Source organism: Mycobacteroides sp. CBMA 271 (genome assembly GCF_009729205.1).
Lineage (GTDB): Bacteria > Actinomycetota > Actinomycetes > Mycobacteriales > Mycobacteriaceae > Mycobacterium.
The window spans coordinates 456,322-501,196 of sequence record NZ_VTHB01000004.1 but is presented as its reverse complement, the minus strand read 5'-3'; the positions used below and the strand labels follow the sequence as shown (position 1 = coordinate 501,196).

Sequence of the window (44,875 nt, the reverse complement as noted above, 5' to 3'; positions counted from 1 at the left end):
GGCAGGCGCAGTGGAACACCGCGATGGAAGAACTCGTCCGCGCCTACCGCGCCATGGGTGCCACTCACGAGACCAACACACTCTCGATGAATGCCCGCGACATGGCCGAAGGAGCCAAGTGGGGCGCATAAGCACCCACGGAACCTTGGTTCCTGATCGTGCGAAGGACCAGGCCAACCGGTCGCCGGATGCCGTCGAGCTGACGGTCGACCAGGCCTGGTTCCTCGCAGACACGTTGGGCGCCGGCACCTTTCCCTGGGTGCTGGCGATCACCGTCCCCTTCCGCGATGTTGCACAACGCGCGGGATTCAATGCCCAGCGCATCCAGGAACTCACCAGGGCCGGTGTCCTGGGAGCCGACGGCGCGGTGGACCCCGCCGTGGCCGGGTGGATCCGAACTGTCTGTCGCCCCGACCGTTGGTTGGAGCTGCGTTATGTGGCAGCGGGTTCGGAGAATCCAGACCTAATGCGCGGCGTCATCGCGCGCACGCAGTCGCCCGCCCGTCCACAAACCGTGGTGTCGCTCCGCAACGCCCACCTGATCACCTTCACTGCGGTCGACGCCGACGATCCCTCTGCGCTGGTGCCCAGCGTGGTTGCCGGCTTGCGGTGGCGCGCACCCGCACGGTTCCCTGAGTTCACCCTGCCCACCCAGGTGGGCGCCAAGGCTGACGAGCAGCTTCGCTCCGGCGCCTCGCTGGCCGATGTCATGGGATACCTGGGCGTCCCGCCCGCCGCCCAAACGGTGGTGGAATCGGCGTTTACCGGAAATCGAAACTATGTCGAAGTAGTTGCCGGACAACGCGATAACGCAACCCAGCAGACCTCCGAGGTGGGCATCAGCGTGGTAGATACCAGTGCCGGACGCATCCTGGTCAGTCCGCGACGCGCCGATGATGGCACCTGGCTGTCCACCTTCGCGCCAGGAAACCCGTTCGCGATCGCAGTGGCCGTCGAGCAGTTGATGGCCACGCTCCCGAGCGGGCATTGGTTTCCGGATTCCCGACTGACCCGAAATTTCGACTGATGCAGTGCCCATTTCTAAGTACCCGTTGAGCTCCACCCCCCTATCGAGAGAGTCATACGAAACACCATGTCTGACAACGCCGTGATGCCCATCGTCCGGGTAGCCGTGCTCGGTGAAGAAAAGCTGACCGAGGTCGCTTTGCCGACACAGCTGCCGATGCGCGACATCATTCCTGCGGTACACCGGATGGTGGCCCCCGATGCCACCGAGGCGACGACTCCGCAGCGGCTGAGCCTGGCCCCGGTCAACGGTGCCCCGTTCAGCGCCGACGCAACCCTTGACACCGTGGGAGTCGTCGACGGCGACCTACTGACCCTGCGGCCGACGCCTGCCGGGCCTGCCGCACCCGGCATCGTCGAGGACATCGCCGACGCGGCCGTGATCTTCTCCGAGTCTCGTAAGCACCCATGGGGGGCCGAGCACATCGCCCGCGTCACCCGCGCGGGTGTCCTCGGATTAATTGTGGCGGCAACGGTTCTGGCCGTCGTACACAACGTGCGCACCGGATCGGTATTGAGCCTCGCCGGCCTAGCCGTGGTGGCGGTGGCCGCCGCGATCGCCGCCTTGGTGGCACATGTGCGTTCCCCGCGACTGGGCGCGGAGCTTGCGGTCACCGCCTTGGCCCCGATTGCTGCCGCACTTTCCCTGGCCGTACCCGGGGATGAACTGGCACCGCGCGTGCTTCTGGGCGCCGCCGGAGTGGCGGCGTGGTCGCTGATCTACTTGATCGTGGCGCGCCAACTGATTGCCTTCTTGACAGCAACCACGGCGCTTTCGGTAGGCATCGCGGCTGCTGCGGGCGCCCAGATCCTCTGGCATCCATCTTTACTCGCCGTGGGCTGCGGACTGATCATCGTTGCACTGCTGATCACCGTTCGTGCCGCGCAGTTGTCGGCACTTGCCGCACGATTCCCACTGCCGACCATCCCCGCGCCGGGCGACCCGACACCATCCGCTCCGGCGATGTCGGTGCTCAAGGATCTGCCGCGACGCGTCCAGCTGAGCGATGCACATCAGAGTGGATTCATCGCCGGTTCTTCGATTCTGGCCATCCTGGGATCGCTGGCGCTGGTGGGCGGCCCGACCCCGGCGAGCCCGTGGACCTGGTACCTAGTGTTCGCGGTGAGTGCCGGCGCAGCATTGCGCGCACGTGTGTGGGATTCGGCAGCGTGCAAGGCCTGGCTGCTGTCGGTGCCGTTCGTTGTCACGACCGCACTGCTGGTGACTTTCGCTTTCACGGGTCGTTACACCGGCGCACTGATTGCGCTCGGCGTGCTAGCTCTCCTGGTCGCCGCACTGACTGTGGTCGTGTTCAACCCGAAAATCGGTGAGGCGGAGAGCTACTCGCTGCCGAGCCGACGGCTCCTGGGTTTCCTCGCCTCCGGTATCGACGCCTCGCTGTTGCCGGTCATCGCATACCTCACCGGGCTGTTCGCCTGGATCCTCAACCGATGACACGTTTTCTCGGCGATCGGCCGCGTGCGCGAAAAGCATTAACACAAGTGGGCGCCGTCGCCGCGACACTGTTCGCGATGACGGCTCCGCCCGCATTCGCAGTGCCACAGCCGGAGGCGGATCCCGCTGCGCTGCCCCGAGATTCGGCACCGAGCGCTACCGCGGGCATGCAGTCCGCCGCCTGCAGCACCACCGTGCTGCTGCCGGGTAAGGAAACGATTGGAAAACCATCGCCAGAAATCGAGGCGGCATGGCGCTTCTCGCGGGGTGAAGGGCAGAGCGTCGCAATCATCGACACCGGCGTGCAGCCGAGCCCCCGGCTCCATGCCGAGCCGGGCGGTGATTATGTGCAGTCAACCGGCGGTCTGACCGACTGTGACGGGCACGGCACCATGGTCGCCGGCCTCATCGGTGGCCAGCCCGGTCCGGACGGGTTCTCCGGCGTCGCACCAGCATCCACGCTGATCTCGATCCGACAAGAATCTGAGAAGTTCTCTCCGCGCATCACCGGCGGCGATCCGGCTACCAACGACGCCAGCCACTTCGTCAGCACGTTGGCTCGGGCGATCGTGCATGCCGCGAACCTCGGTGCGCGCGTGATCAATATTTCCGCACAGGTCTGCGTCCCGGCGGCCAAGCCCATCGACCAGGCCGCCTTGGGTGCGGCACTGCGGTACGCCGCCAACGAGAAGGACGCGGTTGTTGTCACGGCGGCCGGTAACACTAGCGGCGGAGGCGCCAACTGCCAGCAGAATCCGTTATCGGGTACCGATGACGCCGATCCAAGGAATTGGTCTGGTGTGGAATCGATTTCGGTTCCCGCGTGGTGGCACCAGTACGTCTTGTCGGTGGGCTCCGTGGCTCTCGACGGCAGCCCCTCGAAGTTCACTATGGCCGGCCCATGGGTGGGCATCGCAGCATCCGGCGAGAACGTAACATCGCTGTCCAACGCCCCCGAAGGTGGTCTGGCCAACGGAATGATCGGTCAGGACGGCAAGGCGCACCCCATCTCGGGAACGAGTTTCGCGGCGGCATATGTGTCTGGCGTTGCCGCCCTGGTACGCAGCCGGTTCCCCGAACTGACTGCAAGCCAAGTTATTTCGCGGCTGCAACGGACCGCTCGTGACGCAGGACGGTCTCCGTCCAATCTCGTGGGAGCCGGAACCGTAGACCCGGTTGCGGCGCTTACCTGGGAGGTCCCCACAGACGGGAACGGACCCACGGGCCCCAGTGCGCGCGCGATCGTCCCGCCCGCTCCCCCCGCCCCCGAAAACCCCCTTCCCCGGCAGCTCGCTTTCCTGGGCGCCGGTGTATGCCTGCTCGCGGTGATCGTCGTTGCCGCGTTCAGTGCGCGTCGCAGACAGGAGACCACCTAGTGAGTACGAATGCGAACAAGAAGTTGAAGCTGTACCGACCCCCGGTGCCATGCACACTTCGGTTGACTCTGGTAGCGACGCTGGTCGCCGCGGGTGCCTTCGCGCTCTACCGCCGGGACCCTGCTGACCGCTGGATCGCGATCACCGCCGGAGTACTGGCGCTGTTTTTGATGGTGTGGTGGCGCGGCACCTTCCTCACCGAGATTCTCGGACGGTGGACGAAGCTGCTGACCCGCAGGCTCTCTGGCCGCGCCCCCTCGGATACCGCTCAGATCGTCACCGACGGCATTGACGCGCGTACCACGGTGGTACTTGAGCTGAAGCCACCCACGTCGGGTGAGGATGTGCCCGTGGGGCTCCTCGCCGGATATCTGGATCGCTACGGCGTGCGATGCTCCTCCATCCGGGTCACCACGGCGGATATCGATGGCGCCGAGGGCAAGATCTGGGTGAGTCTGACCCTGAGCGCCGCGGACAACCTCACCGCACTGCAGGCGCGCTCGCAGCGGATCCCGTTGCGCGAGACCGCCAGTACGGCGGCGCGGCGACTGTCCGATCATCTCCGTGAGCTGGGATGGGACGTCAGTGCCGCAGATAGACCCGCTGCACCGCTGCCCGCACAGGCCAAAGAGGGGTCGCGCGCCGTCGACGACGACGCCGGATATCTGGCCGCCTACCGTGCCAAGGTCGACGGCGACCTGCCCGAGACGCTCTGGAGTGTCTGGAGTACCCCGCTGCCCGAGCGCTGGACGTCGCTCGAGCTCACCGGGACCGCCGCTGCGCCACAGCTGACCGCAGTCTGTGCGCTGCGGACCGCGGAGAAACCGGCCGCCCGGGCACCACTTGACGGACTGACGCCCTTCTGGGGAGAGCACCTGCGCATTCTGCAGACCATGAACCCGCTGTCGCCCAATACCTTCGGTGGGGCGGCCACCGCGGTCACCTCGGAGTTCCTGGCGGGTCTCGCCCAGCGCAACGAGGCGTCGGCACTGGTCTGACGATGACGGGCCGGTACCCTGGCCGGGTGATTCCCGGGTTCGGCATCGGTAGACGTCTCGGAGCTCTCCTGACGGTCGGGGGCCTGGCGCTGGGATGCGCCCCCACCGCCCCGCCGGCAGCCTGGCCGCCGTCGGAGGGCGGGGGTCCCTGCGCCGTCGCCAAGAACATCGATGTGCCGGCGACCATGCGCGATGGCGTCACCCTGCGCGCCGACGTCTACCGGCCCAAGCTCAAGGACCCGGTGCCGGTCATCCTGATGCGCACCCAGTACGGCAAAGACAGCGCACAGGTTAAGCCGTCACGGTTCCGCAGCCCCGACTGGTTCGCCTCGCACTGCTATCTCGTGGTGGTGCAAGACGTTCGGGGCCAGGGTAGCTCCGATGGCGTGTTCACCGAGTTCGGCAATGACGGTGCCGACGGCTACGACACGGTGGAGTGGGCCGCCGGGCTGCCCGGTTCCAGCGGCAAGGTCGGCATGTATGGCTCGTCGTATGTCGGCGCCACCCAGTGGCTGGCCGCCACCGCGACTCCCCCCCACCTGACGACGATCGTCCCCTCCAACACCGCCTCCGATTACTACGACAGCTGGACATACGAGGGCGGCGCATTCCGGCTCGGCTTCGTGCTGCCGTGGGCCATCGAGACCATCGCTACCTCCGCGGCGAAGAACCGGGGCGATGAGACTGCCGTCAAGCGCCTCGAGGCCGCTCACAAGGAAACCGATCACTGGCTGAATTTCCTTCCGTACAAGGATCTTCCACCAATGCAGCCCGGCAACCCCCGAGTGGCACCGTGGTACTTCGACTGGATCCGGCATTCCACACGGGACGATTACTGGAAGCGGTGGAGCATCCGCGACCGGTACGAGGCCGTCAAGGTCCCGGTGCTGCATTTCGAGGGCTGGTACGACTCGTTCCTGCGTGGTGGACTCGAGAACTTCGCCGGGATGTCGGCGCGGGGCGGATCGCCGGAGGCACGCCGGGATCAACGCATCGTCATCGGACCCTGGGATCATCTGGCCTGGGGTCGCGAATCATCAAGTCCGTCACCACTATTGAAGGAACTTGGCCCCGGCGCCAACAGCCCCGTTAACGAACTGCAGCTGGCCTGGTTCGATCACTTCCTCAAGGGTGCCGACAATGGCGTGAACGCCGGGACACCGCGCGTCGATTACTACGTGATGGGCGCCAACCGATGGAAGAGCGCCCCCGCCTGGCCACTGCCACAGACGCAGTGGACCGCCTATCACCTGGGCGGCCCGGGCGCGAAACACGGTGGCACACTCGGCAGTACGGTCCTACCCCACGATCCGCCCGACACGTACGTCTACGATCCGGCGCATCCGGTACCGAGCGCCGGCGGGCATTCCTGCTGCGCCGCCGATTCAGCCCCCGAAGGTCGCTACGACCAGACCGCCATCGAGCAGCGGCCCGATGTGCTGACCTACACCAGCGAGCCGTTGACCGCCGACACCGAAGTCACCGGGCCGGTGCGCGTCGACCTATGGGCCTCATCGTCGGCACCCGATACCGACTTCACCGCGAAACTGGTTGTCGTGCAACCCGCTGGCACCGCCGTCAACCTCAACAACGGCATCGTCCGCACCTCGTTGGCGGGGTCGCTGGCCGAGCGGCGTCTCGTCCCGCCGGGCCAGCCCAGCCAGTACCGCATCGACGTATGGCCGGTGAGCTATCAGTTCCGCGCGGGCGAGCGCATCCGGTTGGAGATTTCCAGCAGCGACTTTCCGCAGTACGCGCCCAACCCGAACACGGCAGCGCCGTTCGGGGAGAACACCGAGCTGCGCACGGCAACGCAGACGATCCTGCACGATGCGGCGCACCCGTCCACGCTCACGCTGCCCGTTATCCCCGATGGTGCCCCGGGGACCGAGAGTTTTCCGATGCCCTGAGGGAACGCCCCGCGCTAGCCCCAGTTCTCGGGGCCGCCAAGGTCCGCCGAGAGCCAGTGTTCCGGGGAAACGTACACCGCGATCTGCTCGCCGTATCCCTCCGAGTACTTGAGGTAGCCCTCGAGCAGTTCTTCGGGGATATACCGCGCGGCCACTTGCCGATGCTGATCGTGCCCGAGCGGCTCGATCTTGGTGACCGGTCCCTCCACACTCACGTACCGCACCGTGGGCTGTTCCCGATCGACCATCAGCGTCAGCCGACCCGCGGCCTCGATCAGTTGATGCTTGCGCGAGCCCTTGCCCGTCGGAACCCACAGCTCGCCACCAGCGGTGTAGTAGTACCAGATCGGCACCGTCAGCGGAGCGCGGTCCGGCCCGCCACTCACCGAGATGGCCGCCACATGGGGTTCGGCCAGAAATGCCTGTCGTTCTTCCACACTCAATCCCATACGACCACCCTACGAGCCGGCACTGACAACCGCAGCGAACTGACAGACCAGCATGGTTCACTGAATCAATGGCACGCACCGCAGCCCTGGCCCGACACTTCTACGAGCGGTTCGAGCCGGTGCACGCAATCACCTACTTCGCGCCCGAGGCGCGCGCCGCGGCGGATGAACTCGGCTATCGCGGCTTCTGGCGGGGGTACTTCGCCACCCGATCTGCTCCTCTTGGCAGGGTCGCGCCGCCCGTCGTCGAGGCCATCTTCTACAACTTTGCCTCATTCCGGGTCGCCAGATCGCTCGCTGGCGCCTGGGACTCGGTCAGCCCCGAACAGGCCCTGACCGCCCGGCAGTCCGGTGCCGTCGCGGCGTTGCGGCGCTACGGCCTGATCGATGACGAAAACCTATACGCCGCTGCCCAATTGCTCGGCAAAGCCGCCCGCAACGCCGCAGTGCCCGGTCGGCCGCTCTACGCCGCCCTGACCGCCGCGCCGTGGCCCGACGAACCCATTGCTGCGCTATGGCATGCGGCCACGCTGCTGCGTGAACAGCGCGGCGATGCCCACGTCGCCGGACTCGTCGCCTCGAACATCACTGGGCGTGAGTCCAATGTGCTCCATGCGGCGGCCGGGAAGGTGCCCAAGGAAATCATCATGCGCACCCGCGACTACGACGATGCCGAATGGACCGCCATCGAACAGGGACTCATCGCCCGTGGCCTACTGAGCGCCGACGGCACGCTGGCTCCGCTGGGCCGAGACCTCAAGGCCGATATCGAGAACCGGACCAATGCGGCATCGCTACCCACGCTCGACGCCCTCACCGACGACGAGGTAGAGGCACTCTTTCGCACCCTCACTCCCATCACCCGCCAGGTTATCGCGGGAGGCGACCTGCCCGCGTCAACGCCAATGGGGTTGCAGCACAATGATCTCAGCGACGAGAGCGCACATTTGGGTTAGGCGGCCAGCGCTCCCCGCTTCTTGAGCAGCGGCAGCACTCCCTCGGCAAACCAGTAGGCCTCTTCCAGGTGCGGATAGCCGGAGAGGATGAACTCGTCGAACCCGAGCGCGTGATACTCGGAGATCAGGTTGGCGACCTCTTCGTGACTGCCCACTAGCGCCGTACCCGCGCCACCGCGCACCAGGCCGACACCGGCCCACAGGTTCGGGTAGATCTCCAGCTTGTCGAGCCGCCCACCGTGCAGCGCCGTCATGCGCCGCTGCCCCTCGGATTCCGATTTCGCGTGTAGCGCCGTGGCGGTGGCAACCTGATCGGAGGTGAGCTCGTCGACCAACGAGCGGGCGACGGCCCACGCCGCCTCGGAGGTATCGCGGCTGATGGTGTGCAGCCGGATACCGAACCGCAGGCTGCGCCCCCGCTCCTTGGCCAGGGCCCGCACTCTCTCGATCTTCGCGGCAGCCGCAGCGGGCGGCTCACCCCAGGTGAGGTACACGTCCACGTGATCGGCCGCGATGGGCAGCGCCGCCGGAGACGAGCCACCGAAATACAACTGCGGCAACGGCGTTGGCGGATCCGACACGCGCGCATCGGTCACCGTGTAGTGCTTCCCGGAATGGTTGACGGGATCGCCCTTCCAAATGTCACGGACAATCTGCAGGAACTCCCCGGTGCGCTCGTAGCGCTCGTCGTGAGTGAGCCAGTCCCCGAAGCGGCGCTGCTCGGCGTCATCGCCACCGCTGACGACGTTCAGCAGCAGTCGCCCATTCGAGAAGCGCTGCAGGGTCGCCGCCTGCTGCGCGGCCAGTGTCGGCGGAACCAACCCCGGCCGGAAAGCCACCAGAAATCTTAGGCGCTCGGTCTGCTCCAGCAGCCCCGCCGCGGTCAGCCACGCATCTTCACACCATGTTCCGGTGGGGGTCAGCACGCCCTCGAAGCCCAGCCGATCGGCTGCGCGCGCGATCTCGCCGAGATAACGCAGGGTCGGCTCCCGGTACCCCGCCGGGATGGTGTGGTGCGCTGACGCATGCGAGGCGCCGACGATCGAGCGGCTGTCTCCGTTGGTGGGGAGAAACCAGAAAAACTTGGCGGCCACGATGAATACCCTTCTACGTCTTTGTGGTGAAGAACTGCGCAAGCGCGTCGTTGAAACGGTTGTCTACGAAATCGGAAAACGCGGGCTTGCCCTGGATCTGGCCGGACTGCGCGAACAGATCGGCGAGCTTCTGCTCGGACGCGGTCACCTCGGAGCTAAGTGGTATCGCCAGGCGCAGGCTGCGCGACTGCGCCAGCTCAGCTGCTGCAGGGTCGATCCCGATGGCGGCGGCATACTTCGCGTACCACTCTTGCTGATGCGCCGCGGCCCATGCGCTGGCTCTGGCGATGCGCTGCACCAGATCCGAAAGAGCCGTATTGCGTTGGGCATCGCGCAGCGCCGCCTGCGAGGCGACACCGAATCCGTACCCGTTAGAAACACCGGATGCCGTCACCAATGTGCGTACCTTGAGCTGTTTCTCGGCGATGGCGGTATACGGATCCCAGATCGCCCAGGCGTCGGTCTGGCCCTGGCTCAACGCGGTGAACGCATCGGCCGGCTGCAAGAACACCACCTGGATGTCCTTGACGGTGAGGTTAGCCTTCTGCAGCTGAAGCAGCAGATGCCCATGTGCCGAGCTGCCCTTGCCGACGACCACCTTCTTTCCGCGCAAGTCCGCGACGGAATGGATGGTGGAATCGGCGGGCACCAGGATCTGATCGCCGGAGGCATCATTCGTATACCCGGACACCACTTTGATTTTCGCCTTCGCCGCCGCCCCGAAGATGGGTGGCGTGTTACCCGTGACGGCAAAGTCGATCTTGCCCGCGGTCGCCGCCTCGATCTGTGGAGGACCCGAGGTGAACGTGGAAAACTCGATCTTGTACGGCACATTGTCGAGCTCCCCCGCCGCGCGCAGCAGTGCCTCGGTGCCACCCTTCTGGTCCCCCACATGCAGCGTGAGGCCGGTCAGCGCGGAGAGCGGGACCGGCTGCGGTACACCGGAATCGCCTTTGTCATCGCGACCAGAGCTGCACGCCGCCAGCGCCAGCGAGATCACGGTTGCGCCGACGAATGTCTTAAACACCAAGCTGCGCAAGCAGTTCACCTCGATACTTTTCGGTTTCGGCGTCATGCTTGCCGTGTGGTTTACGGGGATTGCGGATGCGCAAGGTGTGCGCCAGCCGGCCCTCGTCCAGGACCAGAATGGTGTCGGCCAGCGATATCGCCTCGTCCACGTCGTGAGTGACGAGCAGCACGCCGAATTCGTGTTCCCGCCACAAACTCAGCAGCAGTCGGTGCATCGACAGCCGGGTCAGCGCATCGAGGGCGCCGAACGGTTCATCGAGCAACAGCAGCTGCGGCTCCGCGACAAGCGCCCGGGCCAGGGACACTCGCTGCGCCTGCCCACCCGAGAGCGTCAGCGGCCACGCCTGCGCCTTCTCGGCGAGCCCTACCTCATCGAGTGCCCGATCAACCCGAGAAAGTGCTTCCGTCTTAGATAGTTTGGTGCGGGTCAGCCCGTACGACACGTTGTCGCGCACCGAGCGCCACGGAAACAGCCGCGGCTCCTGGAAGGCCACCGCGGGGGCGCCCCGCACCTCGCGTTCGCCGTCATGGTCACCGGCCAGCCCCGACAGCACCCGCAGTACCGTCGACTTGCCCGACCCGCTGCGGCCCACCAACGCGACGATCTCGCCCCGGCCGACCCGCAGTGAGACGTCGTCCAGCACCCGGTTGCGTCCGTACCACTTGGTCACCGATCGCAGCTCGGCCGCCGGCGTCACGAATTCCCGAGACAGCTCGGTGATTTCGAAAACCGCTGTCATGATTCTCCTTTCATGATCGGTACCGCAGGGCGCGGCGCTCCTGCACACGCACGACGGCGTCGGTGATGATGCCCAACAGTGCGTAGACCACCAGGCCGAAGATGATGACGTCGATCCGCAGAAAATCGCGAGCATTGTTGATGAGGAAACCCACCCCGGCATCCGCGTTGATCTGCTCGGCGACGATGAGAGTGAGCCAGGACAGCGCCAACGACTGCCGCAATCCGACTAGGACCTGCGGCGTCGCACTGGGGACGACGATTACACGCAAGCGCTGCCAGAACGAAAATCCAAGCACCTGAGCGGTTTCGAACAGTTTGGGGTCTACCTGCCGGATGGCCGAGGTGGTGTTGAGGTACAGCGGGAACGCCGCCCCAAGGGCCACCATCAGCACCTTGGGCAGCTCGCCGATACCGAACCACACGATGAAGAGCGGGATGAGCCCCAGGTGCGGCAGCGCCCGAACCATCTGCATGGTCGGGTCGACTACCGCGTCCACCAACCTGGACAAGCCGACCATAGCCCCCAGCAGGACTCCGATGGTGCCGCCCAGCAGCAGGCCCTCGGCGGCACGGACCCCGGAGACCCGCAGCGCCTCGGCGAGCTGGCCATTGCCGATCAACTCGATTCCGGCCCGCGCGATCGTCGAGGGCGCCGGCAGGATGTCCGGGTCGATGAGGCCCCCGACGCTGCCCGCCTGCCACAGGAGGAGCACCGCGAACGGTGAGAGAAATCGGATGATCTCCCAGCGACGGCCCCGGATCCACTCCCGCCGCGAGGCCACCGGAGTATCGGCAGCAGGCGCGGAGGCAGCCACCAATGAATCGCGCGTGGTCATTGGTGCAAAGTTATGGGCGCGTGTGGATTCCGTGAAGGTTTAATCTCGCGCTGATTCGACGGGACTAGCGCCAGCCGTCGGCGGCCTTCGCGGCGCGCAAAAGCTCCTCGCACAACTGGCGCAGCTCGTCGGTGGTCGCGCCCTCCTCGACCGCGGTCGCGACATCCTCGGCGGCGCAGCGCGCCTGAAACACCCGATCGGCCAGATCGGTCGCCTCGTCGGCGGTGAGCACCACGGCGTCGGCAGGCACCGAGGTGCCCTTGACCGCCGCGCGCTGTTCATAGGCCCGCTGGCGACAGGATTGGCGGCAATACTGACGGCGGCGGCCCAACTCGGCGTCGTCCACCTCGCGCCCACACCACTTGCAGGGCTGAGCATGTTTGCGACGTGCCACGAGTCAGAAGCGTAGTGGTGACATGTGAGGCTGCTTCATGATGGACACCGTGAGCGAATTCAACGTTGCCGGCGCACCGACCGTGAGGTTTCGAATCACGAACGAAGCGAGCTCCGGCGAATGGAATCTCTTCATAGAGCCGCTCGCCGTTGAGTTCAGCGTCGAGCACGATGGCGTGCGCGTTATCGAATATGTCCGTACGGACAGGATCGCCGTGACCGACGACCTCGACATTCAATTCCTTGGCCCAGACAACGTCGTGGTGTGGCTGCCGCGCACGGGTCAGTTCCGTGTCCTGAACACGCTGAACACAGTCCTCTTCGAAATCGGCGACCTGTAGCGCGACGCGGGCCGCACCTGTCCCAGGGTGACGGCCACTATGGCGTTCACCAGCTATAATGAGGGTGATCACCTGCATGAACAGGGAACTAATGCCGCGGGTATGGCGTTGAGGTAGACAGCCACAAGCAATTGAGCGCGGACAACATCGCGCAGTGAAGAGGAGAAGTACACATGGCAGATCGTGTTCTACGAGGCAGCCGGCTCGGCGCCGTCAGCTACGAAACCGATCGTGACCACGACCTGGCGCCCCGCCGCATGGCCCGCTACCGCACCGACAACGGTGAGGAATTCGACGTTCCCTTCGCCCACGATGCCGAGATCCCGGCCAACTGGGCCTGCCGCAATGGCCTGGAGGGCACCCTGCTCGACGGCGACGTGCCCGAGCCCAAGAAGGTCAAGCCCCCGCGCACCCACTGGGACATGCTGCTGGAGCGTCGCAGCGTCGAGGAGCTCGACGAGCTGCTCAAGGAGCGTCTGGAACTGATCAAGGGCCGGCGCCGGGGCTAGCGACCGCCCCAATGAGTGCGTCCGGCAGATCCGTCGCGGGTTCGGCCGTTCTGATCACCGGTGCCGCTAGCGGCATGGGGCGAGCCACCGCTCGGATTTTCGCCGAAGATGGCGCCTTCGTTGCGGTCACCGATCTGCGTCTGGAGGATGCGCAAGCCGTCGCCGATGAGCTCGGTGAATGCGCGGCAGCCTGGGCCCTCGATGTCACCGATGACGCACAGATCTCCAACGTCGTCGCGGCCATAGCCGAGCATTTTGGGCGCCTGGACATCGTGATTAACAACGCCGGGTTCGCGGCATTCAGATCGCTCGACGACCCCGACTACGACACCACGTGGAATCGGTCGCTTGCTGTCCACCTGACCGCACCCCAACGAATTGTCCGCGCGGCGTTGCCATTTCTGCGCAATGCCCCCGCCCCGCGGGTGGTGAACATCGCCTCGACCGAGGCCCTTGGCGCCACGCCGTTCGATAGCCCCTACGTCGCGGCCAAGTCCGGGCTGGCCGGCCTGACCAGAAGTTTGGCTGTCGACCTGGGACGCGACGGCATCACGGTCAACTGCATCTGCCCTGGGCCGATCGATACCGCGATGACGTCAGCGATCTCGGATGACGACAAGGGCACCTACGCACGCCGACGCACCGCGCTGCGTCGTTACGGACGCGCCGAGGAGGTAGCGCACATGACGTTGAGCGTGTGCCTGCCGGTGGCCTCGTACCTCACCGGCGCGGTAATTCCAGTCGACGGCGGCCTAATGGCCCGCAACGCCTGAGATTTCTCAGCGGTTGACGCCGCGGGCCCTGTCGAGCCTGCTTCGCACACCCCATTTGGTCACCTTGACCAGGGCTTCATTGATGATTGATCCGCTCATCTTGGATTCACCGATCGCACGTTCCGTGAAGGTAATCGGCACCTCGGCAACCTCGAAGCCGTGCGCAATCGTGCGCAGGGTGAGGTCGATCTGGAAGCAGTAGCCATGCGATTCGACGGCGGCCAAATCCAGCTTTTCGAGTACCTCGCGCCGATACGCGCGGTATCCGGCGGTGATGTCGTGCGGCTTCACGCCCAACACCAACCGGGCATAGACATTCGCGCTGCGCGAGAGCACCAATCGCCGCCACGGCCAGTTGACGACGGTGCCGCCGGGCACGTAGCGCGAACCGATCGCCAGGTCGGCTCCCGCGTCCACCGCCTCAAGGAGTCGGGACAGCTGTTCGGGGGCATGGCTGCCGTCGGCGTCCATCTCCACCAACACCGAGTACTGGCGCGCCAGGCCCCAGCCGAAGCCGGCAATGTAGGCGGCTCCGAGGCCACCCTTCTCCTTGCGGTGCATGACGTGCACGCGGTCGGGATCGGCGAGCGCGGCCTCGTCGGCGAGGTCACCGGTGCCGTCCGGGCTGCCGTCGTCGACGATCAGCATGTGCACGTCGGGTTGCGCCTTGTTCAGCCGATCGAGGATCAGCGGGAGGTTCTCCCGCTCGTTGTACGTCGGAATGATCACCAGGGTCCGGGCGCTCGGACGTTCACTCGAGGGATCCACTCCGGTCAGGTCTCCTTACTCGGTGAGGCCAACTCCGCCTCATCATCTGGCACATTCTTGCGCCGCTTCAGCCCTCCATTGTGCAGTATCGCCAGGCCAGCCGAGGCCAGGACGGCCAGTCCCGCGATCAGAGCAAGCGCCCACTCGATCCATGGGCCCCATTGCGTGGCGGGTGTCACGTCGTTGTGCAGGCGCACCTGCATGTCGATGTAGGCCGGTTCGAAGAACTTGGTGCGGCCCGCGTCCACGCCGTCGGGAGCGATAAAGGCGCTGATCCCGGTGGTACCGACGACGATGACCTCACGATCGTGCTCGACGGCCCGCACCTTGGAAATGGCCAGCTGCTGTTCGCTCATCGCAGTGCCGAACAGGGCGTTGTTACTGGGCACGGCGAGAATCTCGGCGCCGTTGAGCGTGGATTGTCGCAGCGCCCGGTCGAACAGCACCTCCCAGCAGGTGGCCACGCCGATCTTCACACCGCCCGCGGTGACGACGCCGTTGCCGTCTCCGGGGACGAAATACCCGGCGCGATCGGCGTACTCGGAGAAGTGCGCGAAGAAGCTGCGCCACGGCAGGTACTCGCCGAACGGTTGCACGATCTGCTTGTCGTGACGCTCCCCCGGGCCTGTCTCCGGATCCCACACAATCACCGAATTGATCGACTTCGGCTGTTCGGGGGTGGAATCGGGGTGCCGCAGCACCCCACCAACCAGAATCGGCGCACCGATCGTCTTCGCGGCCTCGGTGATGGCCTCGGCCGCGTCCGCATTGCGGATCGGATCGATGTCCGAGGAGTTCTCCGGCCACACCACGAACTGCGGCGCCGGAGCCCTCCCGGCCTTGACGTCCTGGGCGAGTAACAGGGTTTCCTTGACGTGGTAGTCCAGCACCGCGCGCCGCTGCGCGTTGAAATCCAGGCCGAGTCGCGGCACATTGCCCTGCACCGCCGCGACGGTGACGGTCCGCCCGTTCGTGGCTCCGTGACTTGCATGCCGAACCTGCTGCCAACTCACCGCCATCGCAAACAGGACCAGACATACGCAGACGCCGGGCAGTAGCACCGAGGGCACCGGCCGGGCACCGTCGGGGCCCGCGGCCGGACTGCGCCACCAGCGGTACAACTCGATGCCGAGCGCGGTCACCGCGAACGCTCCCAGGGCCACAGCGAAAGACACCAGCGGCGCTCCGCCGTACCGAGCGAGCCCGAGCATGGGTCCGTCACCTTGACTGTAAGCAATACGGCCCCAAGGAAAACCGCCGAACGGAATGCTTGCCTTACCCCATTCCGCGGCCGACCACGCCGCAGCGAACCACAGCGGCCAGCCCGGCAGATTGCGCACCGCGACCGCTAGTACGCCGAAGAACGCAACCGAAATTGCACACAGCAGGGACAGCGCCAGCCAGGGGAACACACCCACCAGCTCGCCCGTCCAGGGCAGCAGCGGGATGTAGAAGGCCAGACCGAACAGCAGCCCGTACCCGAGACCACCGCGCAGCGCGGTGCGCCTCGACCACAGCACCAATCCAAGAATCGACAGCGCGGGGAATGCCGCCCACCAGAAACCCCACGGCGGGAAGCTCACACAGAGGGCGAGACCCCCACCGATGACCCCGACCTGACGGGGCGCGGCACGCAGCCAGGCGCGGCCGAACGCGGCCACCCGAGCACGCAGGGCAGCGGCGATTACTGCGCCGCGTGACGGTTCCGCCTCGCCGGGAACCTCGTCGTCTTCAACGTCGTTCGGAGCCTCGAGCTCCGTCACATCCTCGTCGAGCGCTTCGTCAGCCATGGATCACCTTGCCGCGGTGCACGGTTCGCAGACATGTGGGCAATGCAGTGAGCGCTTCGAGGTCCGGTAGTGCCGGGACGCGCGAGCGCGGGTCGGTGGACCACCGCTGAACGCCCGGTTGGCTGGTGTTGATGGTCAGGTCACCTGTCTCCCAAATCGCGTAACTAGCAGGCGCTCCCGGGGTCAAGGTGCCGGTCACGCCGTCGTGAATGCCCTGGGCGCGCCAGCCGCCTCGGGTCGCGGCGCCAAACGCCGCGCGCAGCGATACGGAGCTACTTGCGGTGCGGTGATGGGCCGCCGCCCGCACTGTCACCCACGGATTCATGGGCGTGACGGGTGCGTCGGAGCCAAACGCTAGGGGCACGCCTTGGGATGCTAACAGCGCGAGCGGGTTTAGCTGAGTACCTCGGTCCGGGCCGAGTCGATCCGCATACATACCGTCCGGGCCACCCCAGAGGGCATCGAACGCCGGTTGCATGCTCGCGATGACCCCAAGCCGGCCAAGTTGCTCTGCCTGCGCCGCGTTGACCATTTCGAGGTGCTCCAGACGGTGGCCGCACCGGGCCACGGCGGGCACACCGTGACGCGCGGCGACCCTCGCCAAAGCGTCGACTACCTCGGTAACAGCGGCATCGCCGATCACGTGAAATCCCGCGGTGATACCGGCCTGCGTGCACGAGTCTAGGTGGGCTTCAACGGTTTCGGCATCCAGATGCTGCGTGCCGCAGGTGTGCGGCGCGTCGTGGTAGGGCTGGTGCAGCCAGGCGGTGCGCGATCCGAGCGCTCCGTCGACGAAAAGGTCACCGGCCAGCCCGGCGGCCCCCGTCGAGGTGATGAGCTCGCGTGCGTGATCCGTATCGCGGGCCGCCTCACCCCAGTACCCGGTGACCTGCACGCCGTGCTCGGTGGCCAGCAATTCGCGGAAGTCCTCAAGCCCGCCGATTTCCGGCCCGCCGCATTCGTGCACCGACACCACCCCGAGCGACGCCGCGCTATCCAGGGCCGCGCGCCGGGCAGCGGCACGAGTGGCTCCGGACAGGGCGCTGCGCGCATGGGCTCGCAACAGATGGTGCGCCTCGTCTACCAGCGGGTGTTCGGGGTGAAATCCGGTGGCCTCGACCAGCGCGGGCACCTGCTGACGCAGCGTCGTCGATGCCGCCGCGGCGTGTACATCGATACGGGTGAGGTACACGGCCCTACCGGGTGTGGACGCATCGAGATCGGCGGTGCTGAGGGGGCGACGATCCGGCCATCGCGACTCGTCCCAACCATGCCCCCAGATCACGTCATCGGGGTGCTCCGCGGCGTATGCCGCCAGGCGGGCCAGGCACTGTTCGCGGGAGGTCGCATCGGATACGTCGAGTCCGATGAGCGATAACCCCAGCGCGGTGACATGCACATGGGCGTCCACGAATGCCGGTGCAACGAACGCGCCGTCTAGGTCGACGACTTCAGCACCAGGGAACTCGGCGCGGCCAAGGTCGTCCTCGCCGATCCAGTTGATGACACCGCCGGTTACGGCCATGGCTGTCGCCGCCGGATGCGACGGGCTGTGCACGCGCGCATTGACGAGGAGGTGCGATGAGCCGCTTGCGCGAAGAGCGTCCGGGCGAGTGTGCACTTGGTTATTCTGCCGGGCCGAGCCGACGTCTACGCAGGCAGGTCGCGGCCGGGACGGTAGAAATCTGACGGGGTCGCTGCGCCGTCACTGACGTCGATGACCTCACCGTCGATGTAGTCGACGGTGGCACCGCGGGCCTGGCCGGCCTGGCTGGCCTGGAACGCTCCGTATCCGATGGGGATGACGGTGATCAGTGGCGCCCGACGGCCCAGCTGCCGCGCGGCGACAAGGGTCAGCACCGGCCGCAGCACGGCGCGAGTCGGCGGCAGGAGTAGCAGTAAGCCGATGGTCGAGGACACCAACCCGGGGATCACGACGGCGACGGTCCCGAGCGCGATCAACGCACCATCCGCGACGGCCCCTCCGGGTGATCGAACTCCGCGCCGCAACTGGTCAATGGCACGCCGGGCCTGTGAACCGGCAAGGATGAGTCCGACAACGAACGTCCCGGCGACGGCGATGATCGTCCAGCCGATGCCTACCGCGGAGGTCAACGCCACCAGGGCAGACACCTCAACGATCACGTACAGCAGAAACAGGCCTGGCCACATACCGGATCAACGAGCCGGCCCGCCGCCAGGTTCCCGTGTCAGGCGGTGATGGCCAGTCCGATGGTGCCGCTCTTGCCGCGGCGCAGGACGCTGGCCCTGACCAGCACCCAGCCCAGCAGGCCGTACTTGCGGGAGATGGCGTCGCGCGCCCGCTCGGTGCCGTCGGGATCCAGGACACGTGCGGTTCCCTCGACCTCACCGCTGCGTACCTTGCCGCGCGCATCACAGATCGCCAGCGTCACGCGGGTGGTCTTGCGGATGCGACGCACCTTCCATGCGTTGGATTCCGTCCACACAAGAAGCTCGCCGTTGTCCGGTGCCGCCCAGACGGCGGCGGGCTTGGGGCGGCCGTCCTTGGTGAATGTCGTCAGCGACACGTACTTGGCCGCGCCGACTTCATCGAATGTCGGCACCGCGAGGTTTGCACTCATGGCGCCCAGTCTAGGAATCAGAGGGCAGGTATGTCAGCACAACTCCGGTGCCCCGAGAGTCACCGAAATCCCAACCCTGGCGCCGTTTCGCCGGTCCAACCACGCGGTGACGATCCGGCTGGGCAGCCCGTACCGCTTGACCACCGCGGCGCGGATGCGTGCGACGGAGGCAGGGTCTTCGACGATCGCAGCGGTGGCATCGGATGTCGGGCTGATCACGCGGCCGCTCTGCGTGCAGACGGCCACCGTCACCTTCGGGTTTCGCCGAATCCGGGTGACCTTCCAGGTGTTGGCACTCGTGGTGAGGAGGAGCTCGTCACCCTCGGCGACGAATCCCATCGGGGTCGGTTTCGCCACACCGTCCTTGGTGAACGTCGTCAACAGGACGTAGCGCCCCGCCGCGACGCCACCAATGTCCAAACCATCACCCGCGGCCATGGCCCGATGCTACGACTCCAGCTCACCTTCGGTTTCCAAGAAAGCCGTTCGCAAATCATCAAGAACTTGCTGATCGGGGCTCTCCCAGAGTCCCCTACTGGCGGCCTCCAGCAACCTCTCCGCGATTCCGTGCAGCGCCCAAGGGTTGGACTGCTGCATGAACTTGCGATTCTGTTCGTCGAGCACGTAGCTCTTGGTGAGCTGTTCGTACATCCAGTCCGCCATCACGTTGGCGGTGGCGTCATACCCAAACAGGTAGTCGACGGTCGCGGCCATTTCAAAGGCGCCCTTGTAGCCATGCCGGCGCATCGCCTCCAGCCAACGCGGGTTGACCACACGAGCACGGAAAACCCTTGTGGTTTCTTCAGATAACGTGCGGGTACGCACCGCGTCCGGTCGGGTGTTATCGCCGATGTACGCCGCAGGTGCCTTACCAGTGAGCGCCCGTACCGCCGCGACCATGCCGCCGTGGTACTGGAAGTAGTCGTCGGAGTCGGCAATATCGTGTTCACGGGTATCGGTGTTCTTGGCCGCCACCGCAATCCGGCGATACTGGTGACGCATATCCTCGCTCGCGGCGGCGCCGTCGAGCCCGCGACCGTAGGCGAATCCGCCCCACGCCGTGTACACCTGCTCCAAATCCGAGTCATTGCGCCAGTTTTGGCTATCGATCAGCTGAAGCAGCCCGGCGCCGTAAGTGCCAGGCTTGGAGCCGAAGATGCGCATGGTGGCGCGCCGCCAATCCCCGTGCTCAGCGCGGTCGGCCTCGGCGTGCGCGCGCAAGAAGTTCTGCTCGGCGGGTTCTTCGAGTCCCGCGGCCAGCGCGACGGCATCGTCGAGCATGGTCACCACGTGCGGGAAGGCATCCCGGAAGAATCCGGAGATACGCACCGTGACGTCGATCCGGGGGCGCCCCAGTTCTTCCAGCGGAATGCCCTCCAGGCTCACCACTCGCCGGGAAGCATCATCCCACACCGGTCGAACACCCAGGAGTGCAAGGACTTCGGCGATGTCGTCACCGGAGGTCCGCATCGCGGAGGTTCCCCAGATCGAGAGCCCAACCGATCGTGGCCAGTCTCCGTAATCGGCGCGGTACCGCTCCACCAGAGACTCGGCCATCGCCTGCCCGGTCTCCCAGGCCAGCTTCGACGGAACCGCCTTGGGGTCAACCGAATAGAAGTTACGCCCGGTCGGCAACACGTTGACGAGCCCGCGCAGCGGTGAACCCGACGGTCCCGCCTCGATGAACCGGCCATCCAATGCCCGCAGCACCGCGTCGATCTCGCCGTTGGTTCCGTCGAGCCTGGGCACCACCTCGGTGGCCGCGAACCTCAGGATCTGCGCGACCTGGGGGTCAGCGGTGAGATCGGCCACCGCATCGGGGTTCCAGCCCGCCGCCTGCAGCGAGGCGAGCAGCGAACGTGCTTGCTGGTCAATCTCGTCCACGCGCACACGGTCGTCGGTGCCATCCTCGGCAAGGCCAAGCGCTTGGCGCAGTCCGGGCACCGATTGTTCGCCCGCCCACATCTGGCGGGCACGCAGGATCGACAACACCAGGTCCACTTGGGCCTCACCCGTAGGCGCGCTGCCCAGGATGTGCAGCCCGTCGCGGATCTGAACATCCTTGATCTCGCAGAGCCATCCGTCCACATGCAGCAGCATGTCGTCGAAGACGTCCTCGTCCGGACGCTCCTCCAACCCGAGATCGTGGTCCATCTTCGCCGCGCGCATCAGCGTCCAGATCTGCTGGCGGATGGCAGGCAATTTGGCCGGATCCAAGGCCGAGATATTCGCGTGCTCATCGAGCAATTGCTCCAAACGCGCGATATCACCATAGGTTTCGGCGCGCGCCATCGGCGGAATGAGATGGTCAACCAGGGTCGCGTGCGCGCGACGTTTGGCCTGCGTACCCTCCCCCGGATCGTTAACGAGGAATGGATAGATCAACGGCAGATCCCCGAGGGCGGCATCGGTGGCGCAATCCGCTGACAGCCCAACGGTTTTCCCCGGTAGCCATTCCAGATTGCCGTGCTTTCCCAGGTGCACCAGCGCGTCGGCACCGAATCCGCCCTCCTCGCGTGGAGCCGAGAGCCACCGGTACGCGGCCAGGTAATGGTGGCTGGGAGGCAGGTCCGGGTCGTGGTAGATGGCTACCGGATTTTCTCCGAATCCCCGGGGCGGCTGGACAATCAAAACTACATTGCCTGATTGCATGGCAGCAACCACAATATCGCCGTCAGGATTGGCGCTAGTGTCGACGAACAGCTCCCCCGGCGCCGGACCCCAATGTTCGACGATCCGCTCGGCAAGTCCGGGCGCCAGCCGCGAGAACCACTCCTGGTACTGCTGCGCCGATACCCGAATGGGGTTGCCCGCCAGCTGCTCCGCGGTGAGCCAGTCCGGGTCTTGGCCGCCCCGCTCGATCAGGGCATGCACCAGCGCATCGCCGTCACCGTCGGTCGCGGGCCGACCGGTCGCCGGCACGCCGGGAATCTCACCGTCGGGGCCTATGTCGTAGCCCGCTGCACGCATCGCAGTGAGCAGCGCCACCGCGCTGGCCGGAGTGTCCAGCCCCACCGCATTGCCGATCCGGGCGTGCTTGGTGGGATAGGCAGAGAACACCACGGCAATCCGGCGCTCCGCGGCGGGAATCGAGCGAAGCTTGGCGTGCCGCAAGGCGATACCCGCCACCCGTGCGCAGCGTTCGGTGTCGGCAACATAGTTGATGAGCCCGTCGTCGTCGATCTCCTTGAACGAAAACGGGACGGTGATGATGCGGCCGTCGAACTCGGGGACCGCAACCTGCGTCGCGACATCCAACGGACTCATGCCGTCGTCGTTGGCATCCCAAGCGTCGCGCCCACTGGTGAGGCAGAGCCCCTGCAAGATCGGGATATCAAGGGCGGCCAGGTGGGCCACATTCCACTCATTGTCGGCTCCCCCCGCTCCCACGGTCGCCGGCGTTGCGCCACCGGCGGCCAGCACGGTGACCACCATGGCGTCGGCAGCCGACAATGCCGCCAAGAGCTCGGGCGGCGCGGTCCGAAGGGATGCGCAGTACACCGGAAGTGCCCGTCCGCCGCCGTTCTCTATCGCGGTGCACAACGCCTCGATGTACCCGGTGTTTCCGGCGAGCTGCTGGGCGCGGTAGTAGAGCACCGCGACGGTGGGGCCGTCGGCGGCGATAATGCCAGCCTTACTGCGTCTGTCTAATACACCCCAGACCGGATTGGGGGCCGGCGGCTCGAAGCCGATTCCCGTCATCAATACGGTGTCGGACAGGAAGGCATGCAGCTGGCGCAGGTTCGCGGTACCACCCTCGGCCAGGTACCGGTGCACCTGCAGCGCAGCACCGACCGGGACGGTGGAGCATTCCATGAGCTCGGCGTCAGGGACCTGTTCACCCGAAACCACGACGGTCGGCACACCGGAGGCGATGACGGCGTCGATGCCGTCTTCCCATCCGCGGCGACCCCCGAGAAGCCGGATGACCACCGCTCCGACGCCATCCACGAGACCGGGAAGATCATCGACATGGATGCGAGAAGGGTTGGCCCAGCGGTAGTTCGCACCACTGGCACGGGCGGTCAAGAGGTCGGTGTCGGAAGTCGACAGCACAAGTATCCGGGCATCACTCACAGGACATTCGTACCGTAGTCCTACGGTGAGTAGGTGACCCGCTCCAGTGCAGACGATGCGTGCCCCGGCGCACTACGTCTGCATGAGGCGGCAGACGGGCCGTTGGCGCGGGTGCGGCTGCCCGGGGGCATGCTGACATCCGAGCAGTTGGCGGCGTTGGCCCAAGCGGCCGGGGATCACGGCGCACCGGTCTTGGAACTCACCTCCCGCGGCAATCTTCAGATCCGCGGGATACGCGATGCGGATGCTGTGTCGGGTCTGCTGACGGCGGTCGGGCTGCTGCCGTCCGCCAGCCACGAGCGGGCGCGAAACATCGTGGCGTCGCCACTGTCGGGCCGCGTCGGCGACTTCCCCGACATCCGGCCGATGGTGCACGCACTCGACCGCGGACTCGTCGCGTCCCCCGCCCTCGCCGAGCTGCCGGGCCGGTTTCTGTTCGGTCTTGACGACGGCCGCGGCGACATGGACGCCATGGGCGCCGACATCGGGTTGCGGCATGAAGCCGCCGGTTGGCGGCTGCTCATCGACGGACATCGGACCTCCGAATGCCATGACGACGCCGTCGAATGCCTGCTCGCGGTGGCGGATGTCTTCGTGCGAACTCGGGAAAACGCATGGCGCGTCGCGGAACTACCGTCGGGCGCCGAGACGCTCGCCAAGACAATCGGCGCAACGCTGATCGAAGGTCCGCCCGACGCCCTGCCCGCCCCTCGGGCGCCGGTGGGCTGGATTGAACAACGGCAGTCCGGTGACCTGGTGACGCTCGGCGCGGCGGTTCCGCTGGGACAGCTGCCAGCTTCACTGGCAGCGCTGCTGGCGGCGGCCGAGAAACCCGTGGTGATCACCCCTTGGCGCTCATTGCTCCTGTGTGATCTGCTCCCGGAGGAGGCCGACTCGGTGCTGCGGGTGTTGGCCCCCATGGGCCTGGTATTCGACGATCGATCTCCCTGGCTCAACATCAGTTCATGCACCGGGTCGCCGGGGTGCGCGCGCTCGCGAACAGACGTGCACGCCGATGTGCGTCTGGACGTGGCCGAAGAGCTGGCCAGCGGTATCCATTCACCGGTGCACCGCCATTGGGTCGGCTGCCCCCGGGCCTGCGGCAGCCCCAGTACCGGGCAGGTGCTCGTGGCGACGGAGCTGGGTTATCGACCGCTGGAGCGGAATTAAAGAATAGCGCCTAGCGCGATAGGCCAGATACACCTTGATCCGCAATGCTTCCACGCATCTAGATTAATAATTCCAAAGTTGATTAACCTTATCCTTTAGTCGGGGAAAGTCGATTTAGTGCGCGATAAAGTTTGTCAATATGGGGGCAGAAATTCGACATCTCAGAGCACTCCTGGCCGTCGCCGACACCGGGAGCATTACCAGAGCGGCGTCCGAGCTTAGGATAGGGCAGCCTCATCTATCTCGATTAATTAGCCAACTTGAGCGGTCAATGGGAACAGCATTGCTGGAGCGGTCATCCGGCGGATCGATACTTACTCCTGATGGCTTGACCGTAGTTACGCGAGCACGCCACGCTGTTCATGCTTTCGACCTAGCAATATCAGGGCACGTTGCAAGTCGCACCCTCACCATCGGATATACCTGGTCAATACTGGGCAGGTATACCAACGACGCGTTTCAGCAATGGGAATCTACAGGGGACCCCGATGTCGACCTCTACCTGAGGAGGTTTCAGGATCGCAGTGGCGGGGTGGATTCCGGCGCCGCCGACCTCGCTGTAGTTCGCACCCTGGCACCCACCTCCAAGAACCGGGTTCTCCTATTCGCGGAACGACGCGTTGCGGCCGTCTCGATACGTCACCGTTTTTCGCGGCGGGACGTCTTACGGATGGAGGACTACCAAGGTGAGACGGTCATCCTCAACTCCGTGTCCGGATCAACAACAATGGAGGCGTGGGCGCATCGCGGAGTCTCGATGGAACCGCCGCTGCTCGTCGAGTCGATTGACGAATGGAATCACCTCGTTTCCCTGAACAAGGGGATCGGCTTGACACCCGAGTCAACCCGCGTGATGCACCCGTACCCCGGCATCAACTACATAGACGTGTGCGATGCACCCCCGGCACCGGTGTGGCTGATATGGGAGAACGCCGCATTCGAGCAGATCGCGCGAAAGTTTGCCGAAGTGGTCCACCAGGTCATACAGAAAGAAACAGTCAACGGCCGTCGATAATTGCGGCGACCTGGTCGAGCCCGAACCGCTGAATTATCGACTTGGGACAGTTCCAGTCGGATGCTTCGACGGATATCTCAACTCGTGTTTCCACTTTCTCGGACATTTCATTCTGATGCAGGCGCGCGACGCCAAATATCTTGAGCCTCATGCGGCCCACATAGTCAATAAAGAACAGGGATACCCTGGGGTTGGCCTTGATGTTTCCGAACGAAATATACTGCCGATTCCCAGCAATTTCGCGGTAGCTTAGCGTCATGCCGGACTCGCCAACCGATACAAAACCCTCTAACCCGGACTTGTATTGAATGTACGGCCAGCCAGTTTCACCAACACTTGCAATGTAAAACTCGTCTCGCAGTGAGATAAAGCGTCGTTCCGCGTCGCTCAGCCCCTCGAACCGGTCACCTTGCGCCGATCGAGCAATGGCCTTTTCACTGCCGTGGAGCATCTGCTGAGCAACGACACCCGGTGTATATGCAATCCGCGAATAGCCAGTCATACTGATTCCCGTTCTTCCTCGCGGCCTAGCGCCGTACCTGACCTGGATTCCACCGATCCGTGCGGCAACGACGTTTTCGTAACCAGCCCGAGCAGGAGCGCGAAAGACGCGACCCCGGCCGCCACAGCGAAAGCGGCGCCATATCCAGAGCGATCTGCAATCAGCCCGCTCAGCGGGCCCGCGATCAACAGACCCAAATCCCAGAACGATGTCATGACCGCCACCGAAGTTCCCGGCGCCGTTCGCCCCGTCCGCCCGAGAGTGACGGACACCGTCGCCGGAAACATCAGTGATACACCAACTCCAGTGAGCGCCGCCCCGACAACGGCGCCCACAGTTCCCAAGCTGGGAATCGCAAGGAACAACGCGCCTACCACTTCAATCACGATCACCACGAACCACACGGCCCGCCCTCCCCAACGGGTCACCAACGGACTTCCGAGGAATCTCGTTACCAGGAATGCGGCTGCGAACACTGCCAACGCGTAGTTTGCGGCAGCGAGGTTCCGAGAATGCAGGTCGAGCACCAGGATCGCATTGATGGCCCCGTAACCGTAGGCAGACAACCCGAACACCACCCCTGGAGCGGTAGAACCTCGCGGGAGCAGGCCTCGCAGCGAGAATGGGGACCTCAGATCCGAGGGCGACTCAGGAGCCCGAACCAGGGACACCAACACAAAGGAAAGCAAACCCAGGAGGGTGACAACCACCCATACCGCGCGGGTGGAACCGGTCTGCAATATGACAGATGCGAGCACAGGACCGGCCGCCAGCCCACCCCACATCGACAGCCCAAACCAGCCCGCGACCTTGCCTTTTTCGGCTGTAGGCACGCCGGCCAGTACCCATGGGATGGCCGCCGAAAAGAGCGCCGCCTCCCCGGCACCCATCACAATCCGGGCAACAAGTATCTCTCCCACAGACTGCGCAATCAGATGTCCAGCTCCCCCCAGAGCGGTGAGCAGTCCGCCCAACCGCACAAACACCCGTGATCGACCGGCATCTGCGAACCACCCCGCAACAGGCCTGCTAAGCGCCGTCGCTGCGAAGGCAATGCCAACGGTCCATCCAGCCACCGTTGCGCTGGTCCCGAATCTGCCCGTCACGTATGGGGGTAACACCTGAATAGTGGCGCCGAGTGCTACGTATCCAGCGAAGACCGCGCTCCATAGCAACATCATTGGAGTTCTTGCCATATCTGAACTGTACGGTACAGTACAGTTTGTGACAACCCCTGGATCCCATCGAAACCCCCGGCCGCGCATCATGCGATCAGCGACCGATTTGTTCAGCGCGCGCTCAGCCGCGGCGGTAACGGTCAATGACATCGCCGTCGCCGCGAGAGTCTCAAAAGCCAGTCTTTACAAGGAGTTCCCCAACAAGGACACGTTGGTGAACAGCGTTGTCGCCGAGCGCAGCGAGGATGTCCACCGTCAGATCCTCGAATCAGCCCAACGTCGCAGACCTGGCCTTGAACGCGTGATCAGCCTCTGCCGAGATCTCGGCATATGGCACACCTCGCCGGGGTTCACCGGGTGCCTGGTGGTCAACACCGCGATCGGTCAGCAACAAGCCGACGAGACCCACAGGATCGCCCAGGAACACATCCGGCGCTACCACGACTTCATCACGGCAGAGCTCATGCGAGCCGCCATCAGCGACCCCGAGGAAGTCGCCAGCACCATCGTCGCGCTCATAGAAGGAGTGACGCTACTGGCGGCCTTGCGGTCGCCAGTAGCGCCAGACCTACACCGGATTGTGATGAAAGTTATTGACGCAAACCGGATCTGAATCTTTCAGTGCGAGCTACGCCGCAGCCTTCACAAGCCAGTTGCGCGATACACCCTCCAGAGAACGAGGCTGGACCTGATAAGGCCACCGCTGCTCCCCCACCCCCGACTCACCAGGTTCCTGAACAATCAAATTCGTCCAGCCAGTGCTCGCTACGAAATCCTCGGGGCTGTCTGTACCGAACTTCCACGCAATATCGTCCCTTTCCAGCAGCGACAGGAACAAGCGGGTGGCCGGGCTGGTCAAGAGTGTCTGACTCAGAATATCCACCCCGAGAACACTGTTCGGTGCTGAATGTCGACGCAGCGTCGAAAGTAATCCGAACGCCTGGTCCGGCGTGAGAAAGAACAAAAGCGCCTCGGGTATCCACACGGTGGGCGCACTTGCGTCCCATCCGGCAGACACCAGATCGGGAATCCAATCGGACGCCAAGTCAGTACCGACATAACGGATCTCGGTGCGCGGATTCACGCCGAGTTCGCCGATTCTCTGCGCCTTCTCACCCTGAAGCGCCGGATAGTCCACCTCGAACCAGCGCGTGGAATCCACAACGGACTGCAAGCGGTATGGACGGGTGTCCATACCCGCGGCAATCAGCACCACCTGGCTGGCGGGCTCGACGATCAAACGCGCCTCGATCAGGTCGTCAAGGTACTTAGTACGGATGGCTACGAACTCCTGCAGACCTCCACCTCCGTAGCGTCTCAACAGATCAAAACCCTCCGGCTCGGCCAGAGTCCGAGCAAGCGGATCCACGAACAACGGATCATCGCGTTCGCTTTCCAGCGCCCTGGCCGCCGCAGTCCACTGAGATGTCCTGGAGACGTGCTTCATTGTCAGTCCTTCCTGTTTCTTCCGAATAGGCAATGCATCGAGAGAGTGGCGATCTTGACGGGGGGCTCGGACACGGATCCAAGTTCCACGTCGAACGTGACAATCGAGCCACCCGGAACGCTGAACGAAGGGAGAACCTTCGATACCTTTGCGACGCCCGAGAGCTCGACTCCGGCTATCAGTGGATTGAGCCAGCGGATACTCTCCACACCGGGCGATACCAACGCCGATGAGTCGTTGATGATGGACGACACGAACTGGCGCATGAAGAGCGAACAGACGTACCAACCACTGGCCACAAGCCCAGCGAATCCGGCTTCGCGGGCCGCCGCGTCTGACAGATGTATCGCTTGCGGATCAAATTTCCGCGCGAATTCGACCATCTCGTCAGCGTCAGCCAGGACGGCCGGAATTACATGCTCGGCACCTATCACGTAGCGCGAGTCCAAACCCAATGTGGCCGCCATTCCTACCCCTGAAGATACTTGGCGACGATACTGTTGATTGTTCGGAAATCCTCGACATCAATCGAGTCGAGCGGGACCTCGTTACCAGAGAGTTCTTCCAGGTAGAGCAAGAATTCAACGAATGCCAGAGAGTCGATCAAGCGATTCTCGATGAGATCCTCATCATGGTCCACATCGGTCAGTTCTTTCTTGCGTTTCAGGATCCACTGCTCAATTTTCTCCGCACCCTGAGTCGCATCGATTGCCAGCGTCATATATGTTCCTTTCAGAATGAACTGCTCAGTTGTTTGATATCCGAGGCGACGATGCCTCGGGATTGCAGGACCGAAACCCATCTCTCCAACCCGAATGCCACACAGCTGGTGTTCGCTATATCTGCACCAACCCTGATATCACTATTCACGCCGAAGAATGTCCGATGATTGTTGATCGAAGCGATTGATATGCCATCCACCACAAATTCGTATTTGACCGGAGATATTTTTGAAAACACCGCACGCGGAGCCTCTTTATCAAAAAATGGATCCAAGCCGGGCTCCACCTGGACATCGAACCGCAATGCATTGCAGAGCTCAACTATCCGGGCTGAAAAACTCGCGGTATGCGCAGAACAGAAATCAAACGATCCGACCGCCACGATCTCGCGCATGTGGAAACCCAAAACTCGTCGGAGCGGTTCGTAGTGGTCTTCGGCACGAAAGCAGCGATTGACCGTCGAGAACAAGGTGTTCCCCGGCAGCTGCTGATTGGCGAGAGCAGCATAGATGCCCCAGCAGGCAGCGGTGGGAAGTCCGAGTAAGCCGGCCTCCAGCGTGGTCGGCGCGAACTCGCCAGATGCGGCTTGGTCATCTATTGCGGTGAGAGATCCCGGCGACTTGGTGTCAAGCGTGGTCGCGACAAACGCCAGATGAGGGAAATTCTCATAGCAGTCAAAGGCATCCAAAGTACTCACGGGAAGAAGCGCTGGAGGGATTATCTCGTCGGAGCCCAGCCTCGCACCGGCATCCTGCACCAGACCATCAACGGCGCGTAACAACCTCGTCTGGTCGACGTTCAACCACTGCAAGCCAACGCGGTGATCCACCGGAATCGACACCGACATGTCACACCGCCTCTGGCAGCGTTGGATCCGAAATGAGTCCCTCACGGACAAGGAACGTGAGAGGTTTTCGAGCTATGTGTCTATAAGCCGCCCGGCGCTCACTGGAGGCGATGATTTCCGAGCGTCTTCCCGTCAACCACGTGAGACCTGCATCCCGATACGCTCTCGGATTACTAAACGAGTTCAATATCGAAAGAAGGTACCTTTTCAAATACGTTTCCAGGTTCGCACGTTCTGCCTCGTCCAGCTTTTCTTTCGCATCGGCAAATAGGGACGCGACAAGCTCTCGTCCGAACGCGATATGTCGAGATTCATCCTTGTGGTGCACTCGGTTGACCTCGCGAATTGTTGGGTGAAGATTGCCGTCAGATGCCATTGTCACGTTGTAGTGATCAACGACCTCCTCAAATATAAGTATCCGCGCAAACACCAGAAGATTGGCTAACGCAGGACTTCCCGAGGAAGGCACGGGAGCTTGCAGAGTCGGATATATCTTCTTGCCGTAGCGCAGGCAGAACTCGGAGAAGAACCACATGTGTTCGTTCTCTTCACCGATGAAATGATGAAAGAACTCCGACGGCAGTTCAAATCCCGGCATATGGATCCGGCGAACCACCTCCATGATCAGCTCCCTGATCCCATGAACATTCATGCTGTAGAAATTTATGCTCTCCCATTTGCTCAGCTTCTGAATATCTTCTGCTGTGATCTCATTGGCCGCCTCCGTACCCGCCACGCTCAGAAGCTCTGGGGTCATCCAGTACACATCGTCTGGCAGCGATTCCGCCCAATCGAAGTGAGTAAAGGGGTTGTAGTAGTCCTCGACGGATTTCTCGCTGAGACGCCCGAGTAACGACGCGATGCGATCGTTGCCGACAGTCAGATTAGTCATTTGGGGCTCCCTCGCGTCACTAGTCACTCGGTTCGTTTCAAAGCTAGGGGCGCATTCGTCCGCCCGGTAATGACGAATGGTGCAGTGGTCATGCCTGCTGCGCATCACCGGACAGTTGGCGGGAACGGAGCTGGGTTATCGACCGCTGGAGCGGCACCCGTAGGGTGAGCGCGTGCTGGACTACGTGCGGGACGGAGCCGAGATCTATCGGCAGTCGTTCGCAACCATCAGGGCCGAGGCCGACTTGTCGGCATTCCCGGACGATGTGGCACGCGTGGTGGTCCGTCTCATCCATACCTGCGGACAGGTGGACCTGCCCGGCGAAATCGCGTTCACTCCCGATGTCGTGACCCGCACCCGGGCAGCGCTGGACGCCGGATCCCCCATCCTGTGCGATTCCTCGATGGTCGCGGCCGGGATCACCCGTTTGCGCCTGCCCGCCGACAACGAGGTGGTGTCATTGGTCGCCGATCCGCGCGCCGCGGATCTCGCGCAGCGCACCGGAAGCACCAGATCATCTGCTGCCGTAGATCTTTGGGCCGATCGTCTGCCGGGTGCGGTGGCCGCGATCGGGAACGCTCCTACTGCCCTGTTCCGGATACTCGAGCTCATCGACGAGGGCGTGGCGCCTCCGGTCGCCGTTCTCGGTGGGCCCGTCGGTTTTGTCGGCTCTGCGCAGTCCAAGCAGGAACTCATCGACCGGCCCCGCGGGATGGACTATCTACTGGTACGGGGGCGCAGGGGCGGTAGCGCAATGGCCGCCGCCGCCGTGAATGCGATTGCGAGCGACCAAGAATGACTAGAGGCACTCTCTGGGGTGTCGGGCTGGGCCCCGGCGATCCCGAGCTGGTAACCGTCAAGGCCGCCCGCGTCATTGGCGAGGCCGACGTGGTGGCATTCCATAGTGCCCGGCACGGTCGCAGCATCGCCCGCGCTATCGCCGAACCATACTTGCGGCACGGCCAGATCGAGGAACACCTCGTCTACCCGGTGACCACCGAGACCACCGACCATCCGGGCGGATACCGGGGCGCAATTAATGACTTTTACGAGGAATCCGCGAATCGGATTGCCGCCCACCTAGATTCCGGTCGCAACGTGGCACTGCTCGCCGAGGGCGATCCGCTGTTCTACAGCTCATACATGCATATGCACCGTCGGCTGACCGGCAGGTTCGACGCGGTGATCATCCCCGGCGTGACGTCGGTAAGTGCGGCATCGGCCGCCACGGGGACTCCGTTGGTGGAAGCCGACGAGATCCTGACCGTCATTCCTGGCACCCTGCCGACCGACGAAATCGCCCGCAGGCTCAGCGATTCGCACGCGGCGGTCATCATGAAGCTGGGCCGCTCCTACGGGGCCGTGCAGCAGGCGCTGAAGACCGCCGGTGTCCTGGATCGGGCGTACTACGTGGAGCGCGCCAGCACCGCAGCGCAGCGCGTACTGCCCGCGGCCGAGGTCGATCCGGACTCGGTGCCGTACTTCTCGCTGGTCTTGGTTCCGGGCGCGCAATCCGTCGCGGACGTCGAACCCGACGGCATGGTGAGCGTTGTCGGGCTGGGCCCCGGCCAGCACGATTGGACGACCACCGAGGTGCGCCAAGAACTGTTGCGGGCCACCGATCTCATCGGCTACGGCCCATACCTGGACCGAATACCCGCCCGAGACGGCCAGATTCGTCACGCCAGTGACAACCGCGATGAGCCCGCGCGCGCCGAGTTGGCCTTCAAGCTCGCGGCCGGCGGCCGACGGGTGGCCGTCGTATCCTCCGGGGATCCCGGCGTGTTTGCGATGGCCGCAGCGGTGCTCGAAGAAGCCCGAGCATGGCCCGATGTCACGGTGCGCGTCCTTCCCGCGATGACAGCGGCGCAGGCCGTGGCCAGCCGAGTAGGGGCACCCCTCGGACACGACTACGCAGTGATCTCACTGTCCGATCGGCTCAAACCGTGGGAGATCATCGAATCCCGGTTGCGTGCCGCCGCCGCGGCCGATCTGGTGCTTGCCATATACAACCCGGCATCGAAGTCACGGACATGGCAGGTCGCCTCCATGCGTGAGGTACTGCTCGAACACCGCGACCCGGCGACCCCTGTGGTGTTGGGGCGCGATGTCGGTGGTGCAGGGGAATCCGTGCGGGTGACGACCCTTGGAGAACTGGACCCCTCGGCGGTCGACATGCGCACGCTGCTGATCATCGGTTCATCGCAGACCCAGTGGCAAGACACCGCCACTGGCCCGCAGGTGTTCACGCCTCGGCGGTATCCCGCTCGGTAATCCACCGCTGTGCCTCGTCCACGGTGGACACCACGCAGACGTTCTCCGGCAGCGGCGGTCTGTCGATCATCACCACCGGAACATCGAGCGCCGCAGCTGCTTCCAGTTTGGCTGACGTCATCGTGCCGCCGCTGTTCTTGGTGACGAGCACCTCAATCTCGTACTGGCGCATAAGTTCTGTTTCCGCAGCCAGCGCGTAAGGGCCGCGGGACAACAGCAGATGGTGCCGCTCAGGAAGCTGGTCGGCGGGCACCGCCTCCACCACCCGGATCAGATACCAGGCGTCTGAGAATAGGAATGCTCCGATACTGGACCGCCCCGAGGTCAAGAAGACCCGCGAGAACCCCTGCGCGACCACCACATCCTTGGCCTCGGCGGCCGTGGACACGACGGTGGCATCCCCGGCCGGCCACGGTGGACGGCGCAGGATCACGTGCGGGATAGCCAATCTGGCGCAGGCCGCCGCCGCATTCTCGGTGATGGTCGCAGCGAACGGATGGGTGGCATCGACCACCGCGTCAATAGAATTGTCCAACAGCCATTTTCGTAGCCCCGCCTCGCCGCCGAAGCCTCCGACGCGCAGCGCGCCCTGCGGCACGGCCGGATTGCGTACCCGCCCCGCAAGCGAGGTGATGACGTCGAACCCGGGCACCAGCCGCGCAGCCAACTCGCGTGCCTCGGCCGAGCCGCCGAGGATCAGAATTTTCATTAGTGGGTCGCCCCTCTCCGACGTCCCGCCGAGTACAGGTAGCTCTCGGTAAACCCCTCCGCGGCAAGCGCCTTTCCGACAAAGATCACCGCCGTCTTAGTCACGGCCGACTCCTTCATCTGCCCGGCGATATCGGCCAGGGTGCCCCGCAGGATGATTTCCGATGGCCAGCTGGCATACGCAACCACGGCGACCGGCGTGTCCGGCGGGTATCCCCCCGCGCCGAGATCGGCAACGACGGTATCGATCTGAGCCGCCGCCAAGTGCAGGGCCAGCGTCGCACCCGGTGCGGCCAGGGCGCGCAGATCTTCGCCCGGGGGCATCGCGGTGGATAGCGTCGACACCCGCGTGATCGTCACGGTCTGTGCGACACCCGGAACCGTGAGCTCGGCACCTAGCGCCGCCGCCGCGGCGGCAAAAGCGGGAACACCAGGCACGATCTCATAGCCGATGCCCAGCGCATCCAGCCTGCGGCACTGCTCGGCGACCGCGCTGTACAGCGAGGGATCTCCGGAATGCAGCCGGGCGACATCCAATCCCTCTGCGTCGGCGGCAGATATCTCCTCGATGATGGCATCCAGGGTCAGCGGCCCGGTATCGATGATCCGCGCATCCGGCGGGCAAACATCCAACACATCGCGCGGCATGATCGAACCCGCGTACAGGCACACCGAGCATCGCTGCAGGATGCGTTGGCCGCGCACCGTGATGAGGTCAGCGGCGCCCGGTCCCGCGCCGATGAAGTAGACGGTCATGGATGATCCGCTCGCGGGAAGACATCGAGCTTGGGTTTTTCGGTGCTCCACTGAACGACTGGCAGCCGGGACCTCCAGCTGGTGAAGGCCCCGAGCGGGGTGGCGTCTTCGATCCGAAACCTACGCAGCTCTCCCCCATGTAGGGAATACCATTGCAACAAAAGCGCTTCGGACTCCGCGGTCACCCCGTTGACGACGATCCGGCCCCCTGCCGGCACGCGTTCCCAACAGGCCTCAAGCAGACCCGGCTGCGTCACACCGCCGCCGACAAAGACTGCGTCGGGCGGCCCCGCACTGTCGAAATCCTCTGGCGCCGACTCGAAAACCTCGATATCGACGCCGAACTTTGTCGCATTGGCGGTGATGGCGGACCGACGCGAGGGCTTAATCTCGAATGTCGCGGCGCTGCAGCCGACGCCGCTGCGCGACCATTCGATCGCAATGCTGCCCGAACCGGCGCCCACATCCCACAGCCGCTGACCGGACCGCGGCGCCAACGATGCCAACGTGACGGCTCGGATCTCGCGCTTGGTGATCTGTCCGTCATGATCGAAGGCGGCCTCGGGCAGCCCGGAAACCAAGGGCAGCACGGCACCGTGTTCCTCCGGAACATATTTGACGGCAATGACATTCAAGGTATCGACCGGCGCGTCAACCCAGTCGCGGGCGGTGCCCTCAACACAACGCTCGGCCGCGCCGCCCAGTTGCTCAAGCACCGTCAGCCGTGAAGCCCCCAGCTTGGCATCGGTCAATACCTTCGCCAGCTCGCCCGGAGTATCGGCATTGCGGCTCAGCACCACCGCGTGCCCGCCGTTGCGGACCGCCGAGACAACAGGAGCATTGACGAGGCTGATGACCTCGATATCGTTGCGTGCCCATCCCATTCGGGCGCAAGCCAGCGACACGCTGGAGACATGCGGCAGCACGTTGACGCTGTGCGCGCCGAAAAGACGGGTCAGCGTGGTTCCGATGCCGTGCAACATGGGGTCGCCGCTCGCCAGGACGTGGACGTCCCCCAGGCCGTCGAACATGGTGGGCAGCGCGGGCAGCAGCGGCGATGGCCACACTCGGGACTCGGCCGCCAGAGATTCCTCGGTCAGCAGTCCCAGCTGGCGCAGCGAGCCGAAAATTACTGATGCACGCTGCAATTCACGGCGGGACCGCAGCGACAGGCCATCGACCCCGTCGGCTCCGATCCCAATCACGGTAATCCGCCGGTTCATCGGGGCATCCTGCGCCATACAGACGACGGTACCCATCGGATGACGAATGCGAATGTCCCCAGGGCCCGCGGAATCCATACGGTACGTTTCCCGCGGCGCAGCGCACGCACGGTCGCCTCGGCCACCTGCGCCGGCGTGCTCGACAACGGCGCCGGCGCCATCCCCTGCGTCATCCGGCCGACGACGAAGCCGGGGCGCGCGATCAACAGGCGCACGCCCGAACCGTGCAGCGCATCGGCGAGCCCGCTCGCGAATCCGTCCAGCCCCGCCTTGGCCGATCCGTATACGTAGTTGGCGCGCCGAACGCGCCAACCGGCGATCGACGAGAACACCACGAGCGCACCACCGCCAGCACCGCGCATCCGGACGGCCAGGTCGGTCAGCAGCGCGACCTGTGCCACGTAGTCGATCTGCACGATCTTCGCCGCATGCCCGGCATCTGTCTCCGCCCGGGCCTGATCACCCAGGAGGCCGAATGCCACGACCGCCACATCGATGGCCCCGTGCCGCTCGATGATCGAGGCCAGCACTGATTCCTGGGTGTCGAGCCGGTCGGCATCAAACTCGATGCGGTCCACAGCGAGTGCTCCGGCATCGCGGACTCGCTGCTCCTCGTCTCGCAGGTCATCTGCCCGGCGGGCCGCCAACACCACGGTGTTCCCCGGCGCCAGGCGGGTGGCGACCTCCACCCCGATTTCGCTACGGCCGCCGAAGATCACCACAAGCTGGCCGGAGTGTCGCACCGTGTCGGTCACGTCAGCGATTATGTCCTGCGCTAGCGTGAGCGTTGATGGCGAACACCCCTACGACCCGACTCACCGATGATGCGCTGGCGTTTCTCTCCGAGCGTCATCTGGCGATGCTGACGACGCTGCGGCAGGACAACAGCCCACATGTGGTGGCCGTCGGCTTCACCTTTGACCCCGCAACCCACATTGCGCGGGTCATCACCACCGGCGGGTCACAGAAAGCCGTCAACGCCGAGCGCGGCGGCCTCGCGGTGCTGAGTCAGGTCGACGGAGCCCGCTGGCTCTCCTTAGAGGGCTCGGCCACAGTGGTCACCGATAAGGAACCCGTGCGCGACGCCGAGCTGCGTTACGCCCAGCGCTACCGCACGCCGCGCGTCAACCCGCAGCGTGTGGTCATTGAGGTCAAAATCGAGCGAGTGCTCGGTTCCTCGGACCTGCTGAATCGCGGCGACGCACCTACGGAGTAGGCACCACCGTCAGGCCATGCGGGCGTAAGTTCACCGATTCACAACCATCTTCGGTGACGACGACGATGTCCTCGATCCGTGCGCCCCACTGTCCAGGAAAGTAGACACCCGGCTCGATACTGAACGCCATGCCCGGCTCCAGGATCAGCTCGTTTCCTTCGATGATGTAGGGCTCTTCGTGCACCGACAGCCCGATTCCGTGCCCGGTGCGATGCACGAACGCCTCCCCCATCCCCGCCTCGGTGAGAACCCGACGGGCGGCGGCGTCCACGGACTCGGCCGTCACCCCGGGCCGCGCCGCCTCGGCGGCGGCGCGCTGCGCACGTTCCAGTATCGCAATCCGTTGGGCAACAACGGGATCGGGAGTACCGATGCTGTAGGTACGGGTGCTATCGGAGTTGTAGCCCGGCTCGTAGCTGCCGCCGATGTCCACCACGACGATGTCCCCGGCCAATAGCTCACGATCAGAGCACTCGTGATGCGGATCGGCGCCGTGCGGTCCGGACCCGACGATGATGAACGCAACCTCCGAATGACCTTCGGCCACAATCGCTTCCGCGATATCAGCGGCAACCTGCGCCTCCGTGCGACCGGGAACCAGGAGTTCGGGTACCAGCGCGTGCACCCGATCGATGGCCGCCCCCGCCTTGCGAAGTGCGTCGATCTCGGAGGCGTCCTTGATCATCCGCAGTCGACGCAGCACCCCGGTGGCCAGCACCGGCACCGAGCCGATGAGATCTGCGAGCGGAAGCAAATGCAGCGCGGTCATGGACTCGGTGACCGCCACCTGACCCGGGCCCCCCAATGCCTTGCGCACCAGCGTGTACGGGTTATCGCCGTCCACCCAGTCGCTGATCGGGATATCGAGATCGCCGATCGCCGAATCCTTCAAGGCCGCGAGCTCCATCCGCGGCGCCACCACGGTGGGTGTTCCTGCCGCAGGGAGCACCAACGCGGTGAGCCGCTCGAAGGTCTGCGCACGCGACCCGGTGAGGTATCGCAGGTCGTATCCGGGTGTGATCACCAATCCGGCCAACCCCGCGGCGTGAGCCTCGTGTGCGGCACGTTGCAGACGGTTGGCGTAGACATCGGATTCGAAACGCTGGGCTGCCATACGGTTCAGGCTATCTGGCATAGGTTGAGTGCCGTGTCAGATGACTCAGCCCAACTCGTCCAAGCACGACCCGTCCTGCTCCTCGATGGCGCCAGCCTGTGGTTCCGCTCCTACTTCGGAGTGCCCGATTCGATCAGGTCCCCCGACGGCAGACCCGTCAACGCCGTCCGCGGATTCCTCGACACGATCTCGCAACTCATCACCCTGCACCGGCCGCATCGACTGGTGGTGTGTCTGGACCTGGACTGGCGTCCGGCCTGGCGGGTGGCGGCCATCCCGTCGTACAAGGCGCATCGGGTGCTTCAGGAGTCGGCCGTGACCGTCGATGTCGAAGAGGTGCCCGACGAGTTGACGCCTCAGGTCGCGATGATCGCCGCGATGTTGGACGCCTTTGGCATCGCCTCGGCGGGCGCGCCGGGATTCGAGGCCGATGACGTGCTGGGCACCCTGGCGGCGACGGAGCGCCAGGACCCGGTGATCGTCGTCAGCGGTGACCGCGACCTGCTGCAGGTGGTGACCGACGACCCGGTGCCCGTCCGCGTGTTCTACATGGGGCGCGGATTCGCCAAGGCCACGTTGTACGGCCCGGTCGAGGTGTCCGAACAGTACGGAGTGCCCGCCGACCGCGCGGGTGCGGCGTACGCGGAGCTGGCCCTGCTGCGCGGCGATCCGTCCGACGGGCTGCCCGGTGTCACCGGCGTGGGTGAGAAGACGGCCGCCAAACTTCTGGGCGAATACGGGTCACTGACGAGCATCCTGGCTGCGGCAGCGGATCCGAAATCCGAGCTGCCCAAGGCGGTCCGCGCCAAGCTGCTGGCAGCGACCGACTACATCGCGGCTGCCGAGCCCGTGGTTCGGGTGGCAGTGGATGCGCCGGTGACGATCGACCGCGACAGAGATGCGCTACCGCTGACGGCGCGGGATCCGCAGCGCGTCGCCGAGCTGGGCGCTGAACTGGGGATCGGGTCGGCGATCACGCGGCTGCAGAAGGCGCTGGACGCGCTCCCCGGGTCTTAGAAGACGGATAACAAAAACGCCGGGTGCGCGTACTTCCATGCGCATCCGGCGTTTTCGTGAAGACCGTTACTTGGGGCGGCCTACCTCGTAGGTGCCCTTGTCGTTCTGGAAGGTCACAGTGACCTCGCGCTTAGTGCCGTCGATGCTGACGTCGCAGGTGAAGGTGGCGCCCTTCTTCACCTCGGGATTCTGGCCGTTATTGCACTTGACGTCCTTGACATTCTTGGCGCCGTATCCGTTGGTCTCGTCGGTCAGAACCTTGGTCACGCCATCCTGGGCCTTGTTAACGTCCAGGGTGGTGGTCATGGCCCATCCGGGCGCCAGGAACGCGGTAACCAGCACCACAAGCAGGATCAGCGTGGCTGCGGCAATGCCACCGATGATCGCGATGGTCTTGGTCGAACGCTGCGGCTTACCGGCCCCGAACTGCGGGAACGGCTGCCCCTGCTGCTGCCCGTACTGACCCGGGTATCCACCCTGCTGGCCGTACTGTCCCTGCTGGCCGTAGGCGCCGGGCTGCTGGCCGAATTGGCTCGGATCGCCGAAGCCCTGCTGGGCAGGCTGGCCGGGCTGCTGCTGGCCGAACTGGCTCGGATCGCCAAAGCCGCCGCCCGGGAAACCCGGCTGCTGGTAGGCGCCGGGCTGCTGACCGTACTGGCCGGGCTGGCCGTAGGCCGGCTGCTGCCCCCAGCCCTGCTCGCCGGGTTGACCTTGCTGGGCTGGATCAGAGGATTGCGGTGTCTGCCACGGCTCTTGGCCTTGCCCAGGTTGCGGCGCCCACTGCCCGCCGGGTTCCGTTCCCTGTGGACCGCTCATCGTTCCTCCCGTGTCGCGACATAAGTTTCTTACCGGTGTGTAAGAGCGTGCTGACGCTCCACCTTAGCGTTTGCTCGACCTTATGTGCCATCAACGGCGACGACGCCACGCCGCACGTCGGCAACCGCAGCTCTGGCCACCGAGCGCAGGTCCGTGTCCGGGGCAGCCTTGTGGATCTGGTCGAGCAGATCCACCACCTGCCGGCACCATCGCACGAAATCTCCTGCTGGAAGGGCGGTACCCGTGTCACCGGCCGCCTCCAGCGAGGCTGCCAGATCCCCGGTGGTGGCCCACCTATACACCGCCGCGACGAAGCCCTCATCGATCTCGCGAGTGGGCGAGAGGTGGTGCTGCTGTTCATCGCGGCGCAACCGCGCCAGGGCGCGGTGGGTCTCCGCGAGCGCACCGCGCAGTGCAGCAGTCGGCGCGTCCCCCGGCACCGTCACCCCATCGCCCCGCGATTCGTACAGCACCGCCGACGCGACCGCCGCAAGCTCGGCGGGTTTCAGCCCCGCCCACAGCCCGCGCCGCAGGCATTCGGCCACCAGCAGGTCGCTCTCGCTGTAGATGCGAGCCAGCAACATACCGTCGTCGGTGACCTTCATCCCCAGCTCGGCGCTGCTCTGGATGTAACCGCGTTCGGTGAGTAGCGCCAGGATCCGGTCGAAGGTCCGCGCAAGTGAGTTGGTGGCCGCCGACACCTTCTTCTGCAGTTGAGCGTTGTCACGTTCGATGCGCAAGTAGCGCTCGCCGATGCGCGCCACGTCGTCACGGTTGGGCGCATGGTGCACGCGATGTTCCCGGATCTCTCGGCGTAACCGTTCGACGTCGGCGCCGAGATCCGAGCTGTCGGCTCCGACACTCCCGCCGCGGCGTTTGGCAGATTCCGGCCGGCGGACTCGACCGTCATCTAGCGCCGATCGCAGCGCCGACGCCACGTCACGTCGCACCTTGGGCTGCCGATGTTCGACGCGCTTGGGCAGCGCGATAGAGCCGAGCGATTCGGCACTGCCCGAATAATCTGCCGACGAAATCCTGCCGGCCCAGCGATGTTCAGTGAGAACCAGCGGACGAGGGTCCTCGTCATCGGCAGCGGGTTCGAGCACCACCGCCACCCCGTTGTGCCGACCGTGCGGGATCGCGATGACATCGCCGCGTTTGAGGGCGACCAAGGCGGCGTTAGCCGCACCACGGCGTTCGAGCCGTGACGCGCGTGCGGCAACTCGCTCCTGTTCGGACAGGCTCGCGCGCAACCGTATGTACTGCAGCGCGGAACCGTCCTGCCCACCAAGCTCATTGGCAATCTCGTCGAGCATCTTCTGGCCGCGCTCGATACCGCGAACCAATCCCACTACGGAGCGGTCGGCCTGATATTGGGCAAAGGATCTCTCGAGGAGTTCACGGGCCGGATCCGGGCCCATCCGGTGCACCAGATTGATCGTCATGTTGTACGACGGCGCAAAGGAACTGCGCAGCGGGAAGGTACGGGTGGAGGCCAGGCCGGCAATCTCGCTGGGCTCGAGCTCGGGGTTCCACAGCACCACGGCGTGCCCCTCGACATCGATTCCACGCCGCCCCGCCCGGCCCGTCAACTGTGTGTACTCCCCCGGAGTCAACGCCGCATGCTGCTCCCCGTTGAACTTCACCAACCGTTCCAGCACCACCGTGCGCGCAGGCATGTTGATACCCAATGCCAGTGTCTCGGTGGCGAATACCGCCCTCACAAGGCCCTTGGTGAACAACTCCTCCACGGTGTGCCGGAACACCGGAAGCATGCCCGCATGATGTGCCGCGATGCCGCGCAGCAACCCATCGCGCCATTGCCAATACCCGAGCACATCCAAGTCCGCTTCGGGCAGGCCTTCGGTGCGGCGGTCGATGATGGCGACGATCTCCTGCCGCTCGTCCTCGGTGGTGAGCCGCAACCGGGACCGAAGGCATTGCGCAACAGCACCATCGCATCCGGCGCGCGAGAAGATGAAGGTGATCGCCGGAAGCAGGCCGTCCTCGTCGAGTTTGGTGATGACCTCGGGGCGCGACGGCGGGCGATAGAGGGTGGGGCGCGACCCAGACGAGCCCTGGCGCGGACCGCCGTGCTGTGGCCGGCGGCGCGGACGATCGAAGTCGGCGAAGCGATCGGCCTGCCGACGCTGTGCGATGTACCGGATGAGATCCGGATCTACATCAGTCTTCTTGCCGTCGTAATCAAAGAGGTCGAACAGTCGTCGACCCACGATGACGTGCTGCCACAAGGGAACCGGCCGCGTTTCGTCGACAACCACCGTGGTGTCCCCGCGGACCGTCTTGATCCAACCGCCGAACTCCTCAGCGTTACTCACGGTGGCCGACAGGCTGGCGAGTGCCACTTCCTCGGGCAGGTGCAGGATCACTTCTTCCCACACCGCGCCACGGAACCGGTCGGCGAGAAAGTGCACTTCATCCATCACGACATGCGAAAGACCATGCAGCGCCGGCGAATCCGCGTAGAGCATGTTCCGCAGCACCTCGGTGGTCATTACCACCACCGGAGCATCGGAGTTAATCGACGAGTCGCCGGTGAGCAGGCCGACCTTCTCGGGCCCGTAGACCGACACCAGATCGTTGAATTTCTGGTTACTCAACGCCTTGATGGGTGTGGTGTAAAAGCATTTGCGCCCGGCCGCCAGCGCCAGGTGTACCGCGAATTCTCCGACGATGGTCTTCCCCGCACCGGTCGGGGCGCACACCAGTACACCGTGCCCGTTCTCCAACGCGGTACACGCGCGCACTTGGAACGGGTCGAGGGCAAAGCTCAGCCCTTTTGAAAAATGAGCTAAGGCATCCGTATTACTGCTCACTTGGTGTCGAATCGCTCGGGTCGCGCGATCGGTTCGGGCTGCGCGATGGACTCGGGGGCCTCGAGAACGGACGCCTCATCGTCGCTCAATTGCGCGCCTTCACGTTTGGCCTTGCGTTTGTCGTGCACGCGGGCAATCTGAATGGAGAACTCCAGCAACAGCGTAAGCGCCAGCCCCAACGCCGTCATGGAGAACGGATCGGCCCCCGGCGTCGCGAAGGCCGCGAAGACGAACAGCCCGAAGATGATGCCGCGGCGCCAGTTCTTGAGTTTGGCGTAGGGCAGCATCCCGACGAAATTCAGCATGACCAGCAGCAGCGGGAATTCGAAGCTGACACCGAACACCAACAGCAGGTTGATCAGGAAGCTGAAGTACTCGTCGCCCTTCAGTCCGGTGACCTGCACATCACTGCCCACCGTCAACAGGAAGTGCAGGGCCTTGGCCAGCACCAGGTAGGCCAACAGCGCGCCGGTCACGAACAGCACCGCCGCCACAGTCACAAAGACGATCCCGAACTTGCGTTCGTTGCGGTACAGACCCGGCGTGATGAAACGCCAGATTTGATACAGCCACACCGGACAGGCCAGCACCACACCGGCCGTCAGCCCCACCTTGAGGCGCAGCATGAACTGTTCAAAGGGCGCGGTGGCCAGCAGCCGACAGGCACCGTCGGCACTGAGGTTGGCGCGGGCGCTCGCCGGCAGCGAGCAGTACGGCTCCCGCAGCCACTCGCCGAGGCTTTCCAGACCGAACATCGTGTGCTCGTACCAGACGAAACCGACGATGGTGGTCAGCAGGACCGCGGCCACCGAGATCAGCAGGCGGGTACGCAGTTCGTGCAGATGCTCGACGAGCGACATGGTGCCGTCGGGATTCTTGGGTTGTTTACGCAGGCTAAGAGCACCCAAAACCTTATTCATGAATATCCCGCGGCGAAACGCGGCTAGGCAGTGGGCTTATGGCCGGGTGTCGTCTCGATCGGTGGTGCTTCCACAACTGCCGCGGGCGGCACCTGCTGCTGCTCCACCGCTTGTGGGGCACCCTCGGTGCCCTTACCGTCGTTTTGCAGTTCCTTGACTTCCGACTTGAAGATCCGCAGCGACTTACCCAGCGACCGTGCAAGGTCGGGTAGCTTCTTGGCTCCGAAGAGCAGCGCGAATACGACGATAACGATTACCCAGTGCATGGGTTGTAGACCGCCCAATGTGGTCACCTCCAGACGTCGTGTATGCCCTGAAGCCTACCCCAGGGCCTGCCAAGGTCAGCTGGCCTGATACGCCGCCAGCGCCGCCGCCGCGTCCCCACGCACCCGCCGCGCCAACGACTCCGGCGTCAACACCCGAATCGCCGAGCCGAAGCCGAGGACCAATCGGGCCATCCAATCCTCGGAGGCGTAGGTCATCGCGGCTTCCACAGAGCCGTCCACATGCTGAGCGCCGGTGGGACGCATCGGGAAGTAGTCGAACACCCACGACGCGCTCGGGGCGACGAGCACCGTCGCCGCCGGGAGCGACGGATCCGCCTCGAACAGCCCGGTATCGGTGGCCGTCTGGACCGCCGGTGCCGGCGGCGCCGCACGCTGGTCAAGAACCTCGGCCTGCTCGATCCTGTCGAACCGAAACAACCGCACACCTTCGGATGCCCGACACCAGGCCTCCAGGTAGCTGTGATCCCCCACCACCGCAATGCGGATCGGATCGACTATCCGCTCCGACAACGCATCTCGTGATGCTGAGTAGTACTCGATGCGCAGCGCCTTACTCGCGCGTACCGCCGAGCGCACCGCGGACACCGCTTCGGACTCCACGGGGGCCGGTGTCGGCACTCCATCGCCGGCGCCGGCGCCGGCGGCGTCCTCGATCTTGGCGATGGCGCTGCGTGCCGCCTCCGGGTCCACGGTGCCGGGCATGTCCAGCAGCGCGCGCAGCGCGACCAGCAGTGCCGTCGCCTCGGGCGAGGTGAGGCGCAGCGGACGGTCGATGCCCGCCGAGAAGGTGACCTCGATGCTCTCCTCG

Annotated in this window: 46 protein-coding genes and 1 pseudogene (1 of these 47 cut by a window edge); 17 read left to right on the top strand and 30 right to left on the bottom strand. The window is 64.7% G+C overall.

What is annotated here, in order from left to right:
* The 6 genes and pseudogenes from FZI91_RS13760 to FZI91_RS13735 all read left to right on the top strand — a co-directional run.
* A pseudogene (locus FZI91_RS13760) lies at positions 1 to 131 on the top strand (WXG100 family type VII secretion target); the annotation flags it as partial.
* Positions 128 to 1,027, top strand: coding sequence for an ESX secretion-associated protein EspG (locus FZI91_RS13755; protein ID WP_309224163.1), 900 nt, complete (start codon positions 128 to 130; stop codon positions 1,025 to 1,027). The pseudogene FZI91_RS13760 and the gene FZI91_RS13755, both read left to right, overlap by 4 nt.
* A 66-nt stretch (positions 1,028 to 1,093) precedes the next feature.
* Positions 1,094 to 2,482 carry a type VII secretion integral membrane protein EccD gene (gene eccD / locus FZI91_RS13750; protein ID WP_155939487.1) on the top strand — a complete coding sequence of 463 codons (1,389 nt, stop codon included), beginning with the start codon at positions 1,094 to 1,096 and terminating at the stop codon, positions 2,480 to 2,482.
* Complete coding sequence (gene mycP, locus FZI91_RS13745; protein ID WP_155939486.1) at positions 2,479 to 3,858, top strand: type VII secretion-associated serine protease mycosin; 1,380 nt, start codon at positions 2,479 to 2,481, stop codon at positions 3,856 to 3,858. Before eccD ends, mycP begins: the two co-directional genes overlap by 4 nt.
* Positions 3,858 to 4,856: a type VII secretion protein EccE gene (gene eccE / locus FZI91_RS13740; protein WP_162526410.1), complete on the top strand. Its 999-nt coding sequence runs from the start codon at positions 3,858 to 3,860 to the stop codon at positions 4,854 to 4,856. Before mycP ends, eccE begins: the two co-directional genes overlap by 1 nt.
* A 185-nt stretch (positions 4,857 to 5,041) precedes the next feature.
* Positions 5,042 to 6,766: a CocE/NonD family hydrolase gene (locus FZI91_RS13735; protein ID WP_239001853.1), complete on the top strand. Its 1,725-nt coding sequence runs from the start codon at positions 5,042 to 5,044 to the stop codon at positions 6,764 to 6,766.
* Between the two features lie 14 nt (positions 6,767 to 6,780).
* Here the strand turns inward: FZI91_RS13735 and FZI91_RS13730 are convergent, their stop codons facing one another.
* A complete protein-coding gene (locus FZI91_RS13730; protein ID WP_155939483.1) occupies positions 6,781 to 7,215 on the bottom strand; it encodes a pyridoxamine 5'-phosphate oxidase family protein in 435 nt (144 codons plus the stop codon).
* Positions 7,216 to 7,283: 68 nt separating this feature from the next.
* On the opposite strand from FZI91_RS13730, the gene FZI91_RS13725 reads away from it, so the two are divergent.
* The gene (locus FZI91_RS13725) at positions 7,284 to 8,171 is read left to right on the top strand and encodes an SCO6745 family protein (protein ID WP_155939482.1); all 888 of its coding nucleotides are present in this window, start codon (positions 7,284 to 7,286) and stop codon (positions 8,169 to 8,171) included.
* On the opposite strand, the gene FZI91_RS13720 is transcribed toward FZI91_RS13725, so the two are convergent.
* From FZI91_RS13720 to FZI91_RS13700, 5 genes are all read right to left on the bottom strand, one after another.
* Positions 8,168 to 9,265 carry an LLM class flavin-dependent oxidoreductase gene (locus tag FZI91_RS13720; protein ID WP_162526409.1) on the bottom strand — a complete coding sequence of 366 codons (1,098 nt, stop codon included), beginning with the start codon at positions 9,263 to 9,265 and terminating at the stop codon, positions 8,168 to 8,170. The two genes, FZI91_RS13725 and FZI91_RS13720, sit on opposite strands and share 4 nt — an antisense overlap.
* 13 nt (positions 9,266 to 9,278) lie before the next feature.
* Entirely contained in the window at positions 9,279 to 10,340 is a 1,062-nt protein-coding gene (locus FZI91_RS13715) for an ABC transporter substrate-binding protein (protein WP_155939480.1), read from the bottom strand.
* Complete coding sequence (locus FZI91_RS13710) at positions 10,285 to 11,034, bottom strand: ABC transporter ATP-binding protein (RefSeq protein WP_155939479.1); 750 nt, start codon at positions 11,032 to 11,034, stop codon at positions 10,285 to 10,287. The genes FZI91_RS13715 and FZI91_RS13710 overlap by 56 nt, the downstream gene beginning before the upstream one ends.
* Positions 11,035 to 11,044: 10 nt before the next feature.
* Positions 11,045 to 11,872, bottom strand: coding sequence for an ABC transporter permease (locus tag FZI91_RS13705; RefSeq protein ID WP_155939478.1), 828 nt, complete (start codon positions 11,870 to 11,872; stop codon positions 11,045 to 11,047).
* Between the two features lie 64 nt (positions 11,873 to 11,936).
* A complete protein-coding gene (locus tag FZI91_RS13700) occupies positions 11,937 to 12,266 on the bottom strand; it encodes a hypothetical protein (protein WP_162526408.1) in 330 nt (109 codons plus the stop codon).
* A gap of 37 nt (positions 12,267 to 12,303) precedes the next feature.
* Here FZI91_RS13700 and FZI91_RS13695 point away from each other — a divergent pair, with 37 nt between their 5' ends.
* The 3 genes from FZI91_RS13695 to FZI91_RS13685 all read left to right on the top strand — a co-directional run bounded on the left by FZI91_RS13695 (position 12,304) and on the right by FZI91_RS13685 (position 13,888).
* Complete coding sequence (locus FZI91_RS13695) at positions 12,304 to 12,606, top strand: hypothetical protein (protein WP_155939477.1); 303 nt, start codon at positions 12,304 to 12,306, stop codon at positions 12,604 to 12,606.
* Between the two features lie 173 nt (positions 12,607 to 12,779).
* Positions 12,780 to 13,115, top strand: coding sequence for an RNA polymerase-binding protein RbpA (locus FZI91_RS13690; RefSeq protein WP_043079148.1), 336 nt, complete (start codon positions 12,780 to 12,782; stop codon positions 13,113 to 13,115).
* 11 nt (positions 13,116 to 13,126) lie between these two features.
* The gene (locus tag FZI91_RS13685; RefSeq protein ID WP_155939476.1) at positions 13,127 to 13,888 is read left to right on the top strand and encodes an SDR family oxidoreductase; all 762 of its coding nucleotides are present in this window, start codon (positions 13,127 to 13,129) and stop codon (positions 13,886 to 13,888) included.
* Between the two features lie 6 nt (positions 13,889 to 13,894).
* On the opposite strand, the gene FZI91_RS13680 is transcribed toward FZI91_RS13685, so the two are convergent.
* From FZI91_RS13680 to cobN, 7 genes are all read right to left on the bottom strand, one after another.
* Positions 13,895 to 14,656 carry a polyprenol monophosphomannose synthase gene (locus tag FZI91_RS13680; RefSeq protein WP_162526407.1) on the bottom strand — a complete coding sequence of 254 codons (762 nt, stop codon included), beginning with the start codon at positions 14,654 to 14,656 and terminating at the stop codon, positions 13,895 to 13,897.
* A 5-nt stretch (positions 14,657 to 14,661) separates the two neighbouring features.
* Entirely contained in the window at positions 14,662 to 16,446 is a 1,785-nt protein-coding gene (lnt, locus tag FZI91_RS13675) for an apolipoprotein N-acyltransferase (protein ID WP_155939474.1), read from the bottom strand.
* Complete coding sequence (locus FZI91_RS13670) at positions 16,439 to 17,971, bottom strand: amidohydrolase (RefSeq protein WP_155939593.1); 1,533 nt, start codon at positions 17,969 to 17,971, stop codon at positions 16,439 to 16,441. The genes lnt and FZI91_RS13670 overlap by 8 nt, the downstream gene beginning before the upstream one ends.
* Positions 17,972 to 18,096: 125 nt before the next feature.
* Positions 18,097 to 18,618 carry an FxsA family protein gene (locus FZI91_RS13665; protein WP_155939473.1) on the bottom strand — a complete coding sequence of 174 codons (522 nt, stop codon included), beginning with the start codon at positions 18,616 to 18,618 and terminating at the stop codon, positions 18,097 to 18,099.
* A 38-nt stretch (positions 18,619 to 18,656) separates the two neighbouring features.
* On the bottom strand, positions 18,657 to 19,058 hold the full coding sequence (locus tag FZI91_RS13660) for a PPOX class F420-dependent oxidoreductase (protein WP_162526424.1): 402 nt from the start codon (positions 19,056 to 19,058) through the stop codon (positions 18,657 to 18,659).
* Positions 19,059 to 19,082: 24 nt separating this feature from the next.
* Positions 19,083 to 19,487, bottom strand: a complete 405-nt coding sequence (locus FZI91_RS13655) for a PPOX class F420-dependent oxidoreductase (protein WP_155939471.1) — start codon at positions 19,485 to 19,487, stop codon at positions 19,083 to 19,085.
* Between the two features lie 9 nt (positions 19,488 to 19,496).
* Positions 19,497 to 23,126, bottom strand: coding sequence for a cobaltochelatase subunit CobN (gene cobN / locus FZI91_RS13650; protein WP_162526406.1), 3,630 nt, complete (start codon positions 23,124 to 23,126; stop codon positions 19,497 to 19,499).
* Between the two features lie 33 nt (positions 23,127 to 23,159).
* Here cobN and cobG point away from each other — a divergent pair, with 33 nt between their 5' ends.
* Positions 23,160 to 24,296, top strand: a complete 1,137-nt coding sequence (gene cobG / locus FZI91_RS13645) for a precorrin-3B synthase (protein WP_162526405.1) — start codon at positions 23,160 to 23,162, stop codon at positions 24,294 to 24,296.
* Between the two features lie 139 nt (positions 24,297 to 24,435).
* Positions 24,436 to 25,311, top strand: coding sequence for a LysR family transcriptional regulator (locus FZI91_RS13640; protein ID WP_155939470.1), 876 nt, complete (start codon positions 24,436 to 24,438; stop codon positions 25,309 to 25,311).
* On the opposite strand, the gene FZI91_RS13635 is transcribed toward FZI91_RS13640, so the two are convergent.
* Together FZI91_RS13635 and FZI91_RS13630 are read right to left on the bottom strand one after the other, a co-directional pair.
* Complete coding sequence (locus FZI91_RS13635; RefSeq protein WP_155939469.1) at positions 25,295 to 25,813, bottom strand: pyridoxamine 5'-phosphate oxidase family protein; 519 nt, start codon at positions 25,811 to 25,813, stop codon at positions 25,295 to 25,297. The two genes, FZI91_RS13640 and FZI91_RS13635, sit on opposite strands and share 17 nt — an antisense overlap.
* Positions 25,810 to 27,009, bottom strand: coding sequence for an MFS transporter (locus tag FZI91_RS13630; RefSeq protein ID WP_162526404.1), 1,200 nt, complete (start codon positions 27,007 to 27,009; stop codon positions 25,810 to 25,812). The genes FZI91_RS13635 and FZI91_RS13630 overlap by 4 nt, the downstream gene beginning before the upstream one ends.
* 28 nt (positions 27,010 to 27,037) lie before the next feature.
* Here FZI91_RS13630 and FZI91_RS13625 point away from each other — a divergent pair, with 28 nt between their 5' ends.
* Positions 27,038 to 27,604, top strand: a complete 567-nt coding sequence (locus FZI91_RS13625) for a TetR/AcrR family transcriptional regulator (protein WP_162526403.1) — start codon at positions 27,038 to 27,040, stop codon at positions 27,602 to 27,604.
* A gap of 15 nt (positions 27,605 to 27,619) precedes the next feature.
* Here the strand turns inward: FZI91_RS13625 and FZI91_RS13620 are convergent, their stop codons facing one another.
* From FZI91_RS13620 to FZI91_RS13600, 5 genes are read right to left on the bottom strand one after another with little or no spacing between them, the layout of a single operon-like run.
* Positions 27,620 to 28,438 (bottom strand): SAM-dependent methyltransferase, encoded by an 819-nt coding sequence (locus FZI91_RS13620; protein WP_155939466.1) that lies wholly within the window; start codon positions 28,436 to 28,438, stop codon positions 27,620 to 27,622.
* A 2-nt stretch (positions 28,439 to 28,440) separates the two neighbouring features.
* A complete protein-coding gene (locus tag FZI91_RS13615; protein WP_155939465.1) occupies positions 28,441 to 28,905 on the bottom strand; it encodes a MaoC/PaaZ C-terminal domain-containing protein in 465 nt (154 codons plus the stop codon).
* Between the two features lie 2 nt (positions 28,906 to 28,907).
* Complete coding sequence (locus FZI91_RS13610) at positions 28,908 to 29,159, bottom strand: acyl carrier protein (protein ID WP_155939464.1); 252 nt, start codon at positions 29,157 to 29,159, stop codon at positions 28,908 to 28,910.
* Between the two features lie 11 nt (positions 29,160 to 29,170).
* Positions 29,171 to 30,007, bottom strand: coding sequence for a hypothetical protein (locus FZI91_RS13605; protein WP_155939463.1), 837 nt, complete (start codon positions 30,005 to 30,007; stop codon positions 29,171 to 29,173).
* Between the two features lies 1 nt (position 30,008).
* Complete coding sequence (locus FZI91_RS13600; protein WP_155939462.1) at positions 30,009 to 30,899, bottom strand: diiron oxygenase; 891 nt, start codon at positions 30,897 to 30,899, stop codon at positions 30,009 to 30,011.
* Positions 30,900 to 31,071: 172 nt separating this feature from the next.
* Here FZI91_RS13600 and FZI91_RS13595 point away from each other — a divergent pair, with 172 nt between their 5' ends.
* Both FZI91_RS13595 and FZI91_RS13590 read left to right on the top strand, forming a co-directional pair.
* A complete protein-coding gene (locus tag FZI91_RS13595) occupies positions 31,072 to 31,698 on the top strand; it encodes a precorrin-8X methylmutase (protein ID WP_162526402.1) in 627 nt (208 codons plus the stop codon).
* Entirely contained in the window at positions 31,695 to 33,173 is a 1,479-nt protein-coding gene (locus FZI91_RS13590; RefSeq protein WP_155939461.1) for a precorrin-2 C(20)-methyltransferase, read from the top strand. The genes FZI91_RS13595 and FZI91_RS13590 overlap by 4 nt, the downstream gene beginning before the upstream one ends.
* Here the strand turns inward: FZI91_RS13590 and FZI91_RS13585 are convergent.
* From FZI91_RS13585 to FZI91_RS13570, 4 genes are read right to left on the bottom strand one after another with little or no spacing between them, the layout of a single operon-like run.
* On the bottom strand, positions 33,145 to 33,873 hold the full coding sequence (locus FZI91_RS13585) for a cobalt-precorrin-6A reductase (protein WP_155939589.1): 729 nt from the start codon (positions 33,871 to 33,873) through the stop codon (positions 33,145 to 33,147). The genes FZI91_RS13590 and FZI91_RS13585 overlap by 29 nt on opposite strands.
* Before the next feature lie 8 nt (positions 33,874 to 33,881).
* Complete coding sequence (cobM, locus tag FZI91_RS13580; protein WP_162526401.1) at positions 33,882 to 34,637, bottom strand: precorrin-4 C(11)-methyltransferase; 756 nt, start codon at positions 34,635 to 34,637, stop codon at positions 33,882 to 33,884.
* Positions 34,634 to 35,896: a precorrin-6y C5,15-methyltransferase (decarboxylating) subunit CbiE gene (gene cbiE, locus FZI91_RS13575; protein WP_155939459.1), complete on the bottom strand. Its 1,263-nt coding sequence runs from the start codon at positions 35,894 to 35,896 to the stop codon at positions 34,634 to 34,636. The genes cobM and cbiE overlap by 4 nt, the downstream gene beginning before the upstream one ends.
* Positions 35,857 to 36,582, bottom strand: coding sequence for an SDR family NAD(P)-dependent oxidoreductase (locus FZI91_RS13570; protein WP_162526423.1), 726 nt, complete (start codon positions 36,580 to 36,582; stop codon positions 35,857 to 35,859). The genes cbiE and FZI91_RS13570 overlap by 40 nt, the downstream gene beginning before the upstream one ends.
* 68 nt (positions 36,583 to 36,650) lie before the next feature.
* On the opposite strand from FZI91_RS13570, the gene FZI91_RS13565 reads away from it, so the two are divergent.
* A complete protein-coding gene (locus FZI91_RS13565) occupies positions 36,651 to 37,076 on the top strand; it encodes a F420-dependent biliverdin reductase (RefSeq protein WP_155939458.1) in 426 nt (141 codons plus the stop codon).
* Here FZI91_RS13565 and FZI91_RS13560 read toward each other — a convergent pair.
* Positions 37,066 to 38,190: a Xaa-Pro peptidase family protein gene (locus tag FZI91_RS13560; RefSeq protein ID WP_155939457.1), complete on the bottom strand. Its 1,125-nt coding sequence runs from the start codon at positions 38,188 to 38,190 to the stop codon at positions 37,066 to 37,068. The genes FZI91_RS13565 and FZI91_RS13560 overlap by 11 nt on opposite strands.
* A gap of 75 nt (positions 38,191 to 38,265) precedes the next feature.
* Here FZI91_RS13560 and FZI91_RS13555 point away from each other — a divergent pair, with 75 nt between their 5' ends.
* Positions 38,266 to 39,207: a 5'-3' exonuclease gene (locus tag FZI91_RS13555; protein WP_155939588.1), complete on the top strand. Its 942-nt coding sequence runs from the start codon at positions 38,266 to 38,268 to the stop codon at positions 39,205 to 39,207.
* A gap of 66 nt (positions 39,208 to 39,273) precedes the next feature.
* Here FZI91_RS13555 and FZI91_RS13550 read toward each other — a convergent pair whose 3' ends face one another.
* From FZI91_RS13550 to FZI91_RS13530, 5 genes are all read right to left on the bottom strand, one after another.
* The gene (locus FZI91_RS13550) at positions 39,274 to 40,023 is read right to left on the bottom strand and encodes a DUF4333 domain-containing protein (RefSeq protein WP_155939456.1); all 750 of its coding nucleotides are present in this window, start codon (positions 40,021 to 40,023) and stop codon (positions 39,274 to 39,276) included.
* Between the two features lie 80 nt (positions 40,024 to 40,103).
* Entirely contained in the window at positions 40,104 to 42,860 is a 2,757-nt protein-coding gene (locus FZI91_RS13545; RefSeq protein ID WP_162526400.1) for an RNA helicase, read from the bottom strand.
* A complete protein-coding gene (gene tatC, locus FZI91_RS13540) occupies positions 42,857 to 43,720 on the bottom strand; it encodes a twin-arginine translocase subunit TatC (protein ID WP_162526422.1) in 864 nt (287 codons plus the stop codon). Before tatC ends, FZI91_RS13545 begins: the two co-directional genes overlap by 4 nt.
* Before the next feature lie 83 nt (positions 43,721 to 43,803).
* Entirely contained in the window at positions 43,804 to 44,064 is a 261-nt protein-coding gene (gene tatA, locus FZI91_RS13535; RefSeq protein WP_155939586.1) for a Sec-independent protein translocase subunit TatA, read from the bottom strand.
* A 57-nt stretch (positions 44,065 to 44,121) separates the two neighbouring features.
* Positions 44,122 to 44,875, bottom strand: partial view of a YafY family protein gene (locus tag FZI91_RS13530; RefSeq protein ID WP_155939454.1) — the 3' portion only. It continues 197 nt past the right edge of the window; 754 of the gene's 951 nt are visible here — the last part of the coding sequence; the start codon falls outside the window, past its right edge; its stop codon occupies positions 44,122 to 44,124.

What these genes read in the sequence shown, in the direction of transcription:
- eccD (WP_155939487.1), top strand. Translation starts at nt 1,094, where the DNA reads ATGTCTGACAACGCCGTGATGCCCATCGTCCGGGTAGCCGTGCTCGGT.
- mycP (WP_155939486.1), top strand. Translation starts at nt 2,479, where the DNA reads ATGACACGTTTTCTCGGCGATCGGCCGCGTGCGCGAAAAGCATTAACA.
- FZI91_RS13735 (WP_239001853.1), top strand. Translation starts at nt 5,042, where the DNA reads ATGCGCGATGGCGTCACCCTGCGCGCCGACGTCTACCGGCCCAAGCTC.
- FZI91_RS13730 (WP_155939483.1), bottom strand. Translation starts at nt 7,215, where the DNA reads ATGGGATTGAGTGTGGAAGAACGACAGGCATTTCTGGCCGAACCCCAT.
- FZI91_RS13725 (WP_155939482.1), top strand. Translation starts at nt 7,284, where the DNA reads ATGGCACGCACCGCAGCCCTGGCCCGACACTTCTACGAGCGGTTCGAG.
- FZI91_RS13715 (WP_155939480.1), bottom strand. Translation starts at nt 10,340, where the DNA reads ATGACGCCGAAACCGAAAAGTATCGAGGTGAACTGCTTGCGCAGCTTG.
- FZI91_RS13710 (WP_155939479.1), bottom strand. Translation starts at nt 11,034, where the DNA reads ATGACAGCGGTTTTCGAAATCACCGAGCTGTCTCGGGAATTCGTGACG.
- FZI91_RS13705 (WP_155939478.1), bottom strand. Translation starts at nt 11,872, where the DNA reads ATGACCACGCGCGATTCATTGGTGGCTGCCTCCGCGCCTGCTGCCGAT.
- FZI91_RS13695 (WP_155939477.1), top strand. Translation starts at nt 12,304, where the DNA reads ATGATGGACACCGTGAGCGAATTCAACGTTGCCGGCGCACCGACCGTG.
- FZI91_RS13690 (WP_043079148.1), top strand. Translation starts at nt 12,780, where the DNA reads ATGGCAGATCGTGTTCTACGAGGCAGCCGGCTCGGCGCCGTCAGCTAC.
- FZI91_RS13685 (WP_155939476.1), top strand. Translation starts at nt 13,127, where the DNA reads ATGAGTGCGTCCGGCAGATCCGTCGCGGGTTCGGCCGTTCTGATCACC.
- lnt (WP_155939474.1), bottom strand. Translation starts at nt 16,446, where the DNA reads ATGGCTGACGAAGCGCTCGACGAGGATGTGACGGAGCTCGAGGCTCCG.
- FZI91_RS13670 (WP_155939593.1), bottom strand. Translation starts at nt 17,971, where the DNA reads ATGGCCGTAACCGGCGGTGTCATCAACTGGATCGGCGAGGACGACCTT.
- FZI91_RS13665 (WP_155939473.1), bottom strand. Translation starts at nt 18,618, where the DNA reads ATGTGGCCAGGCCTGTTTCTGCTGTACGTGATCGTTGAGGTGTCTGCC.
- FZI91_RS13655 (WP_155939471.1), bottom strand. Translation starts at nt 19,487, where the DNA reads ATGGCCGCGGGTGATGGTTTGGACATTGGTGGCGTCGCGGCGGGGCGC.
- FZI91_RS13640 (WP_155939470.1), top strand. Translation starts at nt 24,436, where the DNA reads ATGGGGGCAGAAATTCGACATCTCAGAGCACTCCTGGCCGTCGCCGAC.
- FZI91_RS13635 (WP_155939469.1), bottom strand. Translation starts at nt 25,813, where the DNA reads ATGACTGGCTATTCGCGGATTGCATATACACCGGGTGTCGTTGCTCAG.
- FZI91_RS13630 (WP_162526404.1), bottom strand. Translation starts at nt 27,009, where the DNA reads ATGGCAAGAACTCCAATGATGTTGCTATGGAGCGCGGTCTTCGCTGGA.
- FZI91_RS13620 (WP_155939466.1), bottom strand. Translation starts at nt 28,438, where the DNA reads ATGAAGCACGTCTCCAGGACATCTCAGTGGACTGCGGCGGCCAGGGCG.
- FZI91_RS13615 (WP_155939465.1), bottom strand. Translation starts at nt 28,905, where the DNA reads ATGGCGGCCACATTGGGTTTGGACTCGCGCTACGTGATAGGTGCCGAG.
- FZI91_RS13610 (WP_155939464.1), bottom strand. Translation starts at nt 29,159, where the DNA reads ATGACGCTGGCAATCGATGCGACTCAGGGTGCGGAGAAAATTGAGCAG.
- FZI91_RS13605 (WP_155939463.1), bottom strand. Translation starts at nt 30,007, where the DNA reads ATGTCGGTGTCGATTCCGGTGGATCACCGCGTTGGCTTGCAGTGGTTG.
- FZI91_RS13600 (WP_155939462.1), bottom strand. Translation starts at nt 30,899, where the DNA reads ATGACTAATCTGACTGTCGGCAACGATCGCATCGCGTCGTTACTCGGG.
- FZI91_RS13590 (WP_155939461.1), top strand. Translation starts at nt 31,695, where the DNA reads ATGACTAGAGGCACTCTCTGGGGTGTCGGGCTGGGCCCCGGCGATCCC.
- cobM (WP_162526401.1), bottom strand. Translation starts at nt 34,637, where the DNA reads ATGACCGTCTACTTCATCGGCGCGGGACCGGGCGCCGCTGACCTCATC.
- cbiE (WP_155939459.1), bottom strand. Translation starts at nt 35,896, where the DNA reads ATGGGTACCGTCGTCTGTATGGCGCAGGATGCCCCGATGAACCGGCGG.
- FZI91_RS13565 (WP_155939458.1), top strand. Translation starts at nt 36,651, where the DNA reads ATGGCGAACACCCCTACGACCCGACTCACCGATGATGCGCTGGCGTTT.
- FZI91_RS13560 (WP_155939457.1), bottom strand. Translation starts at nt 38,190, where the DNA reads ATGGCAGCCCAGCGTTTCGAATCCGATGTCTACGCCAACCGTCTGCAA.
- FZI91_RS13550 (WP_155939456.1), bottom strand. Translation starts at nt 40,023, where the DNA reads ATGAGCGGTCCACAGGGAACGGAACCCGGCGGGCAGTGGGCGCCGCAA.
- tatC (WP_162526422.1), bottom strand. Translation starts at nt 43,720, where the DNA reads ATGTCGCTCGTCGAGCATCTGCACGAACTGCGTACCCGCCTGCTGATC.